This is a genomic window from Arthrobacter gandavensis (genome assembly GCF_015355785.1).
GTDB lineage: Bacteria > Actinomycetota > Actinomycetes > Actinomycetales > Micrococcaceae > Arthrobacter_B > Arthrobacter_B gandavensis_A.
The window spans coordinates 226,118-281,510 of sequence record NZ_JADKYW010000002.1 but is presented as its reverse complement, the minus strand read 5'-3'; the positions used below and the strand labels follow the sequence as shown (position 1 = coordinate 281,510).

55 protein-coding genes (2 of these 55 cut by a window edge) are annotated in these 55,393 nt (G+C 65.9%); 22 read left to right on the top strand and 33 right to left on the bottom strand.

Annotation, left to right across the window (positions count from 1 at the left end):
• Positions 1 to 367 carry the 5' portion of a thioredoxin domain-containing protein gene (locus tag ITX31_RS01330; protein ID WP_194781685.1) on the bottom strand. Its footprint begins 305 nt before the window's first position, so 367 of the gene's 672 nt are visible here — the first part of the coding sequence; it begins with the start codon at positions 365 to 367; its stop codon lies beyond the left edge, outside the window.
• Positions 368 to 619: 252 nt separating this feature from the next.
• Positions 620 to 1,546, bottom strand: a complete 927-nt coding sequence (locus tag ITX31_RS01325; protein WP_194781684.1) for an oxygenase MpaB family protein — start codon at positions 1,544 to 1,546, stop codon at positions 620 to 622.
• Between the two features lie 310 nt (positions 1,547 to 1,856).
• Here ITX31_RS01325 and ITX31_RS01320 point away from each other — a divergent pair, with 310 nt between their 5' ends.
• Positions 1,857 to 2,864 carry a DUF2332 domain-containing protein gene (locus tag ITX31_RS01320; RefSeq protein WP_194781683.1) on the top strand — a complete coding sequence of 336 codons (1,008 nt, stop codon included), beginning with the start codon at positions 1,857 to 1,859 and terminating at the stop codon, positions 2,862 to 2,864.
• Positions 2,865 to 2,957: 93 nt separating this feature from the next.
• Positions 2,958 to 4,718 (top strand): arsenical pump-driving ATPase, encoded by a 1,761-nt coding sequence (gene arsA, locus ITX31_RS01315; RefSeq protein WP_194781682.1) that lies wholly within the window; start codon positions 2,958 to 2,960, stop codon positions 4,716 to 4,718.
• Between the two features lie 30 nt (positions 4,719 to 4,748).
• Here arsA and ITX31_RS01310 read toward each other — a convergent pair whose 3' ends face one another.
• Positions 4,749 to 5,099 (bottom strand): ArsR/SmtB family transcription factor, encoded by a 351-nt coding sequence (locus ITX31_RS01310; RefSeq protein WP_416354766.1) that lies wholly within the window; start codon positions 5,097 to 5,099, stop codon positions 4,749 to 4,751.
• Between the two features lie 111 nt (positions 5,100 to 5,210).
• On the opposite strand from ITX31_RS01310, the gene arsB reads away from it, so the two are divergent.
• The 4 genes from arsB to ITX31_RS01290 are packed head-to-tail and all read left to right on the top strand — an operon-like array spanning position 5,211 to position 8,598.
• Positions 5,211 to 6,314: an ACR3 family arsenite efflux transporter gene (arsB, locus tag ITX31_RS01305; protein ID WP_194781680.1), complete on the top strand. Its 1,104-nt coding sequence runs from the start codon at positions 5,211 to 5,213 to the stop codon at positions 6,312 to 6,314.
• The gene (locus ITX31_RS01300; RefSeq protein WP_194781679.1) at positions 6,311 to 6,724 is read left to right on the top strand and encodes an arsenate reductase ArsC; all 414 of its coding nucleotides are present in this window, start codon (positions 6,311 to 6,313) and stop codon (positions 6,722 to 6,724) included. The genes arsB and ITX31_RS01300 overlap by 4 nt, the downstream gene beginning before the upstream one ends.
• Positions 6,725 to 6,748: 24 nt before the next feature.
• Positions 6,749 to 8,179: an FAD-dependent oxidoreductase gene (locus ITX31_RS01295; RefSeq protein ID WP_194781678.1), complete on the top strand. Its 1,431-nt coding sequence runs from the start codon at positions 6,749 to 6,751 to the stop codon at positions 8,177 to 8,179.
• Positions 8,179 to 8,598: a low molecular weight phosphatase family protein gene (locus ITX31_RS01290; RefSeq protein ID WP_194781677.1), complete on the top strand. Its 420-nt coding sequence runs from the start codon at positions 8,179 to 8,181 to the stop codon at positions 8,596 to 8,598. Before ITX31_RS01295 ends, ITX31_RS01290 begins: the two co-directional genes overlap by 1 nt.
• Before the next feature lie 142 nt (positions 8,599 to 8,740).
• Here the strand turns inward: ITX31_RS01290 and ITX31_RS01285 are convergent, their stop codons facing one another.
• The 5 genes from ITX31_RS01285 to ITX31_RS01265 are packed head-to-tail and all read right to left on the bottom strand — an operon-like array spanning position 8,741 to position 13,243.
• A complete protein-coding gene (locus ITX31_RS01285; protein ID WP_194781719.1) occupies positions 8,741 to 9,523 on the bottom strand; it encodes an IclR family transcriptional regulator in 783 nt (260 codons plus the stop codon).
• Positions 9,524 to 9,533: 10 nt separating this feature from the next.
• Complete coding sequence (gene kduI, locus ITX31_RS01280) at positions 9,534 to 10,367, bottom strand: 5-dehydro-4-deoxy-D-glucuronate isomerase (protein ID WP_194781676.1); 834 nt, start codon at positions 10,365 to 10,367, stop codon at positions 9,534 to 9,536.
• 22 nt (positions 10,368 to 10,389) lie between these two features.
• The gene (locus ITX31_RS01275; RefSeq protein WP_194781675.1) at positions 10,390 to 11,697 is read right to left on the bottom strand and encodes a TRAP transporter large permease; all 1,308 of its coding nucleotides are present in this window, start codon (positions 11,695 to 11,697) and stop codon (positions 10,390 to 10,392) included.
• Positions 11,694 to 12,209: a TRAP transporter small permease gene (locus ITX31_RS01270; protein ID WP_194781674.1), complete on the bottom strand. Its 516-nt coding sequence runs from the start codon at positions 12,207 to 12,209 to the stop codon at positions 11,694 to 11,696. Before ITX31_RS01270 ends, ITX31_RS01275 begins: the two co-directional genes overlap by 4 nt.
• Positions 12,210 to 12,226: 17 nt before the next feature.
• The gene (locus ITX31_RS01265; protein WP_194781673.1) at positions 12,227 to 13,243 is read right to left on the bottom strand and encodes a TRAP transporter substrate-binding protein; all 1,017 of its coding nucleotides are present in this window, start codon (positions 13,241 to 13,243) and stop codon (positions 12,227 to 12,229) included.
• Positions 13,244 to 13,368: 125 nt separating this feature from the next.
• On the opposite strand from ITX31_RS01265, the gene ITX31_RS01260 reads away from it, so the two are divergent.
• From ITX31_RS01260 to ITX31_RS01245, 4 genes are read left to right on the top strand one after another with little or no spacing between them, the layout of a single operon-like run.
• Positions 13,369 to 14,421 carry a zinc-dependent alcohol dehydrogenase gene (locus tag ITX31_RS01260; protein ID WP_228528866.1) on the top strand — a complete coding sequence of 351 codons (1,053 nt, stop codon included), beginning with the start codon at positions 13,369 to 13,371 and terminating at the stop codon, positions 14,419 to 14,421.
• On the top strand, positions 14,418 to 15,173 hold the full coding sequence (locus tag ITX31_RS01255; RefSeq protein WP_194781672.1) for an SDR family oxidoreductase: 756 nt from the start codon (positions 14,418 to 14,420) through the stop codon (positions 15,171 to 15,173). Before ITX31_RS01260 ends, ITX31_RS01255 begins: the two co-directional genes overlap by 4 nt.
• Complete coding sequence (locus tag ITX31_RS01250; protein WP_228528865.1) at positions 15,170 to 15,820, top strand: bifunctional 4-hydroxy-2-oxoglutarate aldolase/2-dehydro-3-deoxy-phosphogluconate aldolase; 651 nt, start codon at positions 15,170 to 15,172, stop codon at positions 15,818 to 15,820. The genes ITX31_RS01255 and ITX31_RS01250 overlap by 4 nt, the downstream gene beginning before the upstream one ends.
• Positions 15,817 to 16,758: a sugar kinase gene (locus ITX31_RS01245; RefSeq protein WP_194781670.1), complete on the top strand. Its 942-nt coding sequence runs from the start codon at positions 15,817 to 15,819 to the stop codon at positions 16,756 to 16,758. The genes ITX31_RS01250 and ITX31_RS01245 overlap by 4 nt, the downstream gene beginning before the upstream one ends.
• A 70-nt stretch (positions 16,759 to 16,828) precedes the next feature.
• On the opposite strand, the gene aztA is transcribed toward ITX31_RS01245, so the two are convergent.
• On the bottom strand, positions 16,829 to 17,530 hold the full coding sequence (gene aztA, locus ITX31_RS01240; protein ID WP_194781669.1) for a zinc ABC transporter ATP-binding protein AztA: 702 nt from the start codon (positions 17,528 to 17,530) through the stop codon (positions 16,829 to 16,831).
• 59 nt (positions 17,531 to 17,589) lie between these two features.
• On the opposite strand from aztA, the gene aztB reads away from it, so the two are divergent.
• From aztB to aztD, 4 genes are read left to right on the top strand one after another with little or no spacing between them, the layout of a single operon-like run.
• Positions 17,590 to 18,468 carry a zinc ABC transporter permease AztB gene (aztB, locus tag ITX31_RS01235; protein WP_194781668.1) on the top strand — a complete coding sequence of 293 codons (879 nt, stop codon included), beginning with the start codon at positions 17,590 to 17,592 and terminating at the stop codon, positions 18,466 to 18,468.
• Positions 18,469 to 18,488: 20 nt separating this feature from the next.
• The gene (locus ITX31_RS01230) at positions 18,489 to 19,724 is read left to right on the top strand and encodes an ABC transporter (RefSeq protein WP_194781667.1); all 1,236 of its coding nucleotides are present in this window, start codon (positions 18,489 to 18,491) and stop codon (positions 19,722 to 19,724) included.
• Entirely contained in the window at positions 19,721 to 20,641 is a 921-nt protein-coding gene (gene aztC, locus ITX31_RS01225) for a zinc ABC transporter substrate-binding protein AztC (RefSeq protein ID WP_323745540.1), read from the top strand. The genes ITX31_RS01230 and aztC overlap by 4 nt, the downstream gene beginning before the upstream one ends.
• Before the next feature lie 21 nt (positions 20,642 to 20,662).
• Positions 20,663 to 21,856, top strand: coding sequence for a zinc metallochaperone AztD (aztD, locus tag ITX31_RS01220; RefSeq protein ID WP_194781666.1), 1,194 nt, complete (start codon positions 20,663 to 20,665; stop codon positions 21,854 to 21,856).
• Between the two features lie 65 nt (positions 21,857 to 21,921).
• Here the strand turns inward: aztD and ITX31_RS01215 are convergent, their stop codons facing one another.
• From ITX31_RS01215 to ITX31_RS01185, 8 genes are all read right to left on the bottom strand, one after another.
• Positions 21,922 to 25,248 carry an ATP-binding protein gene (locus ITX31_RS01215; RefSeq protein WP_194781665.1) on the bottom strand — a complete coding sequence of 1,109 codons (3,327 nt, stop codon included), beginning with the start codon at positions 25,246 to 25,248 and terminating at the stop codon, positions 21,922 to 21,924.
• On the bottom strand, positions 25,245 to 26,012 hold the full coding sequence (locus tag ITX31_RS01210; RefSeq protein ID WP_194781664.1) for a DUF4194 domain-containing protein: 768 nt from the start codon (positions 26,010 to 26,012) through the stop codon (positions 25,245 to 25,247). Before ITX31_RS01210 ends, ITX31_RS01215 begins: the two co-directional genes overlap by 4 nt.
• Positions 26,009 to 27,472 (bottom strand): DUF3375 domain-containing protein, encoded by a 1,464-nt coding sequence (locus ITX31_RS01205; RefSeq protein WP_194781663.1) that lies wholly within the window; start codon positions 27,470 to 27,472, stop codon positions 26,009 to 26,011. The genes ITX31_RS01210 and ITX31_RS01205 overlap by 4 nt, the downstream gene beginning before the upstream one ends.
• A gap of 292 nt (positions 27,473 to 27,764) precedes the next feature.
• Positions 27,765 to 29,582, bottom strand: coding sequence for an ATP-binding protein (locus ITX31_RS01200; protein WP_194781662.1), 1,818 nt, complete (start codon positions 29,580 to 29,582; stop codon positions 27,765 to 27,767).
• 11 nt (positions 29,583 to 29,593) lie between these two features.
• Positions 29,594 to 30,076 (bottom strand): ABC-three component system middle component 2, encoded by a 483-nt coding sequence (locus tag ITX31_RS16125; RefSeq protein ID WP_416354764.1) that lies wholly within the window; start codon positions 30,074 to 30,076, stop codon positions 29,594 to 29,596.
• Positions 30,063 to 31,190, bottom strand: coding sequence for an ABC-three component system protein (locus ITX31_RS01195; protein ID WP_194781661.1), 1,128 nt, complete (start codon positions 31,188 to 31,190; stop codon positions 30,063 to 30,065). The genes ITX31_RS16125 and ITX31_RS01195 overlap by 14 nt, the downstream gene beginning before the upstream one ends.
• A 360-nt stretch (positions 31,191 to 31,550) precedes the next feature.
• On the bottom strand, positions 31,551 to 32,495 hold the full coding sequence (locus tag ITX31_RS01190; RefSeq protein WP_194781660.1) for a hypothetical protein: 945 nt from the start codon (positions 32,493 to 32,495) through the stop codon (positions 31,551 to 31,553).
• Between the two features lie 410 nt (positions 32,496 to 32,905).
• Entirely contained in the window at positions 32,906 to 33,049 is a 144-nt protein-coding gene (locus ITX31_RS01185; RefSeq protein ID WP_194781659.1) for a hypothetical protein, read from the bottom strand.
• 205 nt (positions 33,050 to 33,254) lie between these two features.
• Between ITX31_RS01185 and ITX31_RS01180 the strand changes: the two genes are divergently transcribed.
• The gene (locus tag ITX31_RS01180; protein ID WP_194781658.1) at positions 33,255 to 33,848 is read left to right on the top strand and encodes a MarR family winged helix-turn-helix transcriptional regulator; all 594 of its coding nucleotides are present in this window, start codon (positions 33,255 to 33,257) and stop codon (positions 33,846 to 33,848) included.
• Positions 33,849 to 33,856: 8 nt separating this feature from the next.
• Here ITX31_RS01180 and ITX31_RS01175 read toward each other — a convergent pair whose 3' ends face one another.
• Genes ITX31_RS01175 through ITX31_RS01140 form a run of 8 tightly spaced genes read right to left on the bottom strand, consistent with a single transcriptional unit; the run spans position 33,857 to position 42,545 of the window.
• Complete coding sequence (locus ITX31_RS01175) at positions 33,857 to 35,128, bottom strand: MFS transporter (protein ID WP_323745539.1); 1,272 nt, start codon at positions 35,126 to 35,128, stop codon at positions 33,857 to 33,859.
• Positions 35,129 to 35,163: 35 nt separating this feature from the next.
• Complete coding sequence (locus ITX31_RS01170) at positions 35,164 to 36,402, bottom strand: 2-hydroxyacyl-CoA dehydratase family protein (protein ID WP_194781657.1); 1,239 nt, start codon at positions 36,400 to 36,402, stop codon at positions 35,164 to 35,166.
• Positions 36,399 to 37,457, bottom strand: a complete 1,059-nt coding sequence (locus ITX31_RS01165) for a 2-hydroxyacyl-CoA dehydratase (RefSeq protein ID WP_194781656.1) — start codon at positions 37,455 to 37,457, stop codon at positions 36,399 to 36,401. Before ITX31_RS01165 ends, ITX31_RS01170 begins: the two co-directional genes overlap by 4 nt.
• Entirely contained in the window at positions 37,454 to 38,695 is a 1,242-nt protein-coding gene (locus tag ITX31_RS01160; protein ID WP_228528864.1) for a CaiB/BaiF CoA transferase family protein, read from the bottom strand. The genes ITX31_RS01165 and ITX31_RS01160 overlap by 4 nt, the downstream gene beginning before the upstream one ends.
• Positions 38,685 to 39,830, bottom strand: coding sequence for a CapA family protein (locus ITX31_RS01155; RefSeq protein WP_323745538.1), 1,146 nt, complete (start codon positions 39,828 to 39,830; stop codon positions 38,685 to 38,687). The genes ITX31_RS01160 and ITX31_RS01155 overlap by 11 nt, the downstream gene beginning before the upstream one ends.
• The gene (locus ITX31_RS01150; RefSeq protein WP_194781655.1) at positions 39,827 to 40,654 is read right to left on the bottom strand and encodes an amino acid ABC transporter ATP-binding protein; all 828 of its coding nucleotides are present in this window, start codon (positions 40,652 to 40,654) and stop codon (positions 39,827 to 39,829) included. Before ITX31_RS01150 ends, ITX31_RS01155 begins: the two co-directional genes overlap by 4 nt.
• Positions 40,654 to 41,610, bottom strand: coding sequence for an amino acid ABC transporter permease (locus ITX31_RS01145; RefSeq protein ID WP_194781654.1), 957 nt, complete (start codon positions 41,608 to 41,610; stop codon positions 40,654 to 40,656). The genes ITX31_RS01150 and ITX31_RS01145 overlap by 1 nt, the downstream gene beginning before the upstream one ends.
• Positions 41,607 to 42,545 carry a transporter substrate-binding domain-containing protein gene (locus ITX31_RS01140; protein WP_194781653.1) on the bottom strand — a complete coding sequence of 313 codons (939 nt, stop codon included), beginning with the start codon at positions 42,543 to 42,545 and terminating at the stop codon, positions 41,607 to 41,609. The genes ITX31_RS01145 and ITX31_RS01140 overlap by 4 nt, the downstream gene beginning before the upstream one ends.
• A 346-nt stretch (positions 42,546 to 42,891) precedes the next feature.
• On the opposite strand from ITX31_RS01140, the gene ITX31_RS01135 reads away from it, so the two are divergent.
• Positions 42,892 to 43,350, top strand: coding sequence for an SRPBCC family protein (locus ITX31_RS01135; protein WP_194781652.1), 459 nt, complete (start codon positions 42,892 to 42,894; stop codon positions 43,348 to 43,350).
• A 45-nt stretch (positions 43,351 to 43,395) separates the two neighbouring features.
• Here the strand turns inward: ITX31_RS01135 and ITX31_RS01130 are convergent, their stop codons facing one another.
• Positions 43,396 to 43,755 (bottom strand): universal stress protein, encoded by a 360-nt coding sequence (locus tag ITX31_RS01130; protein WP_194781651.1) that lies wholly within the window; start codon positions 43,753 to 43,755, stop codon positions 43,396 to 43,398.
• A 299-nt stretch (positions 43,756 to 44,054) separates the two neighbouring features.
• Between ITX31_RS01130 and ITX31_RS01125 the strand changes: the two genes are divergently transcribed.
• The 3 genes from ITX31_RS01125 to ITX31_RS01115 are packed head-to-tail and all read left to right on the top strand — an operon-like array spanning position 44,055 to position 47,084.
• A complete protein-coding gene (locus ITX31_RS01125; protein ID WP_194781713.1) occupies positions 44,055 to 45,011 on the top strand; it encodes a tripartite tricarboxylate transporter substrate binding protein in 957 nt (318 codons plus the stop codon).
• Positions 45,011 to 45,577, top strand: a complete 567-nt coding sequence (locus ITX31_RS01120; protein WP_194781650.1) for a tripartite tricarboxylate transporter TctB family protein — start codon at positions 45,011 to 45,013, stop codon at positions 45,575 to 45,577. The genes ITX31_RS01125 and ITX31_RS01120 overlap by 1 nt, the downstream gene beginning before the upstream one ends.
• Position 45,578: 1 nt before the next feature.
• Positions 45,579 to 47,084, top strand: a complete 1,506-nt coding sequence (locus tag ITX31_RS01115; RefSeq protein ID WP_194781649.1) for a tripartite tricarboxylate transporter permease — start codon at positions 45,579 to 45,581, stop codon at positions 47,082 to 47,084.
• Between the two features lie 104 nt (positions 47,085 to 47,188).
• On the opposite strand, the gene ITX31_RS01110 is transcribed toward ITX31_RS01115, so the two are convergent.
• The 5 genes from ITX31_RS01110 to ITX31_RS01090 form a co-directional block, all read right to left on the bottom strand.
• Complete coding sequence (locus tag ITX31_RS01110; RefSeq protein ID WP_194781648.1) at positions 47,189 to 47,395, bottom strand: hypothetical protein; 207 nt, start codon at positions 47,393 to 47,395, stop codon at positions 47,189 to 47,191.
• A 476-nt stretch (positions 47,396 to 47,871) separates the two neighbouring features.
• On the bottom strand, positions 47,872 to 48,618 hold the full coding sequence (locus ITX31_RS01105; protein WP_194781647.1) for a hypothetical protein: 747 nt from the start codon (positions 48,616 to 48,618) through the stop codon (positions 47,872 to 47,874).
• A gap of 251 nt (positions 48,619 to 48,869) precedes the next feature.
• Complete coding sequence (locus tag ITX31_RS01100) at positions 48,870 to 49,637, bottom strand: SCO1664 family protein (RefSeq protein WP_194781646.1); 768 nt, start codon at positions 49,635 to 49,637, stop codon at positions 48,870 to 48,872.
• A complete protein-coding gene (locus ITX31_RS01095) occupies positions 49,637 to 50,197 on the bottom strand; it encodes a DUF3090 family protein (RefSeq protein ID WP_194781645.1) in 561 nt (186 codons plus the stop codon). Before ITX31_RS01095 ends, ITX31_RS01100 begins: the two co-directional genes overlap by 1 nt.
• A gap of 9 nt (positions 50,198 to 50,206) precedes the next feature.
• Positions 50,207 to 50,914, bottom strand: coding sequence for an MSMEG_4193 family putative phosphomutase (locus tag ITX31_RS01090; RefSeq protein ID WP_194781644.1), 708 nt, complete (start codon positions 50,912 to 50,914; stop codon positions 50,207 to 50,209).
• Between the two features lie 151 nt (positions 50,915 to 51,065).
• Here ITX31_RS01090 and poxB point away from each other — a divergent pair, with 151 nt between their 5' ends.
• Entirely contained in the window at positions 51,066 to 52,784 is a 1,719-nt protein-coding gene (gene poxB / locus ITX31_RS01085; RefSeq protein ID WP_194781643.1) for a ubiquinone-dependent pyruvate dehydrogenase, read from the top strand.
• A gap of 74 nt (positions 52,785 to 52,858) precedes the next feature.
• Positions 52,859 to 53,209: a hypothetical protein gene (locus tag ITX31_RS01080; protein WP_194781642.1), complete on the top strand. Its 351-nt coding sequence runs from the start codon at positions 52,859 to 52,861 to the stop codon at positions 53,207 to 53,209.
• A 92-nt stretch (positions 53,210 to 53,301) separates the two neighbouring features.
• Here the strand turns inward: ITX31_RS01080 and ITX31_RS01075 are convergent, their stop codons facing one another.
• Entirely contained in the window at positions 53,302 to 53,814 is a 513-nt protein-coding gene (locus tag ITX31_RS01075; RefSeq protein WP_194781641.1) for a hypothetical protein, read from the bottom strand.
• Positions 53,815 to 54,252: 438 nt separating this feature from the next.
• Positions 54,253 to 54,999, bottom strand: coding sequence for an SDR family NAD(P)-dependent oxidoreductase (locus ITX31_RS01070; protein ID WP_194781640.1), 747 nt, complete (start codon positions 54,997 to 54,999; stop codon positions 54,253 to 54,255).
• 80 nt (positions 55,000 to 55,079) lie between these two features.
• Here ITX31_RS01070 and ITX31_RS01065 point away from each other — a divergent pair, with 80 nt between their 5' ends.
• Positions 55,080 to 55,393, top strand: the 5' portion of a protein-coding gene (locus ITX31_RS01065; RefSeq protein WP_194781639.1) for a TetR family transcriptional regulator. Its footprint extends 241 nt past the window's final position; only the first 314 of its 555 coding nucleotides appear in the window; its start codon is at positions 55,080 to 55,082; its stop codon lies off the right edge, out of view.

Sequence of the window (55,393 nt, the reverse complement as noted above, 5' to 3'; positions counted from 1 at the left end):
CCGCTGCGGCTTCCACGGCGCGGGCGGAGGGCTCGGCGTTCTGGTGCTTGGGCAGCGGGTAGTTCCGCACCACGATTTCGACCTGGTCGCCATAGTCGGCCTTGGCCTGCTGGATCAGGGTGTCCATCATGGCGCAGTAGGGGCACTGGTAATCGGTGAAGAGCACCAGGGTTGCCTGCGGATCTGCCGGGTTGGTGATGGTCCGGGCGTCGGAGGGGGCCAGCTTGTCCTGCTGGTCTGCCGGAACGGTCGCCGTGACGGATGCGCTGGTCGCCGGTGCCGCGGGTTCGCTCGACGTCCCGCAGGACACCACGCCGCCGCTGACCAGCAGTCCGGCGATGAGCAGTGAAGGTACAGCCTTGTGCATAATTCCTTTCCGGTATGAAGTCAGCACGCGCCGCTGCGCGCACATACGGGTTGGGAGTTTGCTGCACTCCTAATGGTTCCACCGGGAGCGGCGGGGCTGAAGGGGGATAAGGGGTGATCTTGGTCCACCGGGAGTGTGGCAGGCGTTACGCGGGAGGCGTGCCGGGTCTCGGGGGCGGAAGGCTGTGCGGCGACGCTATCTCCCCGAGCGTCGTGCCGGTGCAGGGTTTGCCGCGTGCCCGAGGTGCAGGGTTCAGACGGGACGGAACTCGTCGCCGGCTTCCGTGCCCAGGCGGGCGATGCGCTCGCGGGCGGAGCGTTCGGACGGACCCATGTTGCCGAGCCCGAACTGGATCACGCGCAGCACCAGCCGCACCGGACCATGCACCGGCAGCCGAACCGGCCCCAGGCGAGGTTCGCGCAGGCCCAGCAGCTCCCGGTGCCGCGGTTCCAGGCTCGCGACGGCGCCGGCGAACAGGACGCGGTAGCCGATGAGCTGGTTTTTCGGCAGGGGCGGCCGGCGCAGGAACTTCACCACTTCCTGGACCGTGGCGCTGGAACGCAGTTCGGGGTCGAATGCTGCCATCTGTTTCCGCAGTCCGGCCAGGTCCCGGGGCGGGTTGTCGATCCGCATCAGTTCACCGGCAGTGGCCCACTCCGCGACGTACTGGTCCGGCCCGCCAGGGATCGGCCCGCCGAATTCGATGTGGGAGGTCAGGAACGCGTCGGTGAAGGCGAGGTGGACCCAGCGTGCAAGCTCGGGATCGTTGGCTGAGTAGGGACGCTCGACGCCGGCAGCGTCCTCGTAGGTTCCGTGAACCCGTTCATGCAGCCGCAGCACCCAGTTCGAGGCGCTGCGTGCCGCAGTCGTATCCCCGTAGGTCACAGTGAAGATCCAGCGGATGGTGCCGGCGAGCCGGCCGAGCGGATCTTTCTTGTAATTGGAGTAGTCGCGCACTCCGGCCATCGCGCCCGGGTGCAGCGCCTGCAGCAGCAGGGCACGGATGCCGGCGACGATGGTCGTCATGGATCCGTGGACCGCCCAGACCGCGGAGTCCGGCCCGTAGTAGCCCCGGTCTGTGCCGTTGGCGAGCTCCAGCTCCCATTCCGGAATGGTCTCCGCGTTGTTGCTGAACGTGCCAACCAGCTGCCGGCGCCAGGATTCAAGAAGCTTGCCCATCCTCCCAGTATGGTCCTGCCGGCTGGGAGGAGGCAGGGTGCGGGGCGGGAACGATTCCGCTGCCCCGGGCCGCCTGTCAGGCGCCTATCGGCAGGGTACGCCGGCATCCTGTGTCGCAAAAACGCTGCTTAGACCCTCCTCCGGGAATCCTGTGCTGCAATAACGTCCCTCTCAGCTCGGAGGAGCGACGTTAGCGCGACAGAGGATGTTGCTGAGTCCTCTGGAAGGACGTTATCGCGACACAGGATGACAACACCGGCACCCGCCGGGTGGGCGAGGCACACCGACACGCTTCCCCTAAGGTGGGGCCATGACATCACCTACGGCAGCAGGCTATGAACGGTTCGCAGCACTCGAGGCCCGCGGCGTGTCACCCCGATTTGAGGAATGGGCGGCCGCCATTGCGGCGGACCCGGACGTGCTGTCCCTGATCGACGGACTGCCGCGGCCCAAGCGGCAGCCCAACCTGGTCTTCGCCGCAGCCCGGCTGGCCGGAGCTCCGCTTGCTCCGTACCCGCAGTTCCGCAGCTGGCTGCTGGAGCACTGGTCCGCCGTCGAACCAGTCATCCAGATGCGGATGACCCAAACCAACGAAGCCGGCCGCTGCGCAGTTCTGCTGCCGTTGCTCAGCGGGTTCGAGGGGCCCGTGGCGCTGATCGAAGCCGGCGCCGCGGCCGGGATCTGTCTCTATCCCGACCGGTACAGCTACAGCTATCAGCACGACGGCGGCGAGACGGTCCTGCATCCCGCGTCCGGTCCCAGCCCGGTTCAGCTGACCTGCGCGCTGACCGGCGCGGCTGCTCCAACGCAACTGCCCGACGTCGTGTGGCGGGCAGGGATCGATCTGAACCCTCTGGATGTCCAGGACCCGGAGGACATGGCCTGGCTCGAGACGCTGATCTGGCCCGAACACCAGGAACGCCGCGACCGTCTGGAGGCTGTAGTCAAAATAGCCGCCTCCGAACCGCCGCACCTGGTCCGGGGTGACATCGTGAATGAGCTTCCCGCGTTGGTGGATAAGGCGCCGAAGGACGCGACCGTCGTCGTCTTCCATAGCGCGGTTCTCCCGTACGTCGAACCGGATCACCGGCAGCGGTCCGTCGATCTGGTGCAGGAGCTGAATGTCACCTGGATCAGCAACGAAGGTGAAGGCGTTTTGCCGGAGATCAAGAGCCAGCTTCCCCGCAGCGCGGAAGGCCGGCTGGTCCTGTCCCTGGACGGCAGGCCCCAGGCGTTCACCGGACCGCACGGCCAGAGCTACGAAGCGCCAGTATGGTCCTGCGGGCTGGGAGCAGGCCGGATGGCAGGATGCCGGTAGCGGGCTGCGGCCGCCACATTGCCTTATGTGGAGACGGGGGCGAAAGATGGACTGGTAGGAGAACCTGTTTCAAAGCACCCCCGAAGGTACCTGATGCATTTCCTGGAGAATCCTCCCCGCTTCCTGTTCTTCACCGGCAAAGGCGGCGTGGGCAAAACCTCGATTGCCTGCGCCTCCGCCCTGGCCATGGCACGGCAAGGCAAACGGGTGCTGCTGGTGAGCACCGATCCGGCGTCCAACGTCGGCCAGGTGTTCGGGCTGGGAATCGGTAACACGCTGACCCCCGTGCCGTCGGTTCCCGGACTCACCGCCCTGGAAATCGATCCCGAGCAGGCGGCGGACGCCTACCGTGAACGCGTCATCGGGCCCCTGCGGGGCGTGCTCCCGGAGAATGAAGTGGTCTCCATGACGGAGCAGCTTTCCGGATCCTGCACTACGGAGATCGCCTCCTTCAACGAGTTCACCGCGCTGCTGACGGACAAGTCCCTGACCGCAGGGTTTGACCACATCCTCTTTGATACCGCGCCCACCGGCCACACCATCCGCCTGCTGCAGCTGCCCGGCTCCTGGACCGAGTTCCTCAGCGCCGGCAAGGGAGATGCCTCCTGCCTGGGGCCGCTGTCCGGGCTTGAGAAGCAGCGCTCGGTGTACTCGGAGGCGGTGAACGCCCTGGCAGATCCGGCACGGACCCGGTTGGTCCTGGTTGCCCGCCCCCAGCCCTCCGCGCTCCGCGAGATTGCCCGTACCCGGGCAGAACTGGCAGAGATCGGGGTGGGCAACCAGTGCGTGGTCGTCAATGCGGTGCTTCCGGATCCCGGGGATGAGGACCCGCTGGCCAGGGTGATCCGCGCACGCGAGCAGTCGGCCCTGCGCCAGATTCCGGCGGGGCTGCAGGGGCTGCCGATCGACGAAATCGAACTGAAGCCCGTCAACATGGTGGGCGTTGACGCATTGGGCACCCTGTTCGAGCCAGGGCAGACTTTGGAGCCGGCGGCCATCCCGCCATCCGTGCCGGATGCGCCGCTGGCTGCACTGGTGGAAGAGCTGGCGGCAGCGGGCCGCGGGCTCATCATGTGCATGGGCAAAGGCGGTGTCGGCAAAACCACCATTGCCGGCGCCGTCGCGGTAGCCCTGGCCCTGCGGGGCCATGAAGTGCACCTGACGACGACGGACCCTGCGGCGCATCCCGCCGACACAGTGCGCGGCAGCCTGGGGAGCCTGACGGTCTCGCGCATCGATCCGGCGGTGGCGGCAAGCCAATACCGCCACCGCGTGATGTCAACCAAGGGTGCCGCCCTCGACGATGAGGGGCGGGCAGGGCTCGAGGAAGACCTGAAGTCCCCGTGCAACGAAGAAGTGGCGGTGTTCCAGGCTTTCTCCCGGATCATTCATGAATCCCGCAGCAAATTCGTTGTGGTGGATACGGCGCCCACGGGACATACGCTGCTGCTCCTGGACGCCACCGGTTCCTATCACCGTGAGATTGCGCGGCAGATGGGAGCAGAGGCCCGCTTCACCACTCCGCTCATGCGGCTGCAGAATCCGGACGAAACCAAGGTCCTGATCGTCACCCTCGCCGAAACCACTCCGCGGCTGGAAGCGGAGGAGCTGCAGGCTGACTTGGAGCGGGCAGGCATCCATCCCTGGGCCTGGGTCATCAACAATTCGCTGGCGGCTGCGCAGCCGCGCTCGCCCCTGCTGCAGCAGCGTGCTGCCGCGGAGGCGGGTGAGATCCGCAGGATAGCCCAGTACAGGGACCGGTATGCCATCGTGCCGATGCAGCCGGGGGATCCGGTAGGGGTGGATGCGCTCTCCGGCCTGGTAGGCGGCAGTCCGGTTCCGGTGCCGAACTAACGACGGCGGCGGGCCGGGGCAGGGGACCGCTTACTGCGGCGCAAGGACAGCAGCTGCGCGCTCCAGGGCGCCGGGAACGATCGAATAGTACGCCCAGACGCCGCGCTTCTCCCGGTCCAGGATCCCGGCGTCCACCAGGATCTTCAGGTGGTGTGAAACGGTGGGCTGGCCCAGGCCGATCGGTTCGGTGAGGTCGCAGACGCAGGCCTCCTTGTTGTCCTGGGCTGCGATGAGGGAAACCAGGCGGAGCCGGGTCGGTTCCGCGACGGCCTTGAGGAGCTGCGCAAACCGCTGGGCGTCTTCAACGCTGAGCGCTTCGGAAGTCAGCGATGCGCAGCAGGCTTCGGGCGCGGAATCGCGGGCGGTCGGGGCGGTAGTCACTCCACCATTATGCACCGAGATTGACATCTGTCGATGTCTGCGAGAATACTCGTCATCGACGGATATCGATATCTTTCGATGCCGGCCTCGCACATCACCCGTAGGAGTCCAATGAGCGCCACCGCCCCAACCGAGGAAACCGGCCAGGTTACCGCCCGGCTGTCCACCCTGGACCGCTTCCTTCCCGTGTGGATTGTCGCTGCCATGGCGTTGGGATTACTGCTGGGCCGCATGGCGCCGGGTATTGGCCCGGCCCTGGATTCGCTGAAGGTCGCCAACGTTTCCCTGCCCATCGCCGTCGGCCTGTTGGTCATGATGTATCCGGTACTGGCCAAGGTGCGCTACAACGAGACCCGCCGGGTGTTGGCGGACCGGAAACTCATGGCGACGTCCCTGATCCTCAACTGGGTTGCCGCCCCGGCGCTGATGTTCGCCCTGGCCTGGCTCTTCCTGCCGGACCTGCCCGAATACCGCACCGGGCTGATTATCGTGGGCCTGGCCCGCTGCATCGCCATGGTTATGATCTGGAATGACCTCGCCTGCGGGGACCGGGAAGCCGCCGCCGTGCTGGTGGCCATCAACTCAGTTTTCCAGGTTCTGGCGTTCGGGGCACTGGGCTGGTTCTACCTGCAGGTGCTGCCCGGCTGGCTTGGCCTGGAGACCACGAGCGTCGAATTCTCCTTCTGGGCCATCACCCTCAGCGTGCTCATCTTCCTGGGCATCCCGCTGTTGGCCGGGTTCCTCACCCGAACGTTCGGCGAGAAGGCCCGGGGGCGGGAGTGGTACGAGGGAACGTTCCTGCCCAAGCTCGGCCCCTGGGCCCTCTACGGCCTGCTGTTCACCATCGTGCTGCTGTTCGCCCTGCAGGGAGACGAAATCACGTCCAACCCGCTGGACGTCGCCCGCATTGCCGTTCCGCTGCTGGTCTACTTTGTGGTGGTGTTCGGCGCCGGCATGGTGCTGGGCAGGCTGCTGGGCCTGGGCTACCCCCGTACCACCACCCTTGCCTTCACGGCGGCGGGCAACAACTTCGAGCTGGCCATCGCGGTGGCGATTGGCACCTATGGCGTGACTTCCGGGCAGGCGCTGGCAGGCGTCGTCGGGCCCCTGATTGAGGTCCCCGTCCTGGTGGCCCTGGTTTACGCCGCCCTCTGGGCACGGAAAAAATACTGGCCCGCAGTCGAACCTCTTCCCACAGAAAAGACGAAACGATGACTACACCCGCCAAGCCCTCGGTCCTGTTCGTCTGCGTGCACAACGCCGGCCGGTCACAGATGGCCGCCGCCTACCTCCGTGCGCTCGGGCAGGGGCGGATCGAGGTCCGGTCTGCCGGGTCCGCACCGGCGGATACCGTCAATCCCGCCGCCGTCGAAGCGATGGCAGAAGAAGGCATCGACATGTCCGCGGAGCTGCCCAAAGTCCTCACCACGGAGGCTGTGCAGGAATCCGACGTCGTGATCACCATGGGCTGCGGCGACGCCTGCCCGATCTTCCCGGGCAAGCGCTATGAGGACTGGAAGCTCGATGACCCCGCCGGGCAGGGCGTGGCCGCCGTCCGGCCCATCCGGGACGAAATCAAGGCCCGGATTCAGGGCCTGATCGCGGACCTGCTGCCCGCCAACTGACTCCGTACACCAGAGGACACCACCATGACTGAGAACACCGAGATCCTGCCCGTCGCCGTAATCGGCGCCGGACCCGTGGGTCTGGCCGCTGCAGCGCAGCTGCTGGAACGCGGATTGACGCCCATCATCTTCGAGGCCGGCGAAACACCGGCCGCCGCCGTCGCTTCGTGGGGTCACATCCGCCTCTTCTCGCCCTGGCAGTACGACGTCGACCCCGCCGGGAGCCGCCTGCTCTCCGCAACCGGGTGGCAGGAACCCGACGCCGAGACCCTGCCGACCGGAGCCGAACTCCGGGAACGGTACCTTGAGCCGCTGGCCGCGGTCCCCGCGATTGCGGACGCTCTGCATACGTCCACCCGCGTCCTGGCAGTCAGCCGCGAAGGCCTGGATCGGACCCGCAGCGCAGGGCGGGACACCACGCCGTTCCTGATCCGCACCCGGAGCGGGGACGGAGAGGTCACCGACTACCGCGCCCGCGCCGTCATCGATGCCTCGGGAACCTGGTACGCCCCTAACCCCCTGGGCCAGGCAGGCCTTCCAGCCGTCGGTGAAGCTGAGGCCATCCAGGCGGGCCTGATCACCGAACCACTGCCCGACGTCGCCGGCCGCGACCGTGCACGCTTTGCCGGGAAGCACATCCTGGTAGTGGGTGCCGGGCACTCGGCAGCGAATACCCTGCTGGAACTGGGCGCGCTGGCCGAGCAGGAGCCCGGAACCCGGATCAGCTGGGCCATCCGGAGCGCCTCCGCGGCCGGCGTCTACGGCGGCGGAGACCTGGACGGCCTCCCGGCCCGGGGCGCCCTGGGCAGCCGGCTGCGTGCGCTCGTCGAAGGCGGGCACATCGAACTGCATACCTCCTTCACCATCACCGGGTTCAAAACCTCTGGCGCCCTGGCTGTCCGTGGCAGCACACCGGGCGGGGAGAAGCAGCTGGACGTGGACCTGCTGGTGCCGGCCACCGGCTTCCGCCCGGACCTGGACACGCTGCGCGAAGTCCGGCTGGACCTGGATCCGGCCGTGGAAGCGCCGCGGGCACTCGGACCGCTGATCGACCCAGAGTTCCACAGCTGCGGCACCGTGGAACCGCACGGCGCGAAGCTGCTCTCCCACCCGGAGAAGGACTTCTACATTGTGGGCATGAAGTCCTACGGCCGGGCCCCCACGTTCCTGATGGCCACCGGCTACGAGCAGGTCCGCTCCATCGCCGCCGCCCTGGCCGGAGACCAGCAGGCAGCCGATGACGTGCAGCTGGTCCTGCCCGAGACCGGCGTCTGCTCCACGGACCTGGGCGGCAGCTGCGACTCTCCCGCGGCTGAGGGACCGGCGGATTCGTGCTGCGCTCCGGCGTCCGCACCGGAGGCTGCGGCGTCGTCGTGCTGCAGCGCACCGGAGCCGGAGTTCCTGGGCATTCCCACCGGACTTGCCCACGGCCGCTCTGCACAGGAGGTTAAGTAATGCCCGGAAGGCCCAGCGTGCTGTTCATCTGCGTCAAGAACGGCGGAAAATCACAGATGGCCGCCGGTCTTATGAAGGACATTGCCGGTGACACCGTGGAGGTCCATTCGGCCGGAACCCGGCCGGGCTCGGCGTTGAACAGCCAGTCTGTCCAGGCCCTGGCCGAACTCGGCATCGATATCAGTGCAGAGCGGCCCAGAGCGGCAACGGAGGAAGCGCTGCGTGCTGCGGACGTGGTGGTGACCCTGGGCCGGGAAGCAACGGTAACCGTTCCCGAAGGTTCCCGGTACGAGAATTGGGACACGGACGAGCCCTCCGAACGCGGTATCGAGGGCATGGAGCGGATGCGGCTGGTGCGGGATGACATCCGCAGGCGGGTCCTGGCGCTGCACCGCGAACTCATTGGCGGCCGGGGGTAGCCGGTCCCGGGCCATCGCGGTCACTGGACGGCACAGGTCACTGGAGGGCACAGTCCCGGGCTGCGCGCTCCGGGGCGCGCAGCTCGGGACTGGTGGGTTAGCCGCGTGCCGTCCGCATGCCCGGCAAGCGTATCCTGGACCGCTAAGGCGCTGAGTAGCCCAGCGCCTGGGAGATGGCGTCAGCGGCGGCGATGGCCTGGGGCGCAAACTGCTCAATGCTCGAGCCGGGGTGCTCCAGGGCGATTGATGAAATCGACAAACCATGCGTTACCCGGCCCAGGTGGTCCCGAATGGGAGCGGAGACACACACCGTGCCGTTCTCGTTCTCGCCCAGGTCGAGCGCGTAGCCGCGCTGACGGATACCAGCCAGTTCTTCATGCAGCTGCCTGGGATCCGTAATGGTCCTCTCGGTACGCGCCGGCAGGCCGACCTCAGCGATGAGCCTGTCCACCTCCTCGGCAGGCCAGCTGGCGAGCACGGTTTTCCCCATGCCGGAGCTGTGCATCGGCATGGAGAGCCCCACACGGGAAGCCATCCGATATGGCTTAGAGGAGTCTTTTCGAATCACGTAGACCATCTCGAAACCGTTCACCACCCCGACGTGGATGGTGCAGTCAACCTCGCGAACGAGTGCATCGACAATAGGTTCGGCCAGGGCTGAGTTGTCCAGCTGCGAGATTGCTCGTCCGGCAATACCGATGAAGCGCGGCCCCGGGCGGTATCCGTGTTCGCTGTCTCCGGCGATGAACTTTTGCTCAACGAGGGTGCCGAGGATGCGGTGCACGGTGGCCTTTGCCAGCTTCGTCTCCTCGACAATGTCCGTGAAACGGGCATAGTTGATTGCGGCCTCGAGCACGCGCAGCGTTTTCTCGCTGGCCCCGCTCGAGGGTGCCGGTCTCGTGTCGAGGTCCTTTGGTTCCGTCATCACGGGCTCATCATTTCATGTCGACGATTGCGACGCCGTCCATGTCATCGAAGGACTGGTTCTCTCCTGCCATGGCCCACACGAACGAGTAGTTGGAGGTTCCCACCCCCGAGTGGATCGACCAGGAGGGGGAGAGGACCAGCCCTCCGTCACCGACCATCAGGTGACGGGTCTCGGTGGGCTCGCCCATTAGGTGAACGACGCGTGCGTCCTGGGGAAGATCGAAGTAGACGTAGAACTCTGTGCGTCGATCATGGGTGTGGGCCGGCATGGTGTTCCACATGCTGCCGGGGTGCAGCTGTGTCACTCCCATGACCACCTGGCAGCTCCTTACCCCGTTCTCATGGATGTACTGGTTCAGTGTGCGCCGGTTGGAGGTGAGAGGGTCCCCGAGTTCACGCACGGTTCCCTGCCCCGGTTCAACCAGGACAGATGGATAGGTGGTGTGGGCTGGAGCGGAGACACCATAGAAGCGGGCAGGGGTGCCGGATTCATCGGATTCGAAACTGACGTCCTTGGTGCCGCGGCCGAGGTAGAGGCATGAGCCCGTGGACATTGCGTACCGCTCACCGTCCGCGGTTACGGTGCCCGCCGCGCCGATGTTGACGATGCCGATTTCCCGGTGATCGAGGAAATGTTCGCTCCGGATCGCCGGCACCGCGTCCAGGGTCAACGGCGCATTTGTCGGTACGGCGCCTACCGCAACCATCCGGTCATAGTGGGTGACGACGGTGCGTACAGCGCCGGGTGTGAAGAGATCCTCGATCAAATACCGGTCGCGCAGCTGCTGCTGGGTGGCGCCTGGAATCTGTGCGGGTGCTGTGGGGCCGTGAACGGCGGTCATGGTGTTTCCTTTTCGGTGGGAATTAGCGCAGGCCCATGAGGCCTGGGAGCCACAGGGACAACTGGGGAACGAAGACAATTACGAACAGCAGGGCGATCAGCACCAACATGAAGGGCACCAGCTTGACGATGACGGGCTCGAGCTTGAGCTTCGCAACTTGGGCCCCGACGAACAGGACCGGTGCGGAGGGAGGCGAGATGACAGCGATCGAGAGGTTGAAGACCATGATGATGCCGAAGTGCACCGGATCGATGCCGAAGGAGACCGCGATCGGCAGGAAGATCGGGGTGAAGATCAGAATCGCCGGTGTGGGGTCCAGTGGAATGCCGATCAGCAGCAGCACGAGCATCATGATCAGCAGGACAACAACCTTCGAATCGGTCCAGCCGAACAGCGACTCGGCGATGAGCTGCGGCAACCTGGCGTAAGTCATGACGTAGGACATGATCGAGGACACCGCGATCAGGAAAATCACGATCGCGCTGGTGCGGGAGGCATCGAAGAGTATGCGTGGAAGGTCACGGACCGCGATGGTGCGGTAAAGGAAGGACAGCAGCAGCGAATAGATCACGGCCACGGCCGAACCCTCGGTCGGGGTAAAGAACCCGGCCACGATGCCGCCGATTGCAACGATGATCAGGCCCAGGGACGGAACCGCACGCAGCAGCGTGGTGAAGAAAACCGAAAATCCCGGCCAGGACTCTCCGCGCAGCTCAGGGTGCCGGCGGGCATAGCCGAAGCCCACCGCCGCGCACGCGAGTGCCCACAGGATGCCCGGAATATATCCGGCGACGAACAGTGCACCGATTGAGGTGCCGCCGGCGGCAAGTGAGTAGACAATGAGGGTGTTGCTCGGCGGGATGAGCATGCCGGCAGGCGCCGAGGCGACGTTAGCCGCTGCGCTGAACGCACGGTCGTAACCGGACCTCCGCTGCATCGGGGACATGGTGGAACCGACGGCGGCAGCTGATGCCACGGCCGAGCCGGACACGGAACCGAAAATCGCGTTGGCGATGACGTTGGTCTGGATCAGCGGCGCGGGCGTGCGTCCAACCAGAACACGTGCCAGATTGATCAGCCGCTCGGCAATCCCGCCGGTGTTCATGATGACTCCGGCCAGCACGAAGAGCGGGATGGCCAGCAGCGCAAACGAGTCGACGCCGCCAACCATCTGCTGTGCGGAGGTTATGGCTCCGCGCTGAAAGTCGACGAGGAGCAGCATGCACAGCGCCGAGGGCAGGCCGATGGCTATGGAGACGGGGGCGCCGACCGCCAGCAGCACCACGAGGCCGCCGATGAGGATCGTGCCGATTGTGCTGGGATCGATCACAGTGCCGCCGCCTCAAGGTCTTCGTCGGCACCCACGTGCCCCTTGTAGCCGGGGAGGAAGGTGCCGATGACGTGGATCACCAGGTAGATAGTCAGCAGGACGCCGGATACCGGCAAGGCGAGGTAGAGCTGGCCCTGCGTCAGAGGCAGCAGCGGGTTTTGCTGCCCCCACGCCAGTGCCGACTGCTGGAACCCGCCGTAGACCATGACGTAGAGCACGAACATCAGCGTCGCGAGGTATGCAACGAGGTCAGCGCCGCGCTGCAGGGGCAGGGGCAGCCGTTCAACCAGGATGTCCATGACTACGTCAGCCTTCTCGCCCACTGCGATCGCGATTCCAATCAGGCTGACCCACACGAAGGTGTGCCGGGCCGCCTCTTCGGTCCACGCGCTTGGCTGGCCGAGTACGAGACGGGTGAACACCTGCCAAGCGAGCAACAGGACCAGCCAAGCGAACAGGCTGACGCAGATGGTGCGGAGCGTGCCGTCTAGCCAGGCGCGGGGACCCGGCATGGATTTTCTGCTCTGTATCAACTGCGCGCCGCCTCGATTGCGGCGTAGACCGAGCGTGCCAGGTCACTCGTGACGCGCTGCTCGTGCAGAGGCAGTACGGCTTCGCGGAACACCTCGAGGTCGACGTCGACGAACTCCGCGCCGGCCTCTTCCGCCGCCGCAGTGGCCTCGTCGACGGCGGTGCTGAACAGCTCCAGTTCGGTGTCTACCGATACCGCTAGGAGCTCCTCGAAGACCTCTCGGTCTTCCTCCGAGATGCTTTCCCAGATCCTGGGGTTCGTGGCCAGATAATCGGGCATCATCAGGTGCTGGGTACGTGAATAGTAGGGTGCAATCTCGTCGTGGGAGAGCGAGGCGTAAATGAGTTCGTTGTTTTCCGCTCCGTCGAGCACCCCGGACTGAATGGCCGTGAAGACCTCGCCTTGCGCCATGGGCGTGCCGACACCGCCCATGAGGGCCATCATGCGCACGTTTGTGTCCGAACCAATCACGCGGATCTTCTGCCCTGACAGGTCTGCCGGGGTTTTGACCGGGCCGTCGGTCGAGTACACGTTGCGGACTCCGCCGTGGTACGCGGTGAGGATCTGGATGTTGTCATCGAGGAGGGTGTCGTAGAGCTCGCCGACGATCTCCCGGTCGTTGAGCACCGACATCTGGTGCTCAGACGATTCGTAGAGATAAGGGAGATTCACGGTCGAGAAGTCGGCTTCGAAGTTCTCCAGCAGCGGACCAGCAACCACTGCGAAGTCGATGGTGCCGGACTGGACCTGTTCGATCGTTGCTGCCTGATCGCCCAGGGTCTCATCGGTGTAGAGCTCGAGCGCGTACCGGCCGTCGGTGCGGGCCTCCAGCTCGTCGGAGAGTTCAACGAGAGCCTGTGCCTGCGGATGATTGATGTCCTGGTTGAACGCGACCCGGAAAACCGTCTCCGCGCCGTCTGACGCGCCGTCTGCACCCCCGGCTGAGCAGCCTGCCAGTCCCAGAGTTATTACTGCTGCCGCGCTCAGTGTGCCCAGCATCCTTCGTCCCTGCATGAGTTCCTCCTCGTTGAGTCGCCATCTGCGACGTGATTTGCGCCACTGGCGGGATCACAGGCTACTCTAACCACATAGAACTCGGTTGCACCAGACGGAACTTGGAATGAAACTAAGTTTCATAAATGCGCGGACTCATTGAGGAGACGGTTATGCGAGCAGCGAAGTATGTCGGGAGCGGCCAGATTGAAGTGGGTGAGGCTAAGCAGCGGCAGCCCGCGGCGGACGAGGTGGCAATCCGGGTGGCCTTCAACGGCATTTGCGGCACCGACCTGCACATCGTGCAGGGGCATATGGATGCCAGGGTTGCCATGCCGGCGGTGATCGGACACGAGATGAGCGGAGTCATCGAGGAGGTCGGAGAGGGAGTCAGCGGTCTGGCGCCAGGCCAGCCGGTTACGGTGATGCCGTTGCGCTGGTGCGGCGAGTGCGCTTCCTGTTCCGCCGGACACCAGCACATCTGCCAGCAACTGGACTTCGTCGGCATCGACTCACCCGGAGCCCTGCAGGAGCTCTGGAACGTGCCCGCCTCCGTGGTTGTTCCGCTGCCCGAGGGTCTATCGCTCCAGCACGCGGCCCTCGTGGAACCGCTCGCCGTTGCTGTCCATGATGTGCGGCGTTCCCGGCTCACGTCCGGGGAGACTGCAGTGGTCATCGGAGGTGGCCCTATTGGCCAGCTCATCGCCGTCGTCGCGCGCGCCGCCGGTGCCAGCGTCATTCTCGCCGAGCCGGACGCCGTCCGGCGTGAACTTGCCGCGCAGCATGGGGCCGTCGTCGTCGACCCGATCGCGGAGGACCTCGCTGCGGTTGTCCAGGAGCGTACGGCGGGTGCCGGCGCAGACGTGGTCTTCGAGGTGGCGGGGACTGCCGGTACCGCGCTCGATGCCACCCGCCATGCACGGACCAGGGGGCGCGTCGTGTTCGTCGCCATCCACCCGGAACCGGTGCCGGTGGATCTGCACCGTGTTTTCTGGCGGGAGCTGGAGGTGCTCGGAGCACGGGTTTACGAACGCGCGGACTTTGAACACGCGGTCAGTCTGCTCGCCGACGGAGCCATCCCGGCTGACGCGCTCATCACCCGGGTGGTTCCGCTTGAGGAGACGATGGACGCGTTCACGGACCTCCTCTCGGCTGCGGCCATAAAGATCCTGGTTGACGTGCAGGGAGGCACCCGATGAGCATCTCCTTCGATCTCACCGGAACTACGGCCGTGGTGACCGGGGCTCGCCGGGGCATCGGATATTCAATGGCCGAGGCTCTCGCGCTGGCCGGTGCGGACATCATTGGCGTTTCGGTCGCGCAGGAGGCCGACGGCGGTGCGATCGGTGCCCGGGTACGCGAACTTGGGCGCACGTTCGAGGGCCACGCAGTGGACTTCACCGACCGTGATGCCGTCCTTGCCTTCGGTGAGGCTGTCCGGGACCGCACCGACATCCTGGTGAACAATGCCGGGACGATCCGCCGCTCCCCGGCCGCGGAACACCCGCTGGAGTGGTGGGATGAGGTGCTGGATGTGAATCTGCGCAATCAGTTCGTCCTCACCCAGGCGGTTGGTGCCTCGATGCTGGAACGCGGCGGCGGCCGGGTCATCTTCACCGCCAGCCTGTTGAGCTTTCAGGGTGGTATCAATGTGCCCGGCTACACCGCGGCGAAATCCGGCATCGCGGGCCTTGTCAAGGCGCTGAGCAACGAGTGGGCGGCTCAGGGCGTGACGGTCAACGCCATTGCTCCCGGCTACATTGCCACGGACAACACCGCGGCCCTGCAGGCGGACGAGGACCGTTCAGCGGCAATCCTCGAGCGCATTCCCTCCGGCCGGTGGGGACGGCCCGAGGACCTGCAGGGGGCAGTCGTGTTCCTCGCGAGTCCGGCCTCGGCGTACGTCACAGGCGTCACGCTGCCCGTCGACGGCGGATGGATGGCACGTTGAGTGCGGCCGCGGCCCCGCTGGCCGATCGTCTGCAGGGAGTTGTGCCGCTGGCTACCGTCCGCGACGCCGCAGCTGCCGACACGATTGCCGATGGGCTGGCGGCCGGCGGGCTGCCGGTGCTCGAAGTCGCGCTGCGCAATAATTACGGCCTGGCCGCGATTGAGCGGATCGCAGCCCGGGGGGACCTGATGGTCGGTGCAGGCACTGTGCTGACTCCTGAGCAGCTGCACCGCAGTCTCGATGCAGGCGCGTCCTTCATCGTTGCGCCGGGGCTGGACGAGGAAATTGTTGAAGCAGCCCTCGCCGCCGGTGTCCCTGTCCTGCCTGGAATTATGACGCCGAGCGACGTGCAGCGGGGGCTGCGCCTCGGCCTGCGCCGCATGAAGGTCTTTCCGGCCGGGGTCGCCGGGGGCCTCCGGCTCATCAACGCCTTCGCTCCCGTCTTCCCGGGGGTAGGTTTCATGCCCAGCGGTGGGGTGGACGCGCACAACCTCGGTGACTATCTGGCTCATCCTGCCGTCTTCGCCGTCAGCGGTTCATGGATCGCGTCCCCTGCGCAGGTCGACGCCGGCGCTGAGGCAGTCGCTGCCGCGGCAAGAGGGGCTATGGCGGGGCAGGCTGCTGCACAGCAGGGGCTGGGGGCATGAGCGTCGTCACCATCGGGGAGTCGCTGGGGCTGCTCGTGGCATCCCGGCTCGGCCGGCTAGAGCTCGTGCCTTCAATGGAGCTGGGGTTTGGCGGCGCAGAGAGCAACGTCGCCATCGGACTCGCCCGCCTGGGCGTGCCCGTCACCTGGATGGGAAGGCTCGGGGACGATGCGCTGGGCCGGCTCATCCAGCGCCAGCTGCGCGCCGAGGGTGTCCAGGTCAGTGCTGCCTGTGACAGCTCAGCGCCTACCGCACTCATGCTCAAGGCGCGGCCGACTGCGGGGGCAAGCGCCATCACGTACTACCGCGCGGGCAGCGCTGGATCCCGCCTTGAGCGGGGCGACCTCGACCTCAGCCTGATCCGCTCGTCAAAGGTGCTGCATCTGACGGGCATCACTGCCGCCCTCAGCCAGTCCGCGCGCGGCTCACTGGACGCAGCCATCGACGCGGCCCGGGAGGCGGGGGCAACGATATCGTTCGACGTCAATCACCGCTCCCGGCTTTGGAGCAATGATCAGGCAGGGCCCGCCTACCGTGCGCTTGCGGCTCGCGTGGACGTCGTCTTCGCCGGAGAGGATGAAGCGGAGCTTTTGACCGGCGAGCATGACCCTCAGGCCCAAGCTGACGCAATTGCCGCCATGGGACCCACGCAGACTGTGGTGAAGCGCGGCGAGCGGGGTGCCATAGGCTTTGCCGGGAGTGAGCGGCTGGAGGTTCCGGCCTTCAACGTGCAGGCCATCGACACCGTCGGTGCCGGAGACGCGTTTGTCGCCGGCTATCTCGCCGAATTGATTGCCGGTGCACCGCTGCGGCAGAGGCTCCTTACCGCCGCTGCTTGCGGTGCAATCGCCTGTACTGCCCCGGGCGACTGGGAGGCCGCCCCTGACCGTGGAGCGATCGCCCGGTTCCTCGGTGCTGAGGATCCCGTCCAGCGCTAACGGGGTGCGGCAGTCCCACCGCGGGCAGGCATCAGTCGGCCGGTTTCTGCCTCTTTCCGGACCGCTACAGCTACCGGTACCAGTACGACGGCCGCGAGACGGTCCTGCATCCCGCGGCAGGCATCAGTCCGGTTGAGCTGCCGTGTGACGGCACGAGCCGGCCGCCGTCCAGGCGGATGACCCGGCCGGCTGTTTCGATGGACTCGTCGTCGTGCGTCACGCAGGCGACCGCCGCGCCGCGCGCAGCTTCCTCCGCGAGTATCTCCCGGGTACGGGCGCGGCTGGCCGCGTCGAGGCCTGCGGCCGGTTCGTCGAGCAGCAGGATCTCCGGGCGGCGGACCAGGCCCTGGGCCAGCAGGGCGCGCTGGCGCTGCCCGCCGGACAGGCTGGTGAACGGGCGCGCCTGCAATCCGCTGAGGCCAACACGCCCGATCGCCTCCTCGATGTCCTTCCGCGCCGCGGTTCGGCGGCCGCGGTAGTTACCCGCCCACGTCCCCATGGCGACGACGTCGGCGACCGTTACCGGCAGTGCCGCCGGGGCTTCCGGCCGCTGGACGACGAATCCGATGCTCCCCGCCCTGAGCACTGTGCCGGACCGCGGTTTGAGTACCCCGGCGAGAAGTTCCACCAGCGTGGACTTTCCGGCGCCGTTGGGCCCGGCAACTGCCACGAGCTCCCCGAAGTGCAGTTCGAGGCTGACATCATGCAGTGCGTCCGAGGCGGTGTAGGCGAAGCATAGGGAACGGGCCCGGAGGGCGGGTTGAGCAGGCATGACGTCATCCTAATCGGTTAAATGAGAATTATTCTCATTCGCATGTACGATGATCTGCCATGGACTGGATTCTGGAACCGCTGCAGGCGGACTTTGTGGTGCGCGCCTTGTTCGGCGGCGTCCTGGTGGCGCTGATCTGCGCCGTCGCAGGCACCTGGGTTGTGGTTCGGGGAATGGCTTTCCTCGGCGAAGCGATCGGACACGCCATGCTTCCCGGCGTTGCCCTGGCGACTCTTGCCGGAGCTCCGGTAATCCTCGGCGCAGCGGTGAGCGCCGCCGCCATGAGCGCAGCGATCGGCCTGCTGCAGCGGCGCGGACGCCTGTCCTATGACACCAGCATCGGCCTGCTGTTCGTGGGCATGCTCTCAGCCGGGGTGATCATTGTGTCCCACTCACGCAGCTTCGCCACGGACGCCACCGCGCTGCTCTTCGGCGACATCCTCGCTTTGCAGAACGCCGACGTCGCGGTGCTGGCTGCGGCTCTCACGGTGACCGTCGCGGTCGCTGCGGGCTTCCACCGGGCGTTCGTGGCCGCGGCCTTTGATCCCCGGATCGCCCTGACGCTGGGCCTGCGGCCGCAGCTGGCGCACGTCGCCCTGACCGGACTGGTGACCTTGGCGGTGGTGGCCTCTTTCCAGGCCGTCGGCACCCTGCTGATGGTGGGCCTGCTGCTGGCACCGGCCGCCGCGGCGCGCCCCTGGACCGCACGGATTCCCGCCACCATGGCCCTGGCCGGAGTCCTCGGCAGCACCATGACGGCTGCCGGACTGTTGATCTCCTGGCACGCGGGCACCGCTGCCGGGGCATCCATTGCCGCTTCCGCCATCGCCCTGGCCGCACTGTCCGGCCTTGTCCGCGCGACGGTAAACCGGGTGCGCCGCCCGGTACATCCGCTGCCCCTCAGTCCCAACACCGCGCCAAGCCCCGCCGCACGATGACGCCCTCCCGAAAGGAAACCATGACATCCCCTCTCCGCCCGCGGAGGCGGTTCGCGCGCAGCGCCGCTGTTCTGCTGACACTTCTCGCAGCTTCCGGCTGCGCGGAGACTCCCGCTCCGGAGCCCAACGCATCGGACCCGACGGCGGAGGCCGGCCACGGTGCGGTCGCCGGAGCCGCCGAAGTGTCCGAGCCGCCGCTGCAGCTGCTGACCGTCTCGGAAGACGGCCAGGTTGGCATGCTGGACCTCATCAACGGCGGAGCCACGGCCCTGGACCCGGTGCAGCAGCCCCGGGACCTCAGCACCGACGGACGCTACGGCTTCATCACCACCGACGCCGGGCTGGAGATCGTGGACAGCGGCAGCTGGAGCTGGGACCACGCGGACCACTTCCACTTCTACCGGGCCGAGCCCCGCCGCGTGGGGCAGGTCCCCGGGAACGGACCCGCCACGGTCACTGGCGCCGAGTTGTCCACCGCCGGGTCGACGGGCGTGTACTTCGCCGGCTCCGGTGAAGCGGTCCTGCTGGATAACCAGGCCCTGTCCGAAGGGCGCATCACCGAAAAATTTCGGCTCGACCTCGCAGCCGGGGGTGCCGTGGTGGCGCCCCTCGGAGACGGGGCGGTCATCAGCGACGGCGGTACCCTGCGCTTCCACGAAGCTGACGGCACCGCCTCCGAGACAGCGGCTCCCTGCGCCGATCCCGCGGGGGCCATCACCACCCGGGCCGGTGTGGTGCTGGGCTGTGCGGACGGCGCGGTACTGGCCACCAGCGACGCCGGGACGGTCTCCTTCGAGCAGATTCCCTATCCGGACGGTGCATTGACCGCCGCAGCCCTGCCGGCCACGGCCTTCGACGGCCGGAAGGGCCGTCCCACCGTCGCCGCTGTGGCGGGAGAGGCAGGGTTCTGGCTGCTGGACACCCGACAGCGCAGCTGGCAGCTGATCGAAACAGAGGTTCCTGTGGTGCACGTGGCTGCCGTTGATGATGCATCCGGTTCCGTCGTCGCCCTCGGCGCTGACGGCCGGGTCCGGGTGTTCCTGGCCGGCAGCGGGGAACTGGTTGCCACCACGGACCCGCTGGTTTCCGGTTCCGCGGCTGCCCAGGCCCGGATCGCCGTCGACGGCCAGCGCGCTTACCTGAACAACCCGCCCGCCGGCGTGGTCCATGAACTCGACTACGCCGACGGCGCCCGCGTGGCCCGCACCCTGCAGACCTCTCCCGTGCCCGACTTCTTCGCCGAGGTGGGACGGTGACCCGCGCACACCGGCTGGCGGCCGCGCTGGCCCTGCTCGCGGTGTCCGGTCTGACGGCATGCTCCGGCAGCGCCGCTTCCGGCGGCACCCCCGAGGTGGTGGTGACCACGAACATCCTCGGGGACGTGGTTGGCGCCGTGGCCGGCGAGGAAGCGCAGGTCACCACGCTGATGAAGCCCGACGCCGATCCCCACTCCTTCGCCATCTCCGCCCAGGAGGCAGCGCGGCTGGCAGCCGCGGACCTGGTGGTCAGCAACGGGCTCGGACTGGAGGAAGGCATGCAGCAGCACCTGGACCGGGCGGCGGCCGGAGGAACGCGGATGCTCGCCGCCGGGGACGTCGTCGGCGTCCTGCCCTACGGCTCCGGCGACGCTGCGGGAGCGCCGGACCCGCACTTCTGGACCGATCCTGCGCGGATGACCGGGTTCGTTGACGCGCTGGAACGGGAACTTACCGGCATCGACGGGATCGACGACGCCGCGATCCGCACCAATGCGGACGCGTACCGCGCCGAACTCGCCAGCCTCGACGAAGACATGAGCAGCGCCTTCGACGCGCTTCCCCAGGAGCGGAAGGCACTGGTTACCAACCACCACGTCTTCGGTTACCTCGCGGACCGTTTCTCCCTCCGGGTGGTCGGAGCCGTGATTCCGGGCGGGACCACCCTCGCCGCTCCCAGCGCGGCGGACCTGCGCGACCTCGCCACTGCCATCCGCAGTGCCGGTGTACGCACGATTTTCGCGGAGTCCTCCCAGCCGGACCGGTTGATGCAGGTCCTCGCTGAGGAGGCCGGAGTGGACGTCGACGTGGTGCAGCTCTACACCGAATCCCTCACCGCGCCCGGAGGAGGCGCAGACACCTACCTCACCATGATGCGGGCCAACACGGAGCGCATTCTGCAAGGCCTCACCCGTTGAGGCCCCATTGAAAGGAACACCATGAAAAGACCCGCCCACCTGACCTCGGCAGCCGCGGCACTTGCCGGCATAGCGCTGCTCGCCACCGGCTGCGCCACGGACAGCCAGTCAAACGCAGAGGAAGCTCCGGCTCCGGCATCCCACTCGCAGACGGGGAACGTCGCCGTCGCCTATGAGAACGGGATCGCCGTGCTCGACGGGCAAAGCCTCGAGATCATCGAGGAGTTCAGCACGGAGGAATTCACACGGTTGAACGCCTACGGGGACGGCCGCTCGGTCGTCGTCTCCACATCCGGAGGCTTCCAGCTGCTGGACACCGCTGCACCGGCCCTGACGGACCTGGTCATCGACGCGGACACACCCGGCCACGTAGTGCCGCACCACGGCAAGACGGTGCTGTTCGACGACGGCACCGGCACCACCACCATCCTGGACACCGACGCTTTCGCGAACGGCTACGGGGAACCGGAGTCCGCTACGTACCAGGCGGAGGCAGCGCACCACGGCGTGTCAATCGTGCTGGAAGACGGCACCCTCCTGACCACTATCGGGGATGCCACGTCCCGGACCGGCGCGCTGGCGCTGGAACAGCACGGAGACCACTGGCACGATCACGCATCCAGCACAGACTGCCCGGGCATCCACGGCGAGGGCACCGCTGCCGGCGAATCCGTCATCTTCGGCTGCGAAAACGGCGCGCTGCTCTACCAGGACGGCGCGTTCACCAAGTTCACGGCGCCGGATGAATACGGCCGCATGGGCAACGCCTACGTGTCCGAGACCAGCGCGATCGTCGTCGGCGACTACAAGGACGATCCGGACGCCGAGGGTTCGCTGCTTCAGGCACTGACCCTGATCGACACCCAGGAGCAAAGCTACGAAGTCCTGCAGATGCCGGAAAACGTGGAGTACACGTTCCGCGACGTCGCCCGCGGCCCGGGCGACCAGGCGTACATTCTCGGCACCGACGGATCCATCCATGTGCTGGATCCGGAGACCGGCGAGTTCACCGGCAAGTATGACGTAATCGGTGCCTGGGAGGGACCGGCGAACTGGCAGGACCCGCACCCCGCGATCAAGGTCAACGGTGACGTCGCCTACGTCACCGAGCCCGCCGCCAACACCATTCACGCGGTGGACCTGACCAGCGGCGAAATCCTCGCCTCGACTGAACTCGACGGCATCCCGAACGAGCTGGCCGTCGCGCTCCGCTAGCACCGGCGAACCAGGCTGCAGTGCCGGGGACGGGTGCGCCCGTCCCCGGCACTGCCGTGCCTGGCCTACCGCAGCAGAATATCCACCGCCCGCGACCCCGCAGTGCCAGGCCCCACCGGAACCCGCTCCAGCGTGCCGGACCGGTTGGCGGCGTCGTCGCGCAGGATCTCCGTAACCGACCCCAGGAACCGGGACAGGTCCACCTTGTCCTCCGGAGCGGCGAGCAGCAGCTGGAAGCCGAACTCGTGCAGTGCGTTGATGGACGCCTCGGCGAAGGACAGCGAGGACTTCACGAACGCCTCATCCATCATCACCGTGCCGTAGGTGCTGAAGCCCTGGGACACGATGCCCAGCTGGTACGCCAGCGCGGAGGCCAGAATGAACGCGGTGAAGCGCTGCCCCTCGCCGCCGGACATCAGCGACGCCTGCAGGTTGGTGAACGACTGCCCGTTCGCGAGCTTGTTGGTGCAGGTGATGGTCACGTGCGCGCGGACATCCAGGACCTCGGCCCGCCAGCGGCGCTCCTGCGGATCCTTCAGCTTCTCCACCAGGCCCTCAAGCGCGGCGTAGCGGGCGTCCATGTCCGCCTTGTCCTGCCGCACGCCCATCATCGGCAGCGCGTTCTTCAGCTCCATGCGGAACCGATGCGCGTCGTCCGGGACGGTGGTCTTGACCTCGATCTCCAGGTGGCTGTCCACGTGGTACGGCACGCGGCGCAGCACGGAGTTCAGCGGCAGCAGGCGCGCGGAGATGCTGCGGCGTTCCTCGTCGAGCAGCTGCAGCAGGTCGCTGAACCGCTCGTAGGTGCGGTTGTTGAAGTACTCGCGGAACTCCGACTCGTGCTGCGGCAGGCCCTCGGTGACAATGTCCTCGTACCGGTGCACGTACTCCTCGGCCGAGTCCACGCCCGTGCCGAAGTCCGAACCCCACTTCTCGCTGTACGTCTCGAAGGTGCGCTCCAGCCGGGTGCGGGTCTCCAGCAGGGTTTTATCCAGCCGCGCGGCCTCGGTGAGCAGGTTCCGCTCCACCTGCCCGGCGGCGTCGTTCAGGTGCACGACGTCGGTGATCTCACCGAAGGGGGCGAACAGCTCATCAAGCTGGGCGCGCAGGTCCTCGGCCAGGGCATCCGGTCCGCGGCCGGCCAGCGTGTCCCGGCGTTCGGTGGCGGCGGTGAGCTCGGCCTCGAGCCGGGCCAGGTCGCCCTTGAGCACACCGATCTTCTCGGTCGCAGCGGTGAGGTCCAGCTCCGCGGTGTCCAGCTCGAAGCGGATCTGCTCCAGGTCCGCGTTGGCGTCGCGTGCGGATTCAAGGCGTTCGACGGCGGCAGCCACCGCGGCGCGGTGCTCCTCGGCGCTGATCTCCTCGAATTCGCGGGTGTCCGCGGCGACCTTGCGGACTGCGGCGAGCCGGCGGATCAGGTCGTCCTGCTCCGAGGCGTGCTTGCGGGAGACGACGTCGGCCTCTTCGAAACTGGCGCGCAGGGTCAGCAGCTCACCGGCGAGGGCGGCGATCTTGTCCTTGTTGTCGAAGCCCAGCACGTTGTCCGAGGCCTTGGTGTGCCGGTCGTCCTTCTCCGTGGTGGAGGAGTTCCGCTTCACGGCACCGCCCAGGCTGACGCCGCGGGACACCTTGGCGAGCTCGTCCGGGTTCTCGACGCACTCGAAGTCGTAGTGCGCGGTGATCTTCCGGGCTACCCAGTCGCCCATGGCGGAGTCGTAGGTGCTGAGCTTGGTGATGAGGTCCCGCGGTCCGGGCTCGGCCGGGCCGTCCACGGGGATGCTGACGTCGATGCAGCGCAGGAAGCCGCGCAGGTTGGTTTCGCTGAGGTAGCGGGTGACTGCGGGCATGTGCTCGCCGGGGACCAGCAGGGCGGTGGAGAGCGGGCGCAGCACGCGTTCGGCGGCGGCACGCCACTGGGCGTGTTCGGCCGGGACGTCGATCAGTTCGCCGGCGAAGGGCATCTCGGCTTCGTCGATGCCGGTGGCTTCGCAGATCCGGGCGCGCTGCTCCAGGCTTTCCGGGCGGATGTTGCTGCGCCGGCGGCGGAAGGACGCGATTTCGGTTTCCAGCTTCGCGATGGAACCCTTCAGTGCCCAGGCCTCGCCGTGCGCGTCGGAGCTGCGCTCCCGGGCGGCGTCGACGTCGGCGTTCAGGGTCTTGATCAGCTCATTGGCCCGGCTGCGGGCAGTGACCAGCCCGGCGGGGGAGAGGTCCGTGTCGATTCCGGCGGCACGCAGGTCGGCGCGGAACGCGTTCTCCACGGTTTCACGGGAAACCAGCTGCGCCTGCGCGGCGGCGACTTCGCGTTCCAGGGTGGCGATCGCGCCGCCGCCCTCCTGCGTGTAGCGGGCGGTGAGCTCGGCGACCTGCTTCTTCAGCTTGGTGCGCTGCTTCTCGGCGGCCTTCAGTGCTTCGCGGCCGGTGGCGGCGGCGGAGGTGAGGCGGTCGACGTCGCGCTCGTGGCTGGCCAGCGCCAGACGACGGCGGTAGGCGGGCAGCCCGTCGGCGGTGAGGGCGCGGACGCGGTCCAGTTCGGCTTTCGTAGTGAGGAACAGGCGGTGCTGGTCCGGGACGTTGGCCAGGTGGTCGCGCTGCTGGCGGGCGCGTTCGAGCTGGCGCCGGATGCTGCGCAGGTGGCTGAAGTCCTCCACAGCCTCGTCGGCGGCGGTGAGGGTCTTGGGGGTGTCCAGGACGTGGTTGCGGAAGAAGTCGTTGACCGTGCCGCCCAGGCCCTTGCCGGTCTGCAGGATGCGCAGAAGGCCGAATGCCTTCTCGTCCTCCACACCCAGGGCGGTGCGGTACCGCTCGGCGAAGAGTTTGTGCGAATCGAAGATCTGCGCGCCCGGCAGCAGGGATTCAAGGGCACCCTTGGTGAACCGGCCGCGCATGCCGGTTTCGAGGGAGGTAATGTCCAGTGGACGGTTGTGCACGGCGTAGAAGCGGCCCACGTGGTGTTCGGTGCCGGTCGCGGGCAGGTCCATCAGCACGGAGAGGCTGGTGATCTGGCCCAGACCGTTGTCGAAGGTGAGGCAGACGGCGGACCAGGTGGCGCCGGGACGCTGGTAGGCGGTGCCGTCGCCGGCTTCTCTGCCCTGGGTGCCGAGCCGGCCCCGCATGTAGGAGAACGCGGTGCGCTTTTCCTCGGCTGCGGTGCCGCCGTTGTTCTGCGCTGCCTCGTTCATCTTGGGCCGGGCGTCCATGACCTGCAGGATCGCGTCGAAGATGGTGGATTTGCCGACGCCGGAGTCACCGGTGAGCAGCGTGCCGGCGCGGTCCACGTGGATGGTGTGCGCGCCGTCGAACGTTCCCCAGTTCACGATCTGAATGCGGGAAAGCCGGTTCTGGCCGGGGTTGATCAGGTCCCCCATGGGAAGGGTGGTTTCGATGCTCATGCCGGCTCCTCGCCGTCGTGCTGTGTTTCAGGAACCGCGTCTTCGGCGGTTTCCTCGGCGGGCGCTTCGTCGGCAGTGTCCGGCTCCGCCGGGGCCTCGGTCAGCGAGTTCATGAAGGTGATGATGTCCCCGATGTGCTCGTACGGCAGGGCCAGCGGCAGCGCGTTGGAGATGACCCAGACGTCGTCCAGCTCGGTGGGGAGCAGCAGGCGGCGTTCGGTGACGAGCTTGCGGATCGCGGCGTCGGCCAGGTCTTCCACGCCCTTGGCGTCGTGCGCCTGCGGGTCCACGTACTGCTCCAGGACGTCGAGAATGTCCTGCCGGGCGATCGTGGCGTCGTTGCCGGTGCCCGAGTGGCGGTCCAGGACCAGGCGCATGCGCAGCAGCAGCAGGGTTTCCTCGCGGGTCATTTCGCGCTGGCGCTGCAGGGCGGTGGTGTGCGGTTCAGCCATTTCCACCGGGCGCAGCAGGGCGACCTTGTGGTCCTCGTCCACCACCAGTTCCAGGAACAGTTCGCTCAGCCGCACGCGCAGCTGCTCCTGGTTATCCACCACGGTGTTGTACACGTTGTCCGAGGAGTTGGCGTCCAGGTACGGGCCGCGCAGCAGCCGGATCAGGGCCTGGCGCAGCTTCAGCGGCAGGGTGCCGGTGTCCCCGGGGAACAGTTCCGGACCGTCGATCAGGACGTCACGGGGCGGCTCTGAGTATTCCTCTAGCTCTTCCAACTCATTGTCGAAGTCTTCGGCGGTGGGGTTTTCGGTCATGACTGGCTTTCGGCGACGGTGAGGACGGGCAGCACCGCGGTGCGGGAACTGCCGTCGATCTGGAGGAAGGGGATAGACTCGCTCGCCGCCGTCGTCGTTCCGCTGTTGTCCCCGGTGGGGGCGGCGGAGGCGAGGAGCGCGCGGATGCTGTTGAGATGGCGGTGTTCGGCGGGCAGTTCAGCGAAGATCTCCGCGACGGTGGCGCGGCCCCGGCGGCTGCCGGCCCGGGTGATCGCGTCGCGCAGCACGCGGCGGTCGGCCTTGGGCGTGCGGGCGGCGCGGTGGATGTCCGCTTCGGTGAACGACGGCGGTGCGGGCAGCTTCCGCGGTGCGGCGTGCTCGGCGGGGTCGTACGTGCGGACCATGCTGAGCGATTCGAACGCGGACGCGTAGAGCCGCGGTGCGGGCACGACTGCGGAGCGACGGCGTCCGCGCGGGGCCTTGTGGATGGCGGTTTCGGCGGCGCGGATGAGTTTGCGCAGCTGGACCGATTCCCGGTACTCGTCGCTCTGGACGTAGGTGTGCAGGGATTCGGAGAGCCGGCCGTAGATCCGCTGGATTTCGGCGGCCTGCTCGCGCATGTCGCTGATCATCCGGTATAGGGCCTGCCGGTCGCCGGGGGTCATGGCGTCGGCGAAGTCGCGTTCCAGGACCTGCGCGATGGCGTGCCGGAAGCGTCCCTGCTGGTCGGCGTCGTTCAGGAAGGCGGTGAAGCCTTCGTAGGTGCGGCCTTCGCTGGTGCTGCGCAGGCGCTTGTCCGCTTCGAGGATTTCGCCCATGGTCAGGCCCTTGGAGGCCTGGGATTCGACCATTTCCTGGCGGAGCGTGTGCAGCATCTTTTCGAGGCCGTCGCGCATGCGCTTGAAGTCGGCGGGCAGGGCGGCGGCGAGGTCCAGGATGTCGCGGGCGGCTTCGACGGCGGTGTCGTCGTCCAGGGGCGGGGGAGCGTCGCCGGCGCGGAGGGACCGGATGAGGTCTTCGCGGCGGGCGATCTCTTCTTCGAGGACGGCGATGCGTGCTTCGGGGTCCGGGTTGGATTCGTGCGCCAGGGATTCCACGCTGGAGAGCAGGGTGTTCAGGCGGGAGGAGTTCAGGCTGGTGGTGTCGCCGGTGAAGCCGTCCAGGTAGGAGAGGAACCGGACGGAGGGTTCGGTGAGTTCGTAGACGAAGCGGCCGTCGGCGCGGGGGCGGGCCAGGAAGCGGCGTGCCACCCAGTCATCGGCGTAGTTTTTGCCGGTCCAGTCTTCGCGCAGGCTCTGCCCGTTGAGCCGAAGCTGCTGCAGGAAGGAGTCGGTGAGGCTGTGGAATTCGTCCAGGGGGATGCGCGGGCGGGTGCGGGTGAAGGCCTCGCGGAACAGGGCCAGGACCCAGGGGTTCGCGTTGGTGAGTTTCCAACCGGGCGAGGCCTGTAGCCGCTGCAGCTCCGCCCAGCGGGCTACCGCGTTTTCTGTGAAGGACATGCTGCGCTTTCCGCCCGGAACGAAGGGGTAAAACGGGCCTGTCTGATTTTAGCTGAGGTGGGAGGATCGACCTGCCCAGCGGTCACGGTGGCTGAGACAACGCGAGGAAATCGCTCGGGGCCACGAGAACACACACGATTAGTTGTCATAGGCGCTGACATCGGCATCCGCTTTAAATGATGGCCCTTCAATGATCGCCTGAGGACGACGCAGATGCCCCTTCTTAGCGCGGCCTCCGTGGATGCCGGAAATCTAGGTCGGTGGATCCTGATTTAAGACGATGGTCCGGCCACTACTCCGAAGCGGTGTAGAACCCCGGTCTTCCAATGTCGGCGGAGCCGGTGAAGTAAACGACCGAACATCCTTCACCTGGCAAATCTGGCGGGGTCTGGTTCTCGAGCACGACGACTTGCCCACTGTGGTGTTCACTCAAGTATTCGTAAAAAGCGTCGGCAACAGACTGGCTGAGGAACTCGTCGCGATCGGGAGTTTCCTCAGAATCGCGGTACGTAAGGACCGGAGTGTCCAGGACGACGAAGCCGGGATGAGGAAGCGTACGTTCTGCGCAGAATTCGCTGAGCCCCACAGCGAACCCTGCATGGAGAATGGACCTGATTCCCTTGCCACGGTCTGCCCGCAGACGACCCTCGATGTAGACATCAGGATTTTTTCCCATTTCGAAGTGGCTATCTGACGCGCCAGGCACCTGCCATGTTTGCAAGACCCTATTCAGAGTGTTGGAAAACTCCATCACGACGCTTTTTGAAATTGCTTGGGAGGCTCCTGAGGCCGCTTCCGGAGTCTCTTGGGACACGGAACCCCGCAAGGACTCTAGATCGGAGATCTGATCCCAGAGCCCAACTTCTCGCTCAAGTTCGGAGCGCTTTGTCAGAAGTTCAGCAAGGTCTGCCCGTGCGGGTTGAATGCGCGAATCTAAGCCTCCGATGCTTCTCGACAGGTCATCCTTTACGCCGACCGTTTCGGCGATTCGGGAGTTAGTGCGGTCCTCATCCCGTGCCATGTCAGCTAGCGTCCTCCGCAGATCGATCCTGAGAGCTTCTGTTTTCTGAGACTCTGACCGTACCGATTCGGCAATAGCCGTCGCCTCATGCTCTGCGTGATGGGAGGTCTGGGCCTGTGGCTGCGCGCCGCAGAAAGGGCACTCTCCAAGGTCGATGTAGCCGAGAAGGCCCCCGGCTTCTTCGATCATGGCTAGGCGAGCGAGGTCGGCTGCGTACTGTTCCTCGAGTAGGTGGAAACGAGCATCGATCAGCCTTATCTCACGAAGCTCTTCTCTGAGGGCGTCCTCCTGGTGTTGTGCTCCCCGCCGCCACTCAATGAGCGCATCTCTCTCTGATACAAGTTCTGTAACTGATGCCGAGGCTGAATCTATGGTTGCGTTGATGCGTGCCAGCTGGGCAGTGAGCTGGGGGCGATCAGCGCCATTTGCGAGTCTGTCCCGAACACTTTCCAGCGCCCTATCCAAGACTGCCAGCTGCCCTCGATTGACTTGTCGGAACTTTCTCGGATCCTCGCCTGTAGTGATTGCGGAATCGTCTTCACCCTCTACGAGCAATTTGAATGCGGAGGACTCTGTGGTTCGGGATTGAGGTAGACCGGAGTGGATTGGTGAGGACTTTGTGTGAATTCGGTTCTCGTCGATCAGACACAGGTGCATGAGATTCCGGATGCTCATGCTGACGACGTCATTGATACCGTTCTTCCGCAACATGGAGCCGGCTATGCCCAACTCGTTGAGCAGGAAGTGCGAGACAGTATTCGGGTTTCCCTTCTTATGTTGCCAAAGGAGCGTTTGGCTTGGGACTCCTTGCGGATGGCTTCGCAGGTCTTCCTCGAAGACCGAAACTCGATTTCCGTTGCGCAGTTCCCTTGCAAGGGTGACGACCAAGCCTTCGTTCAGCTCCAACCCCAGTAGGAGTGTTGTGTAGGGCTCAGCTTGGGGAATGTCCCGAATTGCCTTCCCTCCAAACATATAGTCCAGGGCTTCTACGACGTAGGACTTCCCCGTCTCCGAGGCCCCATAAATAACCGTCAGACGAGGTGCAAACTCGAGCGTTGACGGTTCGACGTTCGGCCCTGTCGCCGTCAAGTGCAATAGCCTCATATCGACGTGGTCCCCTCGTCGTCGTTGTCTGCCGCGACACGCGCTCGTAGAACGTGCGATTCATGCGTGGTCAGCCAATTGGATAATTCTGCGTTCGATCGGTCACCGACCTCATCGGCAATCCAGACAGCGACGCGCATGAGCTCATCGGCATGCGCGGAATCCAGCAACTGCAGGAAAGGCCAGGCATGTTCATCCGCCTGGTAGAACAATCCCTCGGACTCAGGGACGACTCGTAGCAAGCGCGCGCGGACCATCACGGTGAGCCCGCGTTCAAGAACAGTCCTTTTGAAGCCGAGTTCTCCTGACCGGGCTGGGATGGGTGGGAGAACGCTCGGCGGCCCTCCCGAGTCTCCGCTCCGTAATAGCAAGTGATCCAACACAGACAATTGCCTCACATCCAGTTTGCGAGGAAAAACTGCGGTGAGAACGATCAGTGATCGCAGACCGACTTCCAAAGGGCTATTAAGAGGTTGCACGGCACCAAGCCATTCGTCCGTCGTTAGCCAACTGATGACAGATTCCGATGCGGTCCTTGATCCAAAGCACTGGAACTAGATGGTTAGCCGTCAAAGCAAGACTGCTTGCCTTGTCCGTAACCGCGTCGAGACGTTCCCATCCGTCGACGTACTGCCGGTAGTACGTTGCTGCGGTTCCGTCCGCGATCTCTTCCTGCAGGGAACCGAATGTGCCATCTGGCACCGAGTCGCGGGCGAAAACTCTCAGGGACTCGGCACTGTAGAAGGCCCTTCGCTGGCCTGAATAGTGGTCCTTAACATCGTTTAGCGTGGACACGGTGTGAGGAGTGATGTCAGTGTCGGGGTGCCGCTCCCGATACGCAGCAAGGAGCTTCTGAATGTAGTCCTGCTCATGGACTTCCAACGAATCATCGGGAACGCGGGCTGAAGGCCTCTGGAGAGGAACTGAGAAGCGTGCCGAATGCCAGCGAGTCCTCGAATGTTGTTCGACCAGCTCGTGGAGCTCGACAGATCCGAATACTGAGAAATCTGCGGTTTCGAGGAAGTCCATAACGTCCTTCTTCGTGTCCCCCACCTTCTTAGCAAGAGCGTGCTTCTCGTTTTCTAAAGCCCTTATCAGTTCTGACTTTAGCTGGGAGGGAGAATGTAGGGAATTCGAAAGAAGCGTTCCATAGCCTCGGGGTGCGGCGAATCTATATTTCCTGGGCCACGTGTAATGCTTTGCGAGGGTTCCCTGCACGATCTTTAGAATCTCGGGGAGGGCATCTCCAGGCTTCAGGGGCTGTCCATAGTGCTTGCACTGATAACAGTCCCATTCACCGTCGAATCCTTCGGCGGACAGGAATGCAGCTATGTCGACGCCATGATCGTCCGCACCGCCATTCCTCATCACTGACTCATACTCGAGGCTTGTCGCCCATTCAAGTACGAACTCTTCCCATTCCTGGTCGTCGTACAGGCTGATGATCTTTGCCGGTGAAAGAATGGGAACCCCGGACACCGGGGGAACGAGTTGCTTGTCCAACACGGTGGGCGGTTCCAAAGGAACAAGCCGTACGGCACCACTGCTAGACATAGCCCCCCTCAGAACTTTAGTGTGCTCTGAGTCTCTCACAAGCTGAGGCTTCAACGCGCCGGTATGCCGGTGTGCTAGCGCGTCCAATTACGACGGTTGACCGGTTGAGACCACCACGCTTTTCGACACCACATGTAGAGGTGGGTGTGAAGCGTCAGCGGCCTGTCACAACTCGAGTTCTAATCCTGGAGACACCATGCGTCCGCTCAGAACGGATTGTGACCCGGTAAGTGAGAGCCCAACGTGCGGCGCTGCCAGCACCTGAGATTTCAATGGCTTCCGTTAACCACCCGAAGCCGAAGTCCTGCTAGCCGACTCATTCGGCCACACCTCATCGCGGCCAAACTCCTGTGCCGAAAGCGCCCTTTCATCCGCACCCCGGGATCTGGGGTGGGGAGCTTACTCATTTTTTAACACCTTGGTGTCTAGAGTCTCGACCTCATCCTTAGCGGCCAGCCTAGAGGCAGGACTATCTGCGCCGATGTGAAGTTCCATCCGTTTGCGCAGTTCTGCAGCGCCCTCTTTTGGATCCCAATGGATAAGTCGAACGGTCGGATTGCTTGCCACCCCTTGCCACATTCCGGGTCGAAGCTGATTGCGAGAAACCACCACGACGAAGTCCGCGTTCAGCTCGTTCATGTGTTCAGGTTTTAACCGGTCTGCGATTCTGCGGACGTAGCTGCGCGTGTGGACGGTACGAACCTGGGTCGTGTTTACGGCGACCCAGTGACGATCGATGCGTACTACGGCGTCTACCCAGTCTTGAACTCTGAATTGGGGGTTCCCCCGCGGAAGTTCGTCCGATATGACGATGTCGCCAGGCTTCCAAACCGTGCGCAGTGCCACCAATGTTTCGAGGAGAAAGACGTGGGCCCGGAAGTGGGACTGTAGTGATTCGTCCCCTGAAATCCAAGAACCATCCGCGAAAGTTCGTACTTCTCGCAGCCGAGCTCTTAGCTCACCAAGTGTTGCCTCAGAAAGGGGGATCTCACTACCGCGGATATAAGTATGTCTTATTCCGTCAACAGCCTCACGCTGAAAATCACCATCAGCTGTTGTCTCTAGAGCCCCAAGAAGGGCGGTCGCCAATCCGTTATGGAGCCGTTCCTGCTTGGGATCTTTTGGGACGATTCTGTCACTAACCCATTCAAACTGTTCCCACCATGCCTCTGCCGCCTCCTTGCGCCGGTTAGCTTGGGCTTCCTCTTTTGTATGTTTCAAGCCCTTGGCGAAGGACCTGGCCGCAATAATCGCTGCCAACAGAGCTGCAGTTCCGGCGGCTGCTGGGCTTGTGATGAAGCGCAGTAAGAAAGCTTCCCACGCTGGTCCTGTTTTCCAACCCACGACAGCACGGTAAACGATTTCACCGTAGGAAAATGCTACCCAAAAAATCCCCGCTAGGAGCACTACCCAGACGACAACTCGACCAATAGACCGTGCAGGACTTGGGAGCCTAATCCACCCGAACTGGGCTAAGCGAAACGGAAACAGGGGTACATCGAGCCACCCAATCCGATCACGCCGCTCATCACTATTGTGCGCAGGGCCGGATGCAGTCATTCGAGAAGTATATGAGGAGGCTGCGCCCTGGTATCTATTAAGATCCGCTACCCAGCTGGGGTTATCCACAGTCGCTGATCTGCTGTAGCAGAGGAGCGTGGCTGACAGGTTGCTGGTTCTCCACAACCGGCAGGCCAGCGCCAGGCAGGGCCGCCCGCAACTGCCCTGCCTGGCGAAGCCAACCTCAATCAGCCTTAGACGGTGGAGACTTCCCTGCACCCAGTGCGTGACTTCACGTAATGCCGCAGGGCCAGGGGAGGGACCTCAGCGCGTCCCTCCCCGACCTGGGACAGCTGCACACCGTTGCCGATGATGTCGTAGACGGATAGCTGCGCCACCGCAGTTATCCCAACCCTGGGTGCCGGGAACTGCTCCGTCCCGAAGTCCGTCAGACATGACCAGGACGTGGTTGCCCTTGCAAACCTCGCGTCGCGATGTCACCCCTCGGAAGGTGGCGTTCCACGCAGTCGTAATTCGGGGCCCAATTCCGTCCCCGCACGCCAGCGCCACGGAACATCGCAAATAACTTGATATTCTCGGCGGATGGAGCTTGAACGAGACGACCGCGGCGAGCCCGCGACTAATCGCCTCAACTACACGGCGTACCGTCTCGGCAGGGCGCTCGACCGGTTCACCGAAAACCTGGCACTGGCCCACGGCGTGACGCTGTCCCAATTCCTCGTACTCCAGGTACTGGGAGAGGGGCTGCCACTCTCCAACGCCCAACTGGGACGCAGGACCTTCGTCAGCTCCCAGGCCGCACACCTGGTAGCGAACGAACTCCTCGAACTCGGACTCGTGGAACGCGGAAGCCACCCGACCAACCGGCGGATACGCCTCGTCCAGCTGACCGAAGCCGGCTGGGACGTCGTCCAGGCCTGCACCCAGGAACTGCGCGACCACGAACAGCGCCTGACCGGCGAAATCGGCGAGGACCTCGGCAACTCAATCGTCGGCGTCCTGGACCACGCGGCCCAGGTCTTGGCCGGCGGCTACTTCGGGGACGACGAAGCGGAGGCAGCGGCAGTTCATCGCCGCCAGATCACCAGCCGCCCGCGGCACGTGCCGTCCCGGCTGGCGGCCAGCCGCTTGAAGGGCCTCAACCGAGAAGCCGACGGTGCCAACTCGGACACCTAACAAGCGCCCTATCGAGAGACTGGCCGCGTCCGGATCAACACCACCACCAGGCAGGCAAAGGCGCTCACCGCAGAGACTGCCAGAGCCACCCGGCCCGTGCTGGCATCGATCACCCAGCCCATCAGCAGCGCCCCAAACGGCACCATGCCGTAACTACCCATCGTCATCAGTGACATCATGCGCCCAATGAACTGCGGCCGAACCGACTCCTGCGCAGCAGCATTCACGATCCCTTGGTAGTACCCCACGGCGATACCCAGAACGGGAGCGGCTGCCAGGAACAGCAGGAGCGTGGGGGCCGCGGCATTCAGCGCCAACGCCGCACCGAAAACACTTGTTGCCGCAATCATCGACCGCAACGACACTCGGGGCCTTCGAGCAGCCAGAATCCCTCCGAGGATCGCACCCACGGCGTTGAGGGTATGGACAGCTCCCACCGCGCTGGCATCACCGCCGTAGGAGAGATTCACAGTAGAGGTGAGCACCAGCCCGAAGTTCATGGCCAGCAGGGAAATCACCACGTTTACGATCAGCAGGGTGTTCACGTCCCGGCTTCGCCGGAAGGCGCCCGACGCCGAGCCGCCCAGGGCCTTAGCCCCGGGCCCGCCCGGGGCCTTGATGCCATCCCCGCCCCGCCGCTGGGCCTGCGGCGCACGCCGGTGCAGCTCGTCCGGACGGATCCGCAGCCGCGACGCGAACACCAGCAGATAGGCGGCGGCGTTAATCAGGATGCACGCGCTGGGTCCGAGCCCCTGGAAAGCGAGTCCGGCCAGCGCCGGACCGACCGACCGGGCAGCGGCCAGCGAAATGGTGCTGACGGATGCAGCCTTGGACAGCCCGTCCGGGCCCACCAGCTCGAAGATGATGGTCTGAGCGGCCACCCGTTCAAAGGCCTGGACCGAACCCAGCAGCCCAACCATGGCGTAAAGCAGCCACAGGTCCGGCTCCCGGGTCACCACAAAGACCAGGCTGGCGGTGACAACAGCGGAAGCCAGCGAGGTCACCAGCAGCACTGTGCGCGGTGCCACCCGGTCCAGCAGCCGCCCCGCGGGTATTCCGAGCAGGAAGATCGGCAGGAACTGGGCGATGGTGATGCCGCTCAGGGCCTGGGCACTTCCGGTCGCCCCCAGGACCACCAGCTGCAGGGCGAGGTTCTGGAACCAGACGCCGGTGTTGGAGATGACCTGCCCGGTGAAGTACCAGGAGAAGTTCGGAGACCGGAACGGACCCCGCCGCCCGCCGTCGTCACCCACGGCGGTCCCGACGGGACCGGTGGGCACGGCAGGGCCGGGCCGGGCAGCGGGAGCAGCAGGAATCAGACACGGTCGCGGATAAACTCGGCCATCCGCTCGGGGATGCGGGCGGCGTCGCTGGACCGCTGGTCGGCGTTGTTGGCTCGGATCTCCAGCACGGGAATCCCCTCAGCTTCCAGGGCTTCGGTAATGAACCCGCTGCCGGGGGTATCGTCCGCCACCAGATGCACCACCCCGTCCACGCGATGACTCAGGGCCTCCTTCACGTACCACTGGGCAGACCACGGCGGCACATAAAGCTGATCCGTGATTCCGACGAAGCGGGCGGCCAGCGCCCGGACCGGGTCATCGCCGTAGCGCAGGTACCCGTCGGCGGCGATCGCCAGGTACATCGACCAGACGAACACCGCGCCGAATTCCTCCTGGAACCGGGTGTACAGGCCCAGATCGGACCACAGGCCGCGGCCCACCCACATCAGCCGCCGCTTTTCGCCGGGACATACGGCAACGCCGTCGGCCACCCGCTGCGCCGTTTCCTCATACAAGGATCGAGCGGCGTCCACCGCCCACGATGTGCCGCGCTGCCACTGCGGTGCCATAACGGCGGGCATCGTGTCATTCACCAGGACGGGGGCGAACGGCGCCGAAGCGATGAGGTCCCGGGTCTTGCGGTTCCATTCGGCCTGCTGGTTGCCCAGGTCCATGATCTCCGCCAGCCGGTCCCGGTCCAGCGTCCGTCCAGTACGCTCTTCCAGCCAGCTGATCAGCTGCTCAATTTCACCCTGCAGCAGGTCCAGCCGGTCCGAGCCGAAGGCCGTCTCCCAGTCGTGCGGCACCAGCTCCCACCACCGGTCCGGCAGCGGGTCAGCGCCCGTACGGGAGAGGAGGAACGTTTCCGTGCCCGGGAGCCTGCCCCACTGCTCGAAGATCTTGGCGGTGACGTCCCCGCTGCGCTCGGCCACGGCGAACCGCGGTGCCGGCAAACCGCCCCACGGGCGGTCCTCGGCGTCGAGCAGCTGCTCACCCAGCGGCATCGCATCGTACTGCTGGCTGAAGTCGGGCAGCCCGCGGGCGGCCAGCCGCTCCATCGACGCAGGTCCGGCCCGCTTGGCCGCGATGATGGAGGACCACCACTGCGTCACCACGTAGGGGATGTCCAGGGCGCGGAAGACTTCGTGCGGGGCATCGGCGTTCAACAGCGCAATGGGTTCGCCTGCCGCGGCCCGCTGGCGCACGGACTGGAACCATTCCTTCTGGTAGCGCGTAGCGGCCACGGCTGAACGGAGTCGATGGTCGGTCATGAGGCAATCTCCCCGGACAACTGGACGCTGGCAATGAGATCGGCGGCGGCAGCTGCGGCTCCGTCGGCTGGAACGCGGACGACGCCGGCCAGCCAGGTTCCGCTGGCAGCCAGCGCCTCGCGCTGGGCGGGCAGGTCCCAGACCGGGCCGTCGTCGAGGTCCCGGACCAGGGCCACCACTCCGGCGGCGCCCGTCCGGCGGACTTCGGTCAGCAGGTGTTCGGTGCGTTCGGAGGTCAGGGAGCGCGACGCCGACGGCGGACGCTGGGCGTGCAGCTCGGCCAGGGCGCGGAAAGCTTCGCCGGGCGAAACGGCGTCCACGGTCTGCCCGATCCAGGCGGCGTCTCCGGCGTCGTGGTCTTCTCCCACGACTCCAATGCCGGCCTGCTCGAGCGCCTCATAGACGGTGGTGTCCGGGTGCGAGCTGCCGGTCAGAAACACCGGCAGTGTGGTCCCCGGGGCGTCAGCCTGCTGGATCGCCTCGATGGCAGCCAGTGCCTGCTCCGGCGGCAGCTGGACGGCGGCCGCGTAACACCGCAGGGCGGCGCTCCCGGAAAGGGTTCCTGCCACCCGCCGCTCCCGCACCCGCTCGAGGGCCTCACCCAGCGAGTTCTCCCGGCCAGCGGCGGCAGCCAAGGTATCGGCGTCGAGCACTTGCCCGGTGCACGCTGACACGAACCCGGCCAGCCGCTCATACTGCCGCGCGACGAAGAGGTTCACATGCGGGCCGCCGCCGCGGGGCGTATCCAGCAACTGGACCGGGTACGGGATGCGCCCGCGTTCGGCCAGCAGCCGCAGCACGTAGTAGGCCCGCAGGTTCGCTGCGGAGTCATTGCAGACCACCAGCCCGGCGAGGCCGTCATGGAGCCCGGACAGGACGCCGTCCAGCACCCGGGCGGCAACGGCGTCGGCCGCCCCCAGGAGCTCAGCCGCTTCCCGCGAGATGTCCCCGGACCAGGCACCGAACAGCCGCACCGGCGTCGCCCCCGCGGCCAGGAGAATCTGCCGGGGCGCATCCGCGCCGATGATCCCGATCCGAGGTGCGGGATCAGTCACAACACACCCGCGGTGCGGAGGTTCTCGATCCGGTCGGAGTCATAGCCCAGGGCCTTCAGGACCACGTCCGTGTGCTCGCCCAGGTACGGGGCCGGCGCGTCCAGGGTGGTGCGGCTGCCGGACAGGACCATGGGCAGCCCCGAGCCGAAGAGACCGTCAAAGTGCCCGAACTTGGGGTGGGACAGCGGCACCACTTCGCCGCGGGACAGCACCAGCGGATCCCGCACCGCCTCGGCCGTGGTGCGGACCGGTGCCGCGGGAGCGCCGTTGGACGTGAGTGCTTCCAGTACCTCGTCCAGGGGTTTCTCGGCGGCCCACCCGGCAATCAGCCCGTGGAGCCGGTCGGCGTTGAAGACGCGGGCGTCGCGGGTACCGAAGTCCTCGGAGTCCAGCAGGTCGGGACGCTCGATGGCGCGAAGGACGCCTGCCGCGAACTGGTCCGTGGGGGCGCAGATCGCAAAGTATCCGTCGGCCGCGCGGAACGTGCCGAACGGCGCCAGGCGGGGAACGTAGGCGCCGGTGCGCAGCGGGAAGCCTACGGATTCCAGGGCATCGAAGGGCTCGCAGGCCACCATCGAGGTCAGTGCCCCGAGCATCGACACGTCCACGTGCTGCCCCTGGCCGGTGTGCTCGGCCTGGAGCAGGGCACTCAGGGTGCCGATGACCGCGAAGAGCGGAGCGGACAGGTCGCCAATCGGCAGGCCGAAGCGCACCGGCGGCTGGCCGGGTTCACCGGCGGTCATCATGACGCCGCTGAGTGCTTGGACGATGGTGTCCATCGCCTTCCGGTCCCCGTTCTCCGTGCCGGCGCCGAAACCGCTGATGGAGGTGTAGACGAGTTTGTCGTTGAGGTGTTTCACGCTCGCGTAGTCGATGCCGAGGCGCTTGGTGACGCCGGCACTGTAGTTCTCCACCACAATGTCCGCTTCGGCAATGAGGTCGAACAGCACCTGCTTGCTCTCCGGGTGCTTCAGGTTCAGCGTCACGGATTCCTTGCCGCGGCCGCGGAGCATCATGGAGACGGACATGTCATCCTCCGACGTCCGCCGCACGTTCAGGCCCTGGGAGGTGACGTAGGGGGAGTTGTTGCGCGAGGAGTCCCCGCCGCGGGTGGGGTTCTCCACCTTGATGACCCGGGCCCCGAGCCCCGCCAGCAGCAGGGTCGCATAAGGGCCTGCCAGCGCCGTCGTCAGGTCGATGACTGTCTTGCCCGCCAGGGGCTTGGTCTCAATGCTCATGGGGTGTCTCCTTCAAATGAACGGTCAGCCGGTCTCCTGCCCAGTCCAGGACGGTGTCCAGGCCGGCTTCCCGGGTAATGCGCTGTAAGTAGTCGCCCACCTGGTCCCCGCCATTGGCGCGGGTCAGCGGGACCGGACGGGCGTCGTCGTCGATCCAGCAGGGAATAACTTCCGCTGCAACGCTGCCGTCCGCGCCGAGGGTGAGCACGGCGATCAGGGTGTTCCGGCTCTCCGGATGGAACGGGTACTCCGGCATCGCGGGGTCCGGCTGGAAGCCGAACAGCCGGGTTCTTGCGCGGGCCCAGGCCCGGCGCTCGGGCGAATCATCCGGTGCGCCGCCCAGTGCCCGCGTCACGGTGGCGAAGTTGCCGAGTCCGTGGAAGATCGGGCGGCCACGGTAGGCCTCCACACCCTTGAGGATGTGGGCGTGGTGGGCGAGCACCGCCACAGCTCCGGCGTCGATGGCTGCATAGGCAACCTGGTACTGGTACTGCGCGATCTCCACCGGCTGGTGCACCAGCCCCTGGTGCAGGGCGACGACGACGGCGGCACCCTGCCGCGCATGGCTCGCCACCTGGTCGGTGAAAGCGGCCAGGGACCGCGGTTCGGCGAACGTGTAGATGCGCGGCGGACCGCCGGGATTGGCGCCCCGCGGCTCGTAGTGCGTGACGACCTCAACCCAGGCGCAGCCAGCCTTCGAGCTGCCGGCCCAGGACTCCTTGGGTCCCACGCAGTTGACGCTGAGCACGATGACCTGCCGGCCGCCGTGTTCAACAACCGCCGGTTCCCAGGCCTCTGCGAGGTTGCGTCCCGCGCCGGTGGTGGCCAGGCCGCGCTCGCGGCAGTGCCGCCGGGTGTCCTCGATTCCTTCCGCGCCGAAGTCGTAAACGTGGTTCCCGGCCAGGGTGAGGACGTCGAACCCGGCAGCCGCTACGGCGTCGAGGGCCGACGGCGGGGCCGGCAGCGCGGGCACGTCCGAGGAGGCCGTGGCAGTGGACGTGGTGTGCGGGACTTCGAGGTGGCCGATGACGAGATCCGCTTCGGCCAGCACGGGGGCGGCGGCGCTGAAGAGGGACGTGGCGTCGTCGCGCTCCAGGACCAGGTCCCCGGTGGCCATCAGGGTAGTAGCTGTCACTGCTGCTCGTCGTTCCTGCGCATCGAGCGGGCGAGGAAGGAGCGCAGCCGGTTCGTCTGCGGGTTGCGGAAGAACGCCTCGGCCGGCTGGTCTTCGACCACCTTGCCGTCCGCCATGAACACGCAGCGGTCCGCGACTTCGCGGGCGAACTCCATTTCATGCGTGACCACCACCATGGTGCGTCCCGAGGCGGCGAGGGCCTGCATGGTCTGCAGTACTTCGTCGATCAGTTCCGGGTCCAGGGCGCTGGTGGGTTCGTCGAAGAGCAGCACACGGGGCTCGACGGCGACCGCACGGGCAATGGCGACGCGCTGCTGCTGGCCGCCGGAAAGCTGCCGCGGGTACGCGGACGCCTTGTCCGAAAGGCCCACCTTCTCCAGCAGGTCCAGGGCTTTCGCCTTGGCGTCCGCGGGTGCAACGCCGTGGACGGCGACGGGCGCCTCGGTGACGTTGCGCAGCACGGTCCAGTGCGGGAACAGGTTGAACTGCTGGAACACCATGCTCATGCGGCGGCGCTGGGCCCGGACACCGGCGTCCGTCAGCGGACGCAGAACTTTTCCCTGTTCGAAGCCGAGCAGTTCCCCGTCCAGGTACATGGCTCCGCCGTCGATGGTTTCAAGCTGGTCCAGGCACCGGACCAGGGTCGACTTGCCGGAACCCGAGGGGCCGAGGATGGCGACGACCTCGCCCTCGTTAACGGTCAGGTCAATGCCGTCCAGAGCGGTGTGGTCCCCGAAGCGCTTGCGCAGGCCCACTACCTCCAGGACGGGGCGGGTTGCCGTGGCGGTGCCCGCGGCCCCGGCCGGGATCTGTGCGGTGTTCATTATTGGTTCTCCTGGGTCCGGACCGCGGCGGTGGTACCGGCGTCGGGCTTGGAACTGGTGGTTGCCTTGGGCGCGGAGCGGGTGGCACCGCGCCCGTAGTACTCCTCCACGCGGCGCTGGAAGAACGTCAGGATGGTGACGGCCACGAGGTACCAGATCACCGCCACGACCAGCATGGGAACCACGTCATAGGTGCGGTTGTAGATGACCTGGACGGCGTGCAGCAGGTCTCCCATGGCAATCACGCTCACCAGCGATGTGCCCTTCAGGGTCGCGATGATCTGGGAGCCGGTGGGCGGAATGATCACGCGCATGGCCTGCGGCATCACAATCCGGGTGAAGGAGTGCCAGCGGCTGAAGCCCATGGCGGACGCGGCGTCGTGCTGTCCCTGGTCCACGGACAGGATGCCGGCGCGGATGATCTCCGCCATGTACGCGGCCTCATGCAGTGAGAGGCCGATGATGGCGGCCGTCAGCGGGGTGATGAGGTCATTGGTGGACCAGCTGAAGAACTCCGGACCGAACGGCACACCGACGGCGATGCGGGGGACCAGGTACGCCAGGTTGAACCAGAAAATCAGCTGGACCAGCGGCGGGACTCCCCGGAAGAAGCCCACAAAGGCCATGCACGCCACGCGCACGGGCCAGTAGTCGCTCAGCTGGCCCGCGGCGAGCACGGTTCCCAGGATGGTGCCGAGCACCATGGTGACCACCATGAGCAGGACGCTGGTCATCAGGCCGAGGAGCACGCTGGGTGCGAAGAGGTACTCGGCGACGACGGGCCATTCGAAGCGCTTGTTGGAGATGAGGAAGTAGAGGATGCCGCCGGCTATCAGCAGCAGCAATGCGGTGCCCAGAATCCGCAGCGGCCTAATCCGTGGACGGGCCTGGGCCACGTCCACGGCGTTGGCGCGTACTGCGGGTCCGGAGGACGTGGGGGTGTCCGTTATGCTCATTTGCCTGATTTCCCAGCTGTCATGGGGTTCAGTGTGGGGCTTTCCACCGTGACGTCATCCAGCTTCCACTCGGACATGATCCGGTCATATTCGCCGTTCTCGAAGATGCCCTCGAAGGCGGCCAGCATGGCGGGAGCGAGTTCGTTGCTCTTCGGCAGGAACATGGCCAGCTGGTCAACGCCGGCGCCCTGCTCGTCGCTCTGCACCAGGAACTCGAAGGTGCCCTCGTCCTGCGCCTGGATGTCGAGTGCCGCGGTCTGCGTGGTGCCGGCATAGTCCGCGCGGTCCGACTGCACGGCGAGGATGGTGGAGTTGGTGTCTTTGAGGCCGACGAACTCCGGCGCCTCAAGGCCCTTTTCAGCGCACCATTCGGTGTAACGCTCCAGCTGGGACTCGGTGACTGATCCGGTGACGCCGGCTACGCGGGCGCCGCAGAGATCCTCGGGGGCACCGAGATCATCCTTCCGCTCCGCGAGGTAGAGGTAGGAAGTGCGGGTGGTCATCCAGACGACGGCATCGAAGTCGGCTTCCCGTTCAGCCGTGGTGCGGACCGGACCATTGAACGCGTCGTAGCGGCCGGAGAGCATTCCGGTGAGCATGGCGTCCAGGCCGGAGGCCGTCTGGATGGCGAACGGGACGCCCAGCTGTTCGGACAGAGCTGCCTGGATGTCCGGGTCAATGCCGGTGATGTCCCCATTCTGCTCCAGCGTGCGGTACGGCGGATGGGTGTCACCGGCAATGTTGATGACCCCGGCGGACTTGATGGCCTCCGGCAGCTGGTCATACACCGGAGCTTCGGTGTTGACCCCGCCGGACGCGGCCTGGCTTCCCTGGCCGCCCGCGGGTTCCGCCTCGCTGTCCGACGCCGAACAGGACGTCAGTGCGAGGAGGACAGCGCCGGCAACGGCGACGGTGCTGAAACGGTTGAGCTTCATGGCGATCTCCTGAGTGTGAGCTGCATCACGGATCAAACTTTCGAGGAGAATATCATGCTGCTTGATATTAATCACGAAGTAATTTGTTCCGTGACCGCGGTCCTGGGCGCGCCTGGGACTGGCGATCGTCAAGAGCATTGTCCAGGCGCATGAGGGCACGCTGACTGTCACGGCAAGGCCGCGACAGTGGCCTCCGGGTCTTGGCACTTTTGCCTGCCGGTGCGGTGGCCTGGAACTGCTGGCACACGGCTTTGGCGGAGACCGCATTCAGGCGACCATGATTTTCGAGAGCCTCGGCTGATACCGGTTCCGCAAGGATGCCCAGCAGCACGGTCATACTCAGTAGATGACCGTTTCCTTCGAGTGCATCACGCGCACCGCCATGCCCAGGGCTGAACTGTTCGACCGTGCGCGGAGCATCGACGCCCACAAAGACTCGATGGCGCGCTCCCGCGAAGAGGCGGTCGCAGGTGTGACTACGGGACTGATTTCCCTAGGCGAGGACGTCACGTGGCGGGCCTGGCACTTCGGCGTGCCGCTCAGGATGACGAGCCGGATCACCGCAATGGAAGTCCCCAACCGCTTCGTCGATGAGCAGGTCAAGGGGCCGTTCCGGCGGTTCCGGCACGTCCACGAGTTCAGCGAAGACGCGGCGGACACCATCATGGTGGACCGCATCGAGTTCGAGGCGCCCTTCGGGCCACTCGGCCGGCTGGTGGAGAAACTCGTGCTGGCGCGCTACCTGCAAAACCTCATCGAAACCCGGAACGAATTCCTTGTCGCCGGGTCAGGAGCCGGACGCTAGTGCTCCGTGGCTGCACCCGGTGTTCCGCCCCTTGGCGCCCGCTCCCTACACGCTCCGCGACTTGACCGCGATCACCGGGGCACTGGCCTCGAGCAGGATCTGCTGCGCGGCGCTGCCGAGCAGGAACTTACCCACCTTGCTGCGGTGCCTGACGCCGATCACCACGGCTGAGGCGCCCACCTCTTCGGCGGCGTCGAGGAGATCGCCCACGGCGTCGTGGCTGCGGGCATCCGGCACCCGGTAGGTGACGGGAACGCCGTCGAGGTCGGTGCCTTCGGGGTCGATCTGCGCGCCCTCGAGGTTGAAAACCAGCAGATCTTCCTGGCGGCGCCGGGCTTCTTCGATCGAGGCGGCAAGTGCAGCTTCGCCCTCGGGAGTGCTGGTGCGGGCGACAATGACGGTCATGAGTTCTCCGAGGTTGGCGGGGTGACGAGAGATGACAACGCATTCACCCTGAGAGCGAATTAGTTCTTCAGGCTCCACGTGCCGAGTGGAAAAAGCAAAATCAGTGCACTTTATGAAGGCGGCTGATCATCCGATCGCCGTGATATGACCGGGATCACTTATCGTCGTTGGATGGTCGGTGCATCGAACGGCACCGGCCAGCGTTCATGTCCCACCGACCCCCACTAAGGACAGTTGATTTCGTGAGTTCGTCACCAGATCAGGCCGGGTCCGGCACGCGCCGTAAGCATCCGGTCCTCATGGCCGTTTACGGCGTCGTGGCTGTTGCCACAATCGGCCTGGCCAGCTTCTTCTCCATCCAGTCCGCGTCCGGTGGTTCGGACATACGTGCAAACCTCACCCTGATCGCCCCGGCAGGTGCCGGCGGAGGCTGGGACATGTTCATGCGTGAGCAGCAGCAGGCCATGCGTGCCAACGGATTGGTGAATAACACCCAGGTGGTCAACATCCCCGGCGCAGCGGGCACCATTGGTCTCGGCCAGCTCTCCACCATGTCCGGGCAGGCAAATAACCTGATGGTCACCGGCGCGGGCCTGGTGGCCGGCGTCGCGCAGCTGGATTCGGCCGTAACGCACGACGACGTGCGGCCCATCGCCCGGGTGGTGGAGGAGTACGACGTCGTTGTTGTTCCGGCCAGCTCCCCATACAAGACCCTGGATGACCTGGTGCAGGCGTGGAAGGCGAACCCGAAGGCGATCGCCTGGACCGGCGGCGGCACCTTTGACCAGCTGGTCATGACCGAGCTCGCGCTCGCCGCCGGAGTCAGTCCCTCCGACACCACGTACATTCCCAAGTCCGGCGGAGGAGAGGCCGCGCAGGCCCTCATCACGGATACCGCCAAGGCAGCCACCTCCGGGTACAAGGATGTGGAGGACCAGATCAACTCGGGCCGCCTGCGCGCGCTCGGGCTGGCTGCCCCGCAGCGGCTCGACGGCGTCGATATCCCCACCCTGGCTGAGCAAGGGTACGACGTCGATCTGGCCAACTGGCGGGCCATCGTGGCACCTCCGGGAATCACGGATGAGGAATTCGCGGAGCTCCGCACTTTGATCGAGGAAACTATCGCGACTCCCGAGTGGAAGGACGCGGTGGACCGCAATAAGTGGGCCGACGTTTACCTCGCCGGAGACGAGTTCGAAGAGTTCATGGCCTCCGAGCAGCAGCGCATCGGTGAACTCGTAAAGGAGATTGGCTGATGAGCAATCCAGTGCCCCCGCCCGCACCCGCAACGGAACCGCAGCGGACCGAAACCGCTGATGCGGGCCAGACCTCATCCCGTACCTCATGGTGGGACGGCCGCAGCGGACTGCTGCTGTCCCTGCTGATGGTGCTCTTCAGCACGTACCTGCTGATTGGCATCCTCACCATGGATGTGGGGGAGACGGACTTTCCCGGTCCGAAGTTCTTCCCCGGCATTCTGATGATCGCCGGCTACGTCCTCGCCGTTCTGCTGGCGCTGCACTATCTGCGCTCGCCGGAACGTCCGCAGGAGACGTCCGCACAGCAGTTCCGGACATTCACGGACTGGACCGCCGTGCTGTGGGCGGTGGGAGGCTTCCTGCTCTTCGCCCTGTCCCTGGAGAGACTGGGCTGGATCATTGCCGGCGCCATGCTGTTCTGGTTTGTAGCCAGGGGCTTCGGCAGCCGCCGCCCCCTGTTCGACATCTCCTTTGCGCTGCTGTTCAGCAGTGCGGTCTACCTGGCATTCACCGTCGGCCTGGGACTCAACCTCCCCTCCGGCATCCTTGGAGGCGGTTTCTAACATGGATTCACTCAACCTGTTGGCGGAAGGTTTCTCCTCCGCCCTGACCCCCATGAACCTGCTGTGGGTACTCGTCGGCTGCCTCCTGGGCACCGCCGTCGGCGTGCTGCCGGGACTGGGTTCCTCCATGGCAGTAGCACTGCTGCTGCCCATCACCTTCGCCCTCGATCCCACGGCCGCGTTCATCATGTTCGCCGGAGTGTACTTCGGCGGGATGTTCGGCGACTCCACCATGGCGATCCTCATGAACACACCCGGGCAGGCCTCGGCCATCGCGTCCACGTTCGAGGGGCACAAAATGGCCAAGGACGGCAGGGCCGCGCAGGCGCTGGCCACCGCGGCCATCGGAGCGTTCATCGGCGGCATGGTGGCCTCCGTCCTCGTAGTGTTCCTGGCCCCGGCCCTAGCCGACTTCTCCGCGAACTTCGGCCCCGCCGAGTTCTTTGCCCTGGCACTCTTCGCCTTCGTCGCCACCTCATCCGTGGTTGCCGACTCGGCGGTGAAGGGCCTGGCCGCACTGGTGATTGGCCTGGGCATCGCCACGGTGGGCATTGATCCGTTCTCCGGGGCGCAGCGCTTCAGTTTCGGTGCGCCGGAGATGTTCGACGGTATCTCCCTGATTACGGTGACCGTAGCCATCCTCGCCCTGGGCGAGGTGTTCCACATCGCTTCGCGGATCCGCCGCGATCCGGGCGGCCAGCGGATCAGCTCCGCCGGCCGCCCCTTCCTCTCCCGCGCTGAACTCAAAGAGGCAGCCCCGGCCTGGGCCCGAGGCACCGCCATCGGGCTGCCCTTCGGCGTCATTCCTGCCGGCGGGTCCGAGATTCCCACCTTCATCTCCTACGACGTGGAACGGCGCATTGACCGGCGCCGCAAGCATCCGAAGTTCGGCAAGGGCGCGATCCGCGGCCTGGCCGCACCCGAGGCCGCCGGCAACGCCACCACCGGCACCGCCATGGGTGCTCTGCTCGCCCTGGGCCTGCCGGTCTCGGCCACGGCCGCGATCATGCTTGCCGCGTTCCAGCAGTACGGGCTGCAGCCGGGCCCGCTGCTCTTCGACCGGTCGCCGGATCTGGTGTGGGCGCTGCTGGCCAGCTTCTTCATCGCGATGATCGTGCTGCTCATCATCAACCTGCCCTTCGCCGGGCTCTGGGCCAAGCTGCTGCTCATCCCGGCCCCGTACCTGTATGCCGGAATTACCGTCTTCTGCGGTCTGGGCGTCTACGCCACCTCCGGCGCGGTGTTCGACCTGCTGATGCTGCTCGGGCTCGGCCTGGTCGGCTTCCTGATGCGCCGCCACGGGATGCCGCTGGCACCGCTGATGATCGGTGTAGTGCTGGGCCCGCTGGCGGAAACCAGCATGCGCGACGCCCTGCTGTCCTCCAACGGGAACTACTCCGTGTTTGTCACCGGACCCATCCCGCTGGTGCTCTATTCGCTGCTCTTCATCGTGCTGGCGGTTACACTGCGGTCCAAGATCGTGAACAGGACCCGCCGGGACGTGTAAGTCCGGGACGCACCATTCATTGAGGGGCCTTGCCAGTGGCATGGCCCCTCAATGTTCTCGACATCAAGGGCGTCCAATTCCCGAACTGCGGGTCTGGCTGCCGCCTAAACGCCGTTGCCTCGGCGCTGCGGCCGAACCAGCAGGACGGCCGTTCCCAGTCCGGCGGTAAGGACTCCCAGCACTGCCGCGAGCCAGACCTGCCCCGGGCCGGGCGATCCGAAAAGCCCGGGAATGCTCAGGACAAGGGCTGCCGCTGCCAGCGACAGTGCGAGCAGCAAACCAATGAAGAGCCGGTTCGGTTTGTTGTGCATCAGATGTTCCTTTCCTGGCTGAACAAAGCGGGTCGTCTGACCCGAAGTTCGGTGCCCGGCGGCCGTGGGGCGGATAACCCCGCGCGCCGGCCGCAGCTGTCCGGCCACCCTAGACCGTGACGGAACAGACCTCAAACCCCGCCAGGACAGCGAAGATGGCCGTCTGCCCTCGCAGACGGCCATCTTCGCTGTCACAGGTTGCCTAGTTGAGCTGGGCCCCATCCCTGTGATGGTCCCTCCGGGGAGGTCTCAGGAGGATGAGCGCAATACCCAGAATTGCAGTGAGGCCACCCAGTGCCGCCGTTATCCAGAACTGATGCGGTTCGGGCGAACCGAAAAGAGCCGGAAGTGTCAGGACGAGGGCAGCACCGGCGAGTGCCATTCCTAGCAGCAAGCCTGTAAATAATCGGTTTGTTTTATCCATTAGATTTCCTTTGTTCTGCCTGCGGGGGAAATGAGCATTCCCTGCCGGTTTATCAGAAGCAGGTTGCGACCGCAGTGATGGAGGCGCCGCCAACCGTAGCGAAGCCGGCAATGCAGGCGACGCAGAAGGGAACTCCAACGCCTACTGCGGCAGAGGCACAGGCACCTGCGCAGCTGTAAGCAATGATGCTCCCCACGACTCCTCCGACACCCAGGACCGTCGCGATGCAGGCACCGGTGTTCTTCTCAGCCAGCTGCATTCCACCATCGGATGTTGGACTTTTGGGCTGGGAATTTGCCAGGTCCGCCCTCAGCTCAGCGTCCGTCATGAAGGCCAAATCGGTGTCCTGGTTGCTGGTGAGCGTGCCATCCACGTAAGTAGTGACGTTGAACTTGCCGGCAGCATTTTCACTCACGAGCGTTTCCGAATACTGGAGCCGGTGGCCGGTGCTGTCGAGGACCATGGAGACGTTGCTGGTTAGGCTATATGGTTCGCCAAGGGGCACCGTCACAGTCGTGTATTGCCCGTCAGGCGTAGAAACAGTGCTGACCTTGCTGTCGGAGGCCTTCAGCGATTCGAGGGAAGCCTGAATGTCCACTTCCCCGCTGGCCAGTGACGCCATGGCCTCACTGGTAACCTCAGCTGCGCGCTCCGAAGATACGGCCGCGGTCGTCACCGATGCGGGCGTTTCCGCCAGCGCGTCACGAGGGCCGGCGTTGGCGGCTCCGCCGGTGGACGCAATTAAGGCGAGTCCCGCCAATGAAGCAAATAGTGATTGGATTCTTCTCGTCGGTTTCATGACGAATGGATCCTTCCTAGTGCTTTTGTCTTTGGTTAAATTGTCTATTTTGCAGCTCAAATAACCCATGCGACGCTAGCTTCCAAGAATGATCGAGTCAACACCCGGGGGCTCATGGAAAATTGTGGATGCTGCGGGGATCCATATGCACCAAAATTCGTGTAGGGTGCGGATGCACTCGAATTCCGAGTCGCTTACATGTCAAAACATGTTTGTATTTTGGGGTGCGGAATCAATTCGGCAAGGGGTCTTTAGAACAGCGGCCAGGGAACCGCAGGCATCCCGCCGCTCGGGCCGGGGAACACCGCCGTCGTGCGCAGCCGGGCACAGCGAGCGGCAAGCGCCTCGATCTCCTCAGGAGTCAGCAGCTCTGCCAGCCGCGCGCCGAGGTCACCTGCCAGCGCTGCCAGAACCCGGTCGACGCCGGCCAGCTCCTCGGCGGTCAATGACTCGCCGATCCAGCCCCACAGCACAGTGCGCAGCTTGTGCTCGGCGTGCAGCGAGACTCCGTGGTCCACGCCGTACCGGTGCCCGCCGGGCATGGCCAGGACGTGGTTGCCTTTGCGGTCCGCATTGTTGACGACGAGGTCGAACACCGCCATCCGCCGCAGCGCAGCTGTGTCTTCGTGAATCAGGGCGACGATCCGCCCGGCCTGGTCCTCGCCCTCAAGCACGAGCTTGAACCCGGACGCCGGCACGGCCTCCAGGGGTACCAGGTCCACCGCTTCCTGCTCCGGGGCAGCTTCCTGCCACAGCTGGACCATGCCCTCGCCGAGCGGGCCGTCCCGCAGCCAGGTACGCGGCACGATGTTCCAGCCCAAAGCCTCGGAGACCAGATAGGCCGCGACTTCCCGGTGGGCCAGGCACCCGTCGGGGAAGTCCCACAGCGGTTTCTCGCCTTCAATGGGTTTGTACACCACCGCCGCGTCGCCGATGCTGCCCAGGAACGTGGCGTTGGACGCCGTCGTAATCCGCCCGGTGAGGCTCAGCTCACCAGTGAGCAGGTCCGGCTCCGGCATTAGTTTTCGGGCAGGGCGCAGGTGTGGCCGTCGTCGTCGATCGGCTGGCCGCAGATCACGCAGATGGGACGCCCGGCGCCCACTACTTCGTGCGTGCGTTTCGCGAAGGCGCGTGCGGTGCCCACCGGCATCCGCACCCGCAGCACCTCGGCGGCATCGGCGTCGTCATCTTCGCCGTCGTCGAGGAGGCCGTCGTCATCCTCGTCAACTTCTTCGATGGGGTACGCCTCGATGACCACCTGCGCCGTCGTCGGGTCCCAGCCCAGGCTCATCACACCGGCCCGGAACTGTTCCTCCACAGTGTCCAGGTCGTCATTGTCCACAAGCTCCAGCGGAGTGTTCGCGGGAACGGAGAAGGGGTTGCCGTCGATGGTCATCAGCTGGTCCAGGATCTCATCGATCTTCTCGGCCAGCTGGTCAGCCTGCAGTTTCTCCATCGCAATGCTGATGAGCTCTTTGCCTGCCTTCGCCTGCAGGTAGAACGTACGCTGGCCCGGGACGCCGACGGTGCCGACGACTACGCGGTCCGGCCAGTCGAAATCATGAACGGTTGTAGGCATAGGACTACTCTAGGCTCCTTGCGCGGGCGGCGCTGCGTGTCCCGCACCACCTCCCACCGGTGCATCCTCCTGTCCGTGGACGGCGGCCAGCCAAGAGAGGTCCCCGGCGTCGGTGTTGGTGGCGTGTACGGTGGGGCGTCCCGGACCATAGCGGACAATCGACAGGGAAGCCGGCCCGACGTCGATGCGCTGGAACAGGTCCAGGTGCATCCCAAGCGCGTCGGCCAGAACAGATTTGATGATGTCCCCGTGGCTTACCGCCGCCCACACGGCTCCCGGGCCGTGCTCGGCTTCGAACGCGGCGTCGTGGCGACGGATGGCAGCGACCGAGCGGGCCTGCATCGCGGCCATGGATTCACCGCCCGGGAATGTGACCGCCGACGGCTGCGACTGCACCGCCTTCCACAGATCCTCCTTCGCCAGGTCGGCCAGGGTCTGGCCCTGCCAGCGGCCGTAGTCGCATTCGGTGATGCCGGCGTCGACCGGCGCATGCGGGGCACCCTGCTGGCGGTCCAGGATGAACTGTGCGGTTTCGCGGCAGCGCTCCAGCGGACTGGACACTACGCCCACCAGGGGCACGACGCCGAGCCGCTCGCCCGCTGCTGCCGCCTGCGCCCGGCCGGTGTCATCAAGGCTGACGCCGGGGGTGCGGCCGGCCAGCAGGCCGGAGGCATTCGCTGTGGTGCGGCCGTGCCGCACGAGGATAACTGTCGCCATGCCCCCAGCCTAGTTGCCCTGTCCGGCGTCTGCGGCCGGAGGGCAGGAAGGCGGACCTCTGTCCGGCCAGGGCTCCATTGGCCCCGTCACAGACCCGCACCTAGACTGATGGGGCCGTCTGAAAGCCGCATCCGCCACACAGAGGAGCACCATGCCGAGCATCGCCGAAAACATCGTCCAGACCCTCGCAGCCAACGGGATCCAGCGGGTCTGGGGTGTCCCCGGGGACTCCCTGAACGCGGTGACCGATGCCGTCCGCAGGGAGAAGGACATCGAATGGATGCTCACCCGGCACGAGGAGGAAGCCGCGTTCGCCGCCGCCGGGGAGGCAGCGCTGACCGGGGAACTTGCGGTCTGCGCCGGCAGCTGCGGGCCCGGCAACATGCACCTGATCAACGGCCTCTACGACGCGCATCGGAGCCGGGTCCCCGTCCTCGCGATCGCTGCGCACATTCCCACCGAGGAGATTGGCAGCCAGTACTTCCAGGAGACCCGGCCCACGGAACTCTTCCGCGACTGCGCCGTCTTCTGCGAAATGGTGCTGAGCCCGGAGCAGATGCCGCGGCTGCTGGAGATCGCCATGCGCACCGCCGTCGAAAAGCAGGGAGTCGCCGTCCTCGTGATCACGGGGGACACGGCGTCGCAGGACGCCGTCAGTGACCGGGTGCCCGAGGTCCGGCGCTCCAGCCCGGTGACCGTTCCCTCACCGGCAGAGCTCCAGGAGGCAGCGGATACGCTCAACTCCTGTGGCAACGTGACGATCCTTGCCGGCGGCGGAGTCGAGGGCGCCCGGGAGCAAGTCCTTGCGCTCGCGGACGCCCTCGGGGCGCCGATCGTGCACGCACTGCGCGGCAAGGAGTTCATCGAATGGGACAACCCGTTCGACGTCGGCATGACCGGCCTGCTCGGATTCGCCTCCGGATACCGGGCGATGGAAAGCTGCGACGCACTGCTCATGCTCGGCACGGATTTCCCGTACCAGCAGTTCTACCCGGAGAAAGCGAAGATCCTGCAGGTCGATATCCGCGGCGAGCAGCTTGGCCGCCGCACGCCGCTGACCCAGGGCATGGTGGGCGGTGTGCGGGAGACGGCGGCGGCACTGCTTCCGCTGCTGGAACGCAAGCAGGACCGCAGCCATCTGGAGAAGTCGCTGGACCACTACCGGCGCACCCGCGCCCAGCTCGATGACCTGGAGAAACAGGGGCCTGGCCCCATCCACCCGCAGCACCTCACGCACCTGATCGACGAGCTGGCGGATGAGGACGCGGTCTTCCTGCCCGACGTCGGCACTCCGGTTATCTGGGCCAGCCGCCACCTGCACATTGGACCCCGACGGCGGCTGATCGGCTCCTTCTGGCACGGCACCATGGCCGCGGCCACCCCGCTGGGCCTTGGTGCGCAGGCGGTGGACCGGAAGCGGCAGGTGGTGGTCCTCGCCGGCGACGGCGGCCTCGCGATGATGCTCGGTGAGCTGCTGACGGCAGTGCAGCACAAGCTGCCTCTCAAGATCGTGGTGTTCAACAATGCTGCACTCAGCTTTGTGGAGGTGGAGATGAAGGCGGCGGGCATCGTCAACTTCGGCACCGGACTTGAGAACCCGGACTTCGGAGTGGTGGCGCAGGCCGTGGGGATGCACGGGGAAAGCGTGAGCCGCCCGGAGGACCTGGACGGAGCACTGCGCCGCGCCTTCGCACACGACGGGCCTGCACTCGTTTCGGTTGCGGTGGACCGGCAGGAGCTGTCCATGCCGCCGAAGATCGACGCGAAGCAGGCCACCGGCTTCGCGCTCTACGCGCTGCGGACCGTGATCGCCGGAAACGGCCGCGAACTCATCGATCTGGCCAAGGCGAACGCCCGCCAGCTGCTCTAGCCCGGGTTCCGGCGTCGTACCTCACGTGCTCACGTTCGCTGGCCCCGGCGGTTCCGGCTGACTAGGGTGGGCGCATGGCAGCGCAACTCTCCCGACTCTTGACGGCGTCCACCGTGGTGCTGCTGCTGGCGCTGCTGGTGCTGCTGATCGCAGACGGACTCAGCCCGGCGAACCTCCGGGGTTGGCGCACCCCGGTTGTCTGGGCCCTGGCCGTGCTGATCCTGGTTCGCCTGGCAACCCACCGGGGATCCTGGCGCAGGAGGATCGCCGCTCCGCTCGCCGGGACGGCTTCCTTTCAGTCGAGATTGTTTGGTTTCACCCCGGGAAGCTCAGCGAGTGAACCTTCCGGCGCGCCCGCCTACACGATTTCAAAGGTGGAGGATGAGGAAGATTCCCGGCGCAGCCGGGACGGCACATGCGGCTAACAGCACGAGTTGCACCTCGGTGCGCACTGCACGTGGCCCAGATGCGCTCTTTCGCCGGCCACGTCCCGGCCCGACTACGTCCGCCCAGCTGCTCACTCGCCGTCGTTCCGTGGTGACGAAGGCGGAAACGCGCTGTCCGCCAGCGGAGACCAGGCGAACCATCCGTCGTCCTTCCCTGCCGGGCGGCTTTCGGATGTGCCGGGGGACGCGGTCTGGCGGGCCTGCCGAGCGGCGGCAAGCGTGTTGAACGCGGCTACGGCACTGGAGTTGGGCTTCGTTCCGGACGATTGGAAGACCCGGTGGGGTACGCCGTCTTCATAGGAGTTGAAAGAAATTTCGTAGTCCTCGCCGAGCTCGTTTGCCAGGAGCTGCGCCAGCCGGTTGCCTTCAGCGGTGAATTGGCGGGCAGCTTCCGGGGAGATCCACTGGAAGTCCGGGGTTAGTGAGCGGTAGTAGGACTCCTCCCATGCCTGCAGCGAGCTGATAAGTCCTGCGTCCAGCCCTGTCGCCTCGTACCCGATGGGATCGCCCAGCCAAAGCACGGTGCCCGCGTAGTCGGGAAAGAGGCGGATCCGGCACCGTCGCTGCCCGTCCGGAGTGTTCATCCAAGGAGTGTACTGCCGTGTCAGGGCCGCTTGGTGGCATGATGAGCTGCGAGCTCCCGGCCGACGGCGTTGGCGGGGCTTCCGATGCCGTAGTGGGAAACGAGGGGGGGAGCTGGAGCCTGCTCGCGGTAGATCTTGGGTCGGCTTCTTCAGCGCTGGTCAGCGGCAGCTGTTTGATGAAGACAGTGGTGTCACCCAAGCGCGCTGTCTTCGTGGTGCCGCCAATGCCCATGCCCACATGATCGGGATCCTCGACGAGCGTCCGCACACCGGTGTCATCCAGTGCGGCGAGGGCCGAAGCGGCGGCGTTGGCCTTCCGTACCCGTTGGCTCATTCCTACACGGTAGAGGAGCAGCGTCCGCGCGCGGGTGCCGGCGTCGTCCTCACTGCTGGAAGGTTTTCACGGCCTGTTTGCCGCCAAACTCCACTCGCCTCCGGTTACAGCAGGACGCCGCCGGATACCTCAAGGCGCTCGCCGGTGGCCCAGCCGAGCCCGGGGGAGACCAGGGCGCAGACCGCCTCGGCGATGTCCTCCGGCTCGCCGACACGTCCCAGCGCCGTCTGCCCGGACAGCAGCTCCCGCATGGATTCGCTGTCCCGCATGGCCCCGCCGTTGAAGTCCGTGGCGGTGGGTCCCGGCGCTACGGAGTTGATGCGTACGTTCCGCGGTCCCAGCTCAAGGGCGAGGCTGCGGGTAAGCGCCTCGAGCGCCTTCTTGGAGGCCGCATAGACTGAGGTTCCCGGGCTGACATGCCGGCTGAGCGAACTCGACACATTCACCACGCTTGCACCCTCCGACAGGTGTGGAAGGAACGCCTGCAGAACGAACAGCGGTCCGCGGACATTCACGGCGAAGGTGGTGTCGAAAGCTTCGGCCGTGAGGTCACCGAGCGGCGCAAACAGGCCGACGCCGGCGTTGTTGACCAGCACATCGATGGTGTCCGCATCCCATTCCTGCGCGACGCCGTCGAGCACTGCCGTCCGCGCCGCGTCAATTGAGGCAAGGTCCGCAACATCCAGTTCGACGGCGATGGCCTCGCCGCCGGCAGCGGCGATGTCCTGCACCACGAGGTCCGCGCCGCTTCGGGAAGCCGCCACGACGCGGAATTCGCTGCGGGCCAGAGCCAGGGCGATGGCCCGGCCGAGTCCGCGGTTGGCGCCGGTGACGAGGGCAATGCGTGCCATGACAACTCCTTAAGTAAATGGATACTTACTTAGTAAGCTAGGCCTGCAGGTTCCATCGGTCAACCACTTGGGGCAAACACATGGCACGCGATCCTGAAGCGACGAAGGAGCGGATCCTGGCTGCGGCGAGAACCGAGTTCGCTGCGCACGGATTCGCCGGCGGGCGCGTTGACCGTATTGCGGTCCAGGCACGGAGCAACGTCCGGATGATCTACGCCTACTACGGAGGCAAGAGCGGCCTGTTCGACGCAACCGTGACCGAAGCGCTGCGCCGCATGGCCGAAAACGTCCCGCCGCGCCCGGAGGACCTGCCGGGCTGGGCCGGGGACGTGTTCGACCACCATCAGCGCTACCCGGAGGTGCTCCGCCTGAGCATGTGGGCCCGGCTGGAACG

Bases quoted from the DNA above. Each gene is read 5' to 3' on its own strand.
- ITX31_RS01325 (WP_194781684.1), bottom strand. From the start codon at position 1,546: ATGGGCAAGCTTCTTGAATCCTGGCGCCGGCAGCTGGTTGGCACGTTC.
- ITX31_RS01320 (WP_194781683.1), top strand. From the start codon at position 1,857: ATGACATCACCTACGGCAGCAGGCTATGAACGGTTCGCAGCACTCGAG.
- arsA (WP_194781682.1), top strand. From the start codon at position 2,958: ATGCATTTCCTGGAGAATCCTCCCCGCTTCCTGTTCTTCACCGGCAAA.
- arsB (WP_194781680.1), top strand. From the start codon at position 5,211: ATGAGCGCCACCGCCCCAACCGAGGAAACCGGCCAGGTTACCGCCCGG.
- ITX31_RS01300 (WP_194781679.1), top strand. From the start codon at position 6,311: ATGACTACACCCGCCAAGCCCTCGGTCCTGTTCGTCTGCGTGCACAAC.
- ITX31_RS01295 (WP_194781678.1), top strand. From the start codon at position 6,749: ATGACTGAGAACACCGAGATCCTGCCCGTCGCCGTAATCGGCGCCGGA.
- ITX31_RS01290 (WP_194781677.1), top strand. From the start codon at position 8,179: ATGCCCGGAAGGCCCAGCGTGCTGTTCATCTGCGTCAAGAACGGCGGA.
- ITX31_RS01285 (WP_194781719.1), bottom strand. From the start codon at position 9,523: ATGACGGAACCAAAGGACCTCGACACGAGACCGGCACCCTCGAGCGGG.
- kduI (WP_194781676.1), bottom strand. From the start codon at position 10,367: ATGACCGCCGTTCACGGCCCCACAGCACCCGCACAGATTCCAGGCGCC.
- ITX31_RS01270 (WP_194781674.1), bottom strand. From the start codon at position 12,209: ATGCCGGGTCCCCGCGCCTGGCTAGACGGCACGCTCCGCACCATCTGC.
- ITX31_RS01265 (WP_194781673.1), bottom strand. From the start codon at position 13,243: ATGCAGGGACGAAGGATGCTGGGCACACTGAGCGCGGCAGCAGTAATA.
- ITX31_RS01260 (WP_228528866.1), top strand. From the start codon at position 13,369: ATGCGCGGACTCATTGAGGAGACGGTTATGCGAGCAGCGAAGTATGTC.
- ITX31_RS01255 (WP_194781672.1), top strand. From the start codon at position 14,418: ATGAGCATCTCCTTCGATCTCACCGGAACTACGGCCGTGGTGACCGGG.
- ITX31_RS01245 (WP_194781670.1), top strand. From the start codon at position 15,817: ATGAGCGTCGTCACCATCGGGGAGTCGCTGGGGCTGCTCGTGGCATCC.
- aztA (WP_194781669.1), bottom strand. From the start codon at position 17,530: ATGCCTGCTCAACCCGCCCTCCGGGCCCGTTCCCTATGCTTCGCCTAC.
- aztB (WP_194781668.1), top strand. From the start codon at position 17,590: ATGGACTGGATTCTGGAACCGCTGCAGGCGGACTTTGTGGTGCGCGCC.
- ITX31_RS01230 (WP_194781667.1), top strand. From the start codon at position 18,489: ATGACATCCCCTCTCCGCCCGCGGAGGCGGTTCGCGCGCAGCGCCGCT.
- aztD (WP_194781666.1), top strand. From the start codon at position 20,663: ATGAAAAGACCCGCCCACCTGACCTCGGCAGCCGCGGCACTTGCCGGC.
- ITX31_RS01215 (WP_194781665.1), bottom strand. From the start codon at position 25,248: ATGAGCATCGAAACCACCCTTCCCATGGGGGACCTGATCAACCCCGGC.
- ITX31_RS01210 (WP_194781664.1), bottom strand. From the start codon at position 26,012: ATGACCGAAAACCCCACCGCCGAAGACTTCGACAATGAGTTGGAAGAG.
- ITX31_RS01205 (WP_194781663.1), bottom strand. From the start codon at position 27,472: ATGTCCTTCACAGAAAACGCGGTAGCCCGCTGGGCGGAGCTGCAGCGG.
- ITX31_RS01180 (WP_194781658.1), top strand. From the start codon at position 33,255: ATGGAGCTTGAACGAGACGACCGCGGCGAGCCCGCGACTAATCGCCTC.
- ITX31_RS01170 (WP_194781657.1), bottom strand. From the start codon at position 36,402: ATGACCGACCATCGACTCCGTTCAGCCGTGGCCGCTACGCGCTACCAG.
- ITX31_RS01160 (WP_228528864.1), bottom strand. From the start codon at position 38,695: ATGAGCATTGAGACCAAGCCCCTGGCGGGCAAGACAGTCATCGACCTG.
- ITX31_RS01150 (WP_194781655.1), bottom strand. From the start codon at position 40,654: ATGAACACCGCACAGATCCCGGCCGGGGCCGCGGGCACCGCCACGGCA.
- ITX31_RS01145 (WP_194781654.1), bottom strand. From the start codon at position 41,610: ATGAGCATAACGGACACCCCCACGTCCTCCGGACCCGCAGTACGCGCC.
- ITX31_RS01140 (WP_194781653.1), bottom strand. From the start codon at position 42,545: ATGAAGCTCAACCGTTTCAGCACCGTCGCCGTTGCCGGCGCTGTCCTC.
- ITX31_RS01135 (WP_194781652.1), top strand. From the start codon at position 42,892: ATGACCGTTTCCTTCGAGTGCATCACGCGCACCGCCATGCCCAGGGCT.
- ITX31_RS01130 (WP_194781651.1), bottom strand. From the start codon at position 43,755: ATGACCGTCATTGTCGCCCGCACCAGCACTCCCGAGGGCGAAGCTGCA.
- ITX31_RS01125 (WP_194781713.1), top strand. From the start codon at position 44,055: ATGGCCGTTTACGGCGTCGTGGCTGTTGCCACAATCGGCCTGGCCAGC.
- ITX31_RS01120 (WP_194781650.1), top strand. From the start codon at position 45,011: ATGAGCAATCCAGTGCCCCCGCCCGCACCCGCAACGGAACCGCAGCGG.
- ITX31_RS01115 (WP_194781649.1), top strand. From the start codon at position 45,579: ATGGATTCACTCAACCTGTTGGCGGAAGGTTTCTCCTCCGCCCTGACC.
- ITX31_RS01110 (WP_194781648.1), bottom strand. From the start codon at position 47,395: ATGCACAACAAACCGAACCGGCTCTTCATTGGTTTGCTGCTCGCACTG.
- ITX31_RS01105 (WP_194781647.1), bottom strand. From the start codon at position 48,618: ATGAAACCGACGAGAAGAATCCAATCACTATTTGCTTCATTGGCGGGA.
- ITX31_RS01100 (WP_194781646.1), bottom strand. From the start codon at position 49,637: ATGCCGGAGCCGGACCTGCTCACTGGTGAGCTGAGCCTCACCGGGCGG.
- ITX31_RS01095 (WP_194781645.1), bottom strand. From the start codon at position 50,197: ATGCCTACAACCGTTCATGATTTCGACTGGCCGGACCGCGTAGTCGTC.
- ITX31_RS01090 (WP_194781644.1), bottom strand. From the start codon at position 50,914: ATGGCGACAGTTATCCTCGTGCGGCACGGCCGCACCACAGCGAATGCC.
- poxB (WP_194781643.1), top strand. From the start codon at position 51,066: ATGCCGAGCATCGCCGAAAACATCGTCCAGACCCTCGCAGCCAACGGG.
- ITX31_RS01080 (WP_194781642.1), top strand. From the start codon at position 52,859: ATGGCAGCGCAACTCTCCCGACTCTTGACGGCGTCCACCGTGGTGCTG.
- ITX31_RS01075 (WP_194781641.1), bottom strand. From the start codon at position 53,814: ATGAACACTCCGGACGGGCAGCGACGGTGCCGGATCCGCCTCTTTCCC.
- ITX31_RS01070 (WP_194781640.1), bottom strand. From the start codon at position 54,999: ATGGCACGCATTGCCCTCGTCACCGGCGCCAACCGCGGACTCGGCCGG.